We start from the raw sequence: 41,169 nt of genomic DNA on the forward strand, positions 1-41,169 counted from the left end.
TTGAATCAGCATTGTATCAGACATAGTTCCTTTTTTCACAGCTGGTTCGGCAGGAACTTCAACAAATAGTGATGCATCTGAGCTGCTGATTTCCATATCTGCAAGTTTTCGTTTCCAGTAGTAGTAAGCGTGCTTTGTCAGCTGATTCAGTGTACACCATTCATCCAGTTTTAATCCGCTGGATTTCTTATCTGCTATTCTTCGCTGCCAAAGAGAAATATTTTCATTTTTCATTTGATGCCTCCTAGAATTATTCTTTTAAGGAGCATATCATGATCTGGAGTTCTTTGGAATGACGCTGTTTTTTGAATCACTTACTCATTATAGTTATTATTAATATGCATTGTCAACGAAAATGAACATATTTGATGCAATAGTACAAAGCCAGGAATTTTATACCCCGAAACGAACCTGCCCACTAAATAAAACAGGTACTCCAGAAAGGACTCACTCCCTCCTGGAATACCTGTATTGAATGCTCTATTTATAGTACTTTTGACAGGAAGTCTTTTAATCTCGGATTCTGCGGATTTCTAAAGAATTCTTCCGGTGTATTCTGTTCCTTAACCTGTCCTTCGTCAATGAACATGACCCGGGTTGCAACTTCACGCGCAAAGCCCATTTCATGCGTCACAACAACCATCGTCATACCTGCATCAGCAAGTTCTTTCATAAGTTCGAGCACTTCGCCAACCATTTCGGGATCAAGGGCTGATGTCGGTTCGTCAAAAAGCATGACGTCCGGATTCATTGCAAGAGCCCTGATGATTGCAATACGCTGCTTCTGTCCGCCCGAAAGCTGGTTCGGGTATGCATCAGCCTTATCCTGCAGCCCAATTCTTGTAAGGAGCTCTATAGCCTTTTTGTCAGCCTCTTCCTTTTTCATTCCAAGCAGCTTGATTGGAGCCAAAGTGATATTTTCCTTCACCGAAAGATGCGGGAAAAGATTGAACTGCTGGAATACCATCCCCATTTTCTGGCGCAGCTTGTTGATATCGCATTTCGGATCTGTGATATTGTTACCCTCAAACCACACTTCTCCGGATGTGGGCATTTCCAAAAGATTCAGGCATCTCAGGAAAGTTGATTTACCTGAACCTGACGGTCCAACCACAACTACCTTTTCACCCTTCTGTATTGTCTCGTTAATCCCGTTGAGCACGACATGGTCACCGTAAATTTTTTTCAGATCTTTAGTTTCTATCACTTTGTCCAAGCCTCCTTCCAAATACTTCAAGTCCTTTTGAAAGTCCGATTACCATGACAAGATAAACGCCTGCTGCAATCACAAGAGGCGGAAGTATATCATATGTAGCCGATCCGACATACTGTGCATTCTTCATAATATCCGATACTGCAATAACGCTTGCAACTGACGTTTCCTTAATCAGCGATATGAATTCGTTTCCAAGTGCTGGCAGGATATTGCGTACGGCCTGCGGCATTACGATATAACCCATTGTCTGGACATAATTGAATCCCAGCGTACGGCCTGCCTCCATCTGTCCCTTGTCAATAGATTCGATTCCTGCACGTACGATTTCCGAAACATATGCACCCGAGTTGATTCCGAAGCAGATAATTGCGGTCACTATCTCGTTCGCATCACGGGAAGTAAATATCAGATTATAAATAATCAGCAGCTGCAACATGACCGGTGTTCCCCTGATAATCGTGACATAGAGACTGCATATTTTTTCCGCAACAGTCAGAAGAATCTTGCCGAGCCCCTTACCCTGGTATTTCGGCGATGATACTTTCACCACAGCAATAACCACACCAATCAGCACGCCGATCAGTATGGCAAAAAACGAAATTTCAATTGTTACCTTCAGTCCCTCTATATAAGCCAGATATCTCTCTTCTGCAATAAACGCCCGATAAAACCTATCTAATATGCTTCCCAATGTAACACTTCCTTTCTCTATACAACTATAAAATATAAGTAACTATTCAGGACTATATCCTTCATAGTCACAGATGATGCACACAAATCGCAAAACCAGCAATTTGGCGCATGCAGAACATCCCACTGCTAACCACAAATGAAACCAGCAGGATGAACTCTGTCCACTTACTGGTTTCATTAAAATAGTCTGCTATACGGTTAAACTATCCGTTTCATTGAAAATGTCTGCCTGTTCCGTTCAAATATCATGCAGGCGTCTTTTCCTCTTCCGGCTTATTCCGCAGCGCTTGTGTGATTTGCGTAAAATTCTTCGATTTTTCCGTCTTCAATCAGTTTTTCAATGATCGGATTGATTTTATCAAGCAGCTCTGAATTTCCTTTTTTAACAGCGATTGCATAGTTGTCTTCAAAAACTACATCTTCAAGCATAACAAGCTCGTCATTAGATGCTGCAACTAATTCTTCCGCTGGATATTTATCCATTACAATACAGTCAACCTTGCCATTCTTAAGATCTTCTGCTGCCTGTGCGAATTTTGTATATCTCTTGATTTCTTTTGCCTGTACATTCTCTTTATTGGAAACCCATGAGTCAGCGATGTTTCCCTGCTGAACAGCAATGATCTTGTCGTTGAGGTCGTCTTTGCCTGCAACAGCCGGATTTGCTTTGTTTACAACAATCACTTCTGTTGAATCAACATATTCGGTCGAGAAATCCATGGATTCTTTTCTTTCGTCAGTAACAGAAATACCTGCAATTGCCATGTCTACTTTTCCTGATGACACTGAAGCTAACGCTCCGTCAAAATCCATGTTCTTAATTTCAAGTTCCATCCCAAGCTCATCAGCGATTGCCTGTGCGATGTCCATATCGACTCCCACGACTTTATCACCTTTCATATATTCATATGGTGCAAATCCCGCTTCTGTTGCTACAATCAGTGTCTTGCTTTCCGTTGCGCTCTCTTTATTGCTTCCGCAAGCCGCTAAGGATACTGCCATTGTCATCACTGTTATAAGTGCTAATATTTTTTTCATTTTTTGCCTCCTGCATATTTACTTATTAAAAATTCCTTATTGTATTGTATCATTTTTTTAATAAATTACAAGAATTATTTTATGAGATTTCAATATTTTCAAGGTTTTTAACATGTCAAAAAAAAATGCCTGCCCGGATATCTATTCCGGGCAGGTTATTTTAGGTTGAATAAATATTAACTATAACAATCAGTCCATTTTCCCAAGAACTTCCGTATACCGCATCCAGCCCCCGAACAGATCCAGCGCGCTTCCTATTGTTACGTCCAATCTGTTCTTCCCGAGGATTTTAAGCAGTTCCAGATCTTCAAAGGAGCCGACTCCCCCGGCATAGGTAATCGGAATCCCCTCCCAGCTGCCAAGCATTTTCACAAGCTCCTTTTCGATTCCCGACGACTTGCCTTCCACATCCACCGCATGGATGAGAAATTCGTCGCAGTATTTTGAAAGCTGGTCCAGGGTTTCCGGATTCAGTTTCACATCCGTGAATTTCTGCCATCTGTCGGTCACTATATAATAGTCCCCGTCCCTGAACCTACAGCTCAGATCAAGAACAAGACGGTCTTTTCCGATCTTCCGGAAGATTTTCTGCAGATTTTCATAATTGATCCTGCCATCCTTAAATACAAAGGATGTGACTATTACATGGGATGCTCCCTGGTCAAGATAAAACAGAGCATTTTCGTCGGTTATTCCTCCGCCCACCTGCAGGCCGCCCGGATAGGCATTCAGCGCCTTTACAGCCTGTTCCTTCGTCTTTTCATAAAACTCGGAATTTACAGGATTGAGCAGAATAATATGTCCGCCCTTTATTCCGTCTTTCTGATAAAATCTGGCATAGTACGCTGCATCCTGCTCGGATACGAAATTTTCCTGAGCCTGATTGCCTTTGTCAGCAAGACTGCTGCCCACAATCTGCTTCACTTTTCCGTTGTGTATGTCTATACAGGGTCTGAACTTCATCTCTTTCTCCTCTTTCAGGAATCGTCTGTTTCTCCGGACTTTCAGTTTCTTCCAGCGCTAAAGCACGTCAGCCTCTATAAGAAGCCCCGTCCTGTATGCATACAGCAACTCTTCCAGTTCTTCGATTCTTTCCTTGATCTCTTTTCCATTGTCTGTATCGCCTACGAGCAGCCTTTTGACAGCCTGTTCAACAACTGTAACATCAGAATAGATGTCCGTCTCCTCAACGATTGCCTTTTCTGCAGATTCAAAATGTTCGTGGGAAACGAGCCTCAGGCCCATGGAATTATAGATAAGCGTATATCCTGCAATTCCGGTCTTGTTCTGATGGGCCCTGGAAAACCCGCCATCTATCATAAGAAGCTTGCCTCCGCATCTGATCGGCATCTCTCCGTTTTTCAGTTCCACAGTCACGTGTCCATTTATAATATGGGAGGTATTTGTGTCCAGACCGAACTCCTCCAGAATTTTGTTGACGATATCCTCGTTGTCGCTCAGTTCATAATAGCAGTCCTTCTTTTCATACTGTATCTCTTTATCGTCGACAAGATATTTTTCAAAAGTTGCCATCTTCTCTTTCCCGAAAACAGGTGACTTGTCGCTGGACCAGATGTACCACATGATATCCTGTCCTTTCGACCTCTCCTCTTCTTCAATCGAATAGTAGCCTTTCCTGGTGTAGACTTCCAGAATATCATAAAGAGCCTTGCCGCTGTATTCCTGATCAAACACCCTTACCTTTAAGAAGGTTCCATCCGCATTCATAGGAACACAGCCATGGTAGAGAAGGTTTGAATTGTATATCTTATACATGCTGCCTTTTGAAAACAGGAATCTGACATGCCTCTGAAGCTTCTCGCATTTCATAAATGCGGTTCTCAGCCTCTCCATGATTTTTGCCTCCTCCGGAGACAGTTCATAAGGGGACTCCCTGCTGATCGTCGGAAAACTGCAGTCCTTCAGTTTATACTCTTTCCCTTCAATATTGACAGTTCCCTTTTCATAATCGATCTTATCCAGGAGCAGTCGTCCCTCCATGGCAAACTCAGGCCTTCTCATAATTAGCTGGCCTTCCAGCTTAAACTGGATGACTGATATTGCCTTGTGCATCCTCTGCTCCATTTCAAGATCTTTTGCGCTGTAGCCATCGCTGTATCTGATCTCAAAGCAGTCGCAGCTGCCCTGGGGATACTTGTCCATGGCAAACGAAGCCAGGGGAATCAGGTTTATGCCATATCCATCCTCAATCATATCCAGGTTTCCGAACTTAGCTGAAAAACGTATTACATTTGCGATACATGCCAGGTTTCCAGAAGCCGCTCCCATCCACAATATATCATGGTTTCCCCACTGGATATCCACAGAATGGTAATCCATAAGTGTATCCAGAATTACATGTGGGCCCGGCCCCCTGTCGAAAATATCTCCCAGGATATGCAGGTGATCCACTACGAGACGCTGTATCAGATTGCTGAGGGCGATGATGAAATCCTGTGCTCTTCCTATACGTATTATCGTATTGATGATTTCGTTGTAATATGCTTCCTTATTCTCTACCTCGGCTTTTTCGGTAATGAGCTCTTCAATGACATATGCAAATTCCTGGGGAAGGGCCTTGCGTACTTTGGATCTGGTATATTTTGATGCAACCCTCTTGCTGACCCTGATCAGCCTGTGGAGTGCTATTTTATACCAGTCCCCAATATTTTCTTCTTCCTTCAGGATCAGTTCCAGCTTCTCCTCCGGATAATAAATCAAGGTTGCCAGGCTTTTCTTATCTTTGAAGCTCAGGCTCTTGCCGAATTCATCATCGATCTTTCGCCTGACAGATCCCGAGCCGTTTTTCAGAACATGCAGGAACTGCTCATATTCTCCATGAACATCCGTCAAAAAATGTTCGGTTCCCTTTGGCAGGTTCAGAATTGACTGAAGATTGATGATTTCAGTCGAGGCCGAAACGATTGTTGGATACTGTCTTGCAATGTTTTTCAGATATTTCATTTCCATTTTCTTCATCGGTCAGGCTACTCCCCATCAATTACGTTGCTCATATCATACATTCCAGCGTTTTTCCCTGCAAGGTATTTTGCAGCCTGGATTGCACCCTTTCCAAAAATCGCTTTTGAATATGCTGTATGTTTAAATTCAATCACTTCATCGGCACCTGCAAAAATAACTTCATGTTCTCCGACGATGGTTCCGCCTCTGACAGCATGTATCCCGATTTCCTTCTTGTCACGAAGCTTTCTCTCCTGGCTTCTGTCATATTTGTAGGCATATTCATTGTCCAACGCCTCATTGATCGAATCAGCAAGAGCAAGAGCTGTTCCGCTTGGTGCATCAACCTTCTGGTTATGGTGCTTTTCTACTATTTCGATGTCAAAATCAGCAGGAACAAGCACGTTTGCAGCCTCTTTTAATAATTTTATCAGCATATTTACTCCAAGCGACATGTTCGCGGATTTTAAAACGGCAACATTCTCAGAAACCGCCTTCACCTTTTCAATCTGCTCCTCAGAAAGTCCTGTTGTACATAAAACCACAGGAATCCTGGTCTCAAGGCTGAAATCAAGGAGTGCATCCACCGCCTGTGCCGAAGCGAAGTCGATAATGACATCTGCTTCTACGTCGCATTTCTTAATATCAGTAAATACCGGATATCCGTTTTCCCTGTTATCGGCAATATCGATTCCCGCAACTATCTGAGCTTCTTTATCCTCTTTCATAAGACCGGTGATTACCTGTCCCATTCTTCCGTTACATCCGTGCATGATTACTTTTACCATTTTTCCATCCTCCTACGTATAATCCGTGGGGCCACTTCCTCACAGAATTCAATTTCCCATGAATCAGAAAGCACCCGCGTCACTCCCTCTCTGGCATTGAGTTTTTCTAACTATTCAGGACAATGTCCTTCAGAGTCACAAAGATTTTCTATTTCTCCGATAATTTAATTCCAAACTCTTTCATCGCTTTTGCAAGCTTTACGGCATTGCCCTCTTCCATCGTCGTAAGAGGTTTCCTGAGTTCGCCTACTTCGAATCCCATAAGGTTCATAGCCATCTTTACCGGGATCGGATTCACTTCGCAGAACAGCTGGTCAATTAATGGAATCGCCTTAAGCTGAAGATCCATACTGCCTTTCACATCTCCCTGCATGAATTTTGCAACAATATCATGAGTTTCCTGTGGAGCTATATTGGAAAGGACTGAAATAACGCCGCTTCCGCCAAGGGAAAGCAGTGGAACAATCTGGTCATCATTTCCTGAGTAGAGGTCGATGCATCCTTCAGCCAGGCTCATGAGTTTTGCGACCTGAGAGATGTTTCCACTCGCTTCCTTGATGCCGACGATGTTGTCCACATTTTTCGCAAGTGCAACTGCTGTTTCCGGATTTATATTGCAGCCCGTCCTGCCCGGAACGTTATACATGATTACCGGAATGTCGACTGCATTTGCGATATCAGTGAAATATTCAATAAGACCCTTCTGGGTTGCCTTGTTGTAATAAGGCGTCACAACAAGTAGGCCGTCTGCGCCATGCTGCTGCGCTTCTTTTGACAGGTAGATCGCTGTTTCTGTGCAATTGGAACCCGTTCCTGCAATAACAGGAACTCTTCCTTTCACATATTCAACGGTTGCCCTGATGCATTCCAGATGTTCCTCATGGGTCAGCGTCGATGCCTCGCCAGTAGTTCCACAGATAATGATGCTGTCAGTTCCGTTCGCGATCTGATAGTTTATGATCTCCTCAAGTTTCGGATAATTGATCTCCCTGTTTTCATTAAACGGCGTTACGATTGCAACACCTGCTCCAGTAAAAATTGCCATAAAATTTCCTCCTCATAATTAAATAATTTATCAACATAGTTTTTGATCAGGCTATAAACCACTTCCCTATTTCTGCCTAGATTTCCCATAAAAACAGGGCCGATCCAATGGACCGGCCCCTAAAGAATTCACATTCAGAAAATCTACTTTTGCATTCTTTAGATAGCTCTCCATCTTAAAAAAGATGACAGTCACATGGCTGTTAACCATATGCCCAGAAATAAACCTCTCTGCGGAATATCTCTTCGGCGCCGTCCCCTTTCCCCTGTCTTCTTCTGTACCAGAATACATCCAACAGGCTACTGATGAAAAGCGCAACCTCTATCAAAACTATTAAGTTAAGCCTATCTTAGCATCATTCATTTTTATTGTCAACATCTGTTTCGACCGATACTATTCTTGAAACAGAGTCTGCAAGACCCTTTATATCATCCGAAAGGTGCCTTCCCGTAAGGATCAGTTCGGTCTCGCTGTCTTTCGCATGGACAAGGGATTCTATTTCTTCTTTTGTAATAATACCCATATCCAAAAGACCGAGCACTTCATCCAGCACCAGCACGCTGCATTCACCTGTAAGCAGCACCTTCTTTGCGAAATTCAGTCCGTTCTTTATATTCATTGTCTCTTCTTGTTTCTCTTCTTCAGAAAGCTCTTCGAAGAACTTTTTGGTTTTTTCAAATCTGAACAGTTTGATTTCAGGTTCAAGCCGTTTTATAAATTCACTTTCACACGTACTCTTCCCTTTCAGAAACTGTATGATTACTACCGACTTCCCCCCGCATGCTGCCTGGAGGCTGTGACCTAAAGCTGCCATCGTCTTTCCTCTGCCGTCTCCACAGTATATCTGTACTAGTCCCTTGTCCATAACGCACCTCACTGCACTTGAATTAAGTTTCACTTTATGCCAGTCCATTTCTACAAAATATCACCTGTATAACGCATTCTATAATAACATATTCCTGCATTAAAAAGCAAATTTTCATTTCATCCCGAAAAATCCGGTGGTATTGCGTTACTGCTCATGCAGTAAACAGTAACAATATTACTCAAAAAAATGGATAGTTATGATTGTTTCTTCATTATAATGTAGGTTCTGAAAAAAATCCTTGTAATCTGACGCTGATGTGGTAAACTATAAAAAGTTGCGAATTGTGATTCACAAGAAAGAAGGATATTTATTTATGAAAATGAAACGAGAAGATATAAGAAACATTGCCATTATTGCACATGTTGACCATGGTAAGACAACCTTAGTCGATGAGCTTTTGAAACAGAGCGGTGTGTTTCGTTCAAACCAGGAAGTCGCAGAACGTGTAATGGACTCCAATGATATTGAACGTGAACGTGGTATTACTATATTATCAAAAAATACAGCTATCTTCTATAAGGACATCAAGATCAACATTATCGATACGCCAGGACATGCCGATTTCGGCGGTGAAGTAGAACGTGTATTGAAAATGGTCAATGGTGTTGTCTTAGTAGTCGATGCTTTTGAAGGCGCTATGCCTCAGACAAAATTCGTTTTAAGGAAAGCCCTGGATTTAGATCTTCCCGTTATCGTATGCATCAACAAAATTGACAGACCGGAAGCAAGACCTACAGAAGTTATCGATGAAGTACTTGAACTTTTCATGGACCTCGATGCATCTGACGAACAGTTAGACTGTCCATTCATCTACGCTTCAGCAAAATCAGGACATGCAATCCTTGAATTAGACCAGACACCGGAAGACATGGTTCCATTATTCGAAACAATCATCAACTACATCCCGGCTCCTGAAGGCGATCCTGATGCAGATACGCAGGTATTGATCAGCACAATCGACTACAACGAGTATGTCGGACGTATCGGTGTAGGTAAGGTTGATAACGGAACAATTAAGGTAAACCAGGAATGCATGTTAGTAAATGCTCATGATCCTGAAAAACAGAAAAAGGTTAAAATCAGCAAGCTTTATGAATTCGACGGATTAACTAAAGTAGAGGTCACTACCGCTACTGTCGGTTCTATCGTAGCGATTTCAGGTATTGCAGACATCCATATCGGTGATACTCTGTGTTCACCTGAAAACCCTGTTGCAATTCCGTTCCAGAAAATATCAGAACCTACAATTGCAATGCAGTTCATGGTAAATGACAGCCCTCTTGCCGGACAGGAAGGAAAGTTCGTTACTTCAAGACATCTTCGCGAACGTCTTTTCAGAGAACTGAATACTGACGTAAGCTTACGTGTTGAAGAAACAGATACAACTGAAAGCTACAAGGTTTCTGGCCGTGGCGAACTCCATTTATCCGTACTGATCGAGAACATGAGACGTGAAGGCTTTGAATTTGCAGTCAGCAAGGCTGAGGTTCTTTACAAAAAGGACGAAAACGGCAAATTATTAGAACCTATGGAAATGGCTTACATTGACGTTCCTGAAGAATTTGCAGGAAGCGTTATCGAAAAGCTCAGCTCACGAAAAGGCGAGCTTCAGGGAATGAACGTTTCCGGCGGCGGATCAACGAGACTTGAATTCATGATTCCTGCAAGGGGACTGATCGGCTACAGAGGTGAATTCATGACAGATACCAAAGGCAACGGCGTTATCAATACGATATTCGACGGATACGGACCATACAAGGGAGAAATCCAGTACCGTAAACAGGGATCTCTTATCGCATATGAAACAGGCGAATCCATCACTTACGGATTATTCAATGCTCAGGAACGTGGAACTTTGTTCATCGGTGCTGGCGAAAAAGTTTACGCAGGAATGATTATCGGACAGAACGGAAAAGCGGAAGATGTTGAAGTTAACGTATGTAAACGTAAACAGCTTACCAATACACGTTCATCAGGTGCCGACGAATCTCTTAAGCTTACAACTCCAAGAACATTAAGCCTTGAACAGGCTCTTGAATTTATCGATGTTGATGAACTTCTTGAAATCACACCTAAGAACTTAAGGATCCGTAAGAAAATCCTTGATCCTACAATGAGAAAAAGGGCAAGCAGAAACAGCTAATCCTTATTTAATAGAAGAAATCCCCCTTTTCAGCAGTCAAATGCCGGAACGGGGGATTTCTTTATATCCATATGCAGTTATCTGTCGCTGAATGTAATATCTTCCAACCTACTGCTCATCAAAGACAAGCACTTCTCCATCCACCAGGGCAAAAAATACCTGGTCTCCCTCTGTAAGCCCTGCCCTTCCCATGGTTGCCTCAGTCAGATCTTCCTTCAGCTTTTCCTTCTCATCAGCCGGGACCATTGCTTCCAGTTTTACCACATCTGAATATTCTGACCCGGTTATGGGTATCCTGCGTTCTCCCAGTATATGCTGCACCTTTCCCAGACCGTTGTAATCTGTCCTGATGCCGAGTTTTATTCCCGGCTTCTTTTCTATGATCACAGACTGTTCAAGCCCGGCTTTGACCGCAGACTGGTAAGCCCTGACCAGGCCTCCGGTTCCCAGAAGCGTGCCTCCGAAATACCTGGTTACGACTACCACTACATTGCAGATGCCTTCTCCCAGAAGCACATCCAGCATGGGCCTTCCCGCCGTCCCCGAAGGCTCCCCGTCATCGCTGCAGCGCTGGAGCTCCTGCCTTTTTCCTATTACAAAAGCCGAACAGTTGTGAGCCGCATTCCAGTACTTTTTCTTCATAGCATCTATAAATGCAACGGCCTCCTCCTCTGTTTCTACGGGCACCACCGTTGCTATGAATCTTGATTTCTTCTCTATAATTTCACCTTCGCCGCCCTGGTGGACTGCTTTGTATGTTTCCAAACCCATTTCCTGCACTTCCCTTCCCTGATCAAAATCAACGCGGATATTGGCAATCCGCCCGCGCTACTTGATTCTAACATACTGAAATGCGTTTGTGAACTTTTTATTAAGCTTCTATATTTATCTTTATTTAGCATAGGTTATTTGTTATAATGGTGAAGATAAAGGAGGCTATACAAATGAATTATGGAAAAAAAGGGGCTTCTGACAAGCAGAAGGCAATGACCTCAAAGACAACAATGGTTGGCAAAAAGGTCGGTGTCACGTTTTTCAAAGCTTTTATACTATGTCTGATTGTTATTGGTGTCATTGTTGCAGGCGTTGGTATCGGAGCCATAAAAAGCGTAATAGATTCTGCTCCAGACATATCCGATGTGGATATTTCCCCATCAGGCTTCTCAACGACTATTTATGATCAGAACGGTAACGAAACCACTAAATTAGTTACATCCGGGTCAAACAGGATATATGTGACCCTTGATAAAATTCCCGAAAACCTGCAGGATGCATTCGTCGCAATAGAGGACGAACGGTTCTGGGAGCACAATGGTATCGATATGAAAGGTATTGTAAGGGTCATCGTAAAAGGCATCACTGAAGTAGATTTTTCCGAAGGTGCCAGCACCATTACCCAGCAGCTGTTAAAAAACAATGTTTTTACAGGATGGACCGAGGAATCTTCCTTTGCTGAAAAAGCCAAACGAAAGATTCAGGAACAGTACTTGGCAGTGCAGTTGGAAAAGACCACCTCTAAAGAAACGATTCTTGAAAATTATCTGAATACCATCAATCTTGGACAGAACACACTGGGCGTCCAGGCTGCTTCAAAAAGATATTTTAACAAAGAGGTTTCTGAACTGACACTTTCTGAAAGTGCAGTTATTGCCGCTATCACAAAGAATCCCACAAAATATAATCCGGTAAGTTATCCTGAAGAAAACCTTGTCCGCAGGGAAAAGGTATTAAAGGATATGCTCAGTCAGGGCTATATTACTTCTGAAGAATATGATGAAGCCCTTGCTGATGACGTTTATGCGAGGATTCAGAACGTCAACGAAGAAACAAAGAACACATCCATCTATTCCTATTTTGTCGATGAATTGACGGAACAGGTAAAATCCGATCTGATGACTCAGAAAGGCTATACGGAGACTCAGGCCGAGTATGCGCTATATAGCGGCGGTCTCAGCATTTATACGACACAGGATCCTGGCATGCAGCAGATCTGCGACGAGGAATTTTCGAACGAGGATAACTATCCGGATTCTACTGAAGTAGAACTCGATTACCGTCTTTCAGTAGAACATGCCGATGGAACAACCAAGAATTATGATCAGAACACACTCAAAAACTATTTCAAAGAAGTCAATGGTGATGAGGATTACAACATCCTGTATGCGAATGCAGACGAAGCAGCGGCTCAGGTAGAGCTGTATAAACAGGGCATTGTAAAAGAAGGGGATGCAATCCTTGGCGAAGTATTCAATACAACTTTGCAGCCCCAGGCTTCCATTGTAATTATCGATCAGACGACTGGATATGTAAAAGCTATATATGGCGGGCGTGGCACAAAGGAAGCCAGCCTTACACTCAATCGTGCTACGAATACGACCAGACAGCCAGGTTCGACATTCAAAATTCTTGCCGGTTATGCTCCGGCACTCGACACTGCAGGCATGACCCTTGCAACAGTTCAGTATGATGCTCCCTATGCATATGCAAATGGCAAGCAGGTAAAGAATTACGACGGCAAATTCCGCGGATACACTACCATCAGAGAAGCCATCGAGGATTCCATTAATATTGTAGCAGTCAAGACAATCACGCAGATCACACCGCAGCTTGGTTATGATTATCTTCTGAATTTCGGATTCTCTACACTCTCGAAAGATGAAGCTACAAATCAGTCAATGGTGCTCGGCGGACTCACTCACGGTGTAACAAACCTTGAGCTTACAGCGGCATATGCGGCAATCGCAAATGGCGGCACCTACACGAAACCTATTTTCTATACAAAAATAGTTGACCACGAAGGAAACGTTCTCATAGACAACACGCCTCAGACAACCACTGTACTTAAGGAATCAACTGCATTCCTTCTTACATCAGCCATGACAGATGTCATTACAAAAGGTACGGGTAAAAATGTTGCATTCGGCGGTATGCCTATTGCCGGAAAAACCGGTACTACATCCAACAAATACGATGTATGGTTCTCTGGCTTCACCCCATATTATACATGTTCAGTATGGGCCGGCTATGATACGAACCACACTCTCGGAGCTGGTTCATTCCAGCAGACTTTATGGAAAAAAGTAATGTCCAGAATTCACGCCGAACTTCCTTCCAAGGATTTTTCCAGGCCTGATTCAATTGTAAAAGCGACTATATGCAAAAAATCGGGAAAACTGGCTGTGGAAGGGCTCTGCGACCAGGACCCACGCAGAAGCATGGTCTCTTCTGAATATTTCGCAAAAGGGACAGCTCCAACGGAAGTCTGTGACACGCATGTTAAGGTATCGACCTGCACTGTATCCGGCAGACTTGCCGGCGACTATTGTCCAAAGGATTTATGTATAGATAAGGTCTATATCATAACTCCTGAAGGAATAGCGGATGCCACGGGAGATTCCCCTTATCAGGTTCCGTCCAGTCTGACCGACATATGCGACATACATCAGGCAATCACGATAGAACCACCGGTAATCGAGACTCCTCAAACGCCGGAAGGCAATCCTCAGACACCCGTGACTCCACCGGATTCTTCCGGAGGCACCGGATCTGAAACCACTCAGAACAATGATCCAACAACAGATTCAGAGAACACCTCCAACAAATCTCCTAAGCAGACGGATACTACTATAAAAAGATAGCAAAAAAGGTTCAACCATTACGGTTGAACCTTTTTTGAATTTATTGGCGTTGCGTGTCAAAAGCCCATTTTCTCATTGGCACTGCTTTCCGTATTTAAAATTCATCTTATACAGAACCGCATCCTTTCCGACAAAAAAGCTACAATTCAGAACAAGTTCATCGATAATAGCGTCAACCAGGGTTCTGATCACCTTCTGAAGCTTCGTTTCATTCCTGTTCATGACAGAGTCTTCCTTCAGCTCCAGGTATATGGTCAATCCCAGGATGTCCGGACTTTTTCTTCTAAGGTCTACCGAAAGCCCGTTTATCTCAGATATCATAAGACATCGCCTGACCAGAAGCCATACGATAAATTCAATATCCTTGCGCATTTTTCCAGACAGGTTCCTGCTTACACAGTCTTCTGCCTTGCTGGTCGGCCTTCTCTTTTCCTTCGAGATCTGCTCGTCCTTCACTTCAACGGTTCCTGCTATAAGGCTGCCTGAAAACTCATCTTTCATCCTCTTTCCAAATGACTCTTCCTCTGGATCGAAATCCATCTGTCTCTGGATATAATTCTGAATCGCTGACATATTGAATGCGATCAGCTCCTGTTTTTCAAACTCGTTTAAGCCGGCGTCATTATCATCGGCGGCCTTTTTCATAACAGCCTCTGCGACTGCGCATACTTTTTCCGCTGCTGATTTCTTATTCGTCAGAAAGTCCTGCAGGCTGCCAAGGGTCTTCCTTACCCCATTGTTTTCCACCTGAAACAGGCGGTCACATCCCATTTCCCGGATGCTGCTCCCTGCCTCGTCCAGCCCCTTCTCCAGCTCACGCTTGAAGCACCTGAGTTCATAATATTCCAAGGCCTCCAATACATAAGGAAGAATCTGTCCTTCTATATCCCATGGTTTTGTTAATATTTTATATACATTAAGAGCATTCAGCGCTGCAAGGACATCTGCATCGTTTATCCGTCCGGTAGATGCAATCAGTACAGTGTCCGGAAACAAAGTAGCTGCAGTTCTGAGAAAGCTATAATCGTTTTCTTCCGTAATATGAATCGAGGTTATCACTACGGCTATTTTGCGGTTCCCCATAATGGAAATGGCTTCCTCTGCCGTCCTTGCCTGAATGACTTGAAATTTCATTCCTTCGGATTTCCATTTCAAATATTTCGGCACCTGTTCATTGTCATCAACATATAAGACATCCTTGTCCATGCTTCATCCTCCATGCTTTGTGCTTTATGCGGTTCACTATTCGCCCTGTTCGGGCTGCCTTCTCATGTTTTGCGGGTCCCAAAGTCATGTTTTTTCATGCAAGCATGAAACACATGACCTTTTGACCCTGGTATCATGCTATTTTATATTCGCAGCTGCATTGTTGGCTTGTTTCGTTCCCGGGAACAATTCTATCACCTTTGTAAATGTTGCATTCGCATTTGCCGTATCTCCGGATTTCTGATAGGAACGTCCAAGGTAATAGAGCGCATCAGCATCAGAAGGAGCCATTGTCACAACCTTGCTCAGCTTGGTGATTGCCTCTGCATAATTTCCTTTCTGATAGTCGGCATAACCGGATGCATACAGGCTTTTTGCTGCCTTTGCCGTCGTCTCAGCTGCAAGCGAATCATAAAGGGCTTTTGCCGCACCGGTCAGTTTTGTTGCATCGATTTTTGTCAAGGCCTCGGCTGCCGCCACGTCATCACCTGCATCGTAGGCATTGGATGCCGTCAGGAGATTCTCATATGCTGCTACAAGGCCTGTTTCCCCCGCATAGAGGGCAAGCTCCGTTTTCGCTGCCTCAGACTCGCTCTGGGCAGTGGCAAGGGATTCTTTCAGAGATGCAATCTCTGCAGTTTTCGTAGCCACTTCCTCGCTGGTCGCAATAGCTGCCTTGTTCATCTCGCTCTTAAGAGACTGCCTGTATCCAGGCACTACCAGGAACCACACAACTGCAGCTCCGACTGCCAGTCCGATCAGGATATTGATTACATGGGAAAGACCCGTATTTTCCCTGAATCTTACAGTTGGCTGGATAATCGTATCATTTCCGCTCCTGTATGCCACGCGGTTTGCGTTTTCCTTGACTTTAGCTGCTGCTGCAGCGCTCTGTGGCCCTTTCCTAAGCTTTTCAAGCTCATGCATATACCGCAGGGCGGTTGTATTCGCTGTATCGATTTTCAGGACCCTGTTCAGGCTTTTAGCCGCTTTTTCATATTCCTCGATCTTCATGTATAAAAGCGACAGAAGCAGATGTCCCTGAATCAGTCTTGGGTTGAGGGACAGCACCTTCTTCAGCTGGATTACAGCAAGGTCCTCGTTTCCCTGCCGGCAGTAAAGGAGGGCCTGGTTATATTTCTTTATTGTCTGGTTGATGGTATCCAGCCTGTTCTGATTCGACTGAATCGCTTTTATGTAATTCCCTGCGATATTGTTCTCCTTCTGCAGGTTCTTGCTCATAACCCATTCGCTGAGTGCAGGGACAACCTCGCCCATTTCATAATTGACAAGCCCCAGAAGGTTCCTTGCATCCGTATTGTTCTTATTCAATTTAAGGCTCTGTCTGAGGCTGGCAGCCGCTCCTGTAAGGTCCCTTACCTTTGCTTTTGCCAGGCCGTCATTGTAAAGCGCATTTGACAGCCTTACGATTCTTTTATATAAAGCAACATCCTCTCCGCAGGTTTTGCAGATATCCGAATTGGAAAGGACGTTTCCACAGTTGAAACACTTCATCTTTTCACCATCCACGCTCTCTATTCAATCTATTCTATTTCTTCTTTTCCTTCAGTTCCTTCATCATTTCCTTTAAAATATCAGTCATATCTGTTATATCCTGATTATATATCGTCTCTTCCACATCCTCTACTTCAAGGCTTGGGTGAAATTTTTTAAGTTCTTCTTCAAAATCAATCATTTTCTTTCCTCCTGATAATTGCTTTTATCTCTCCTACAAGGTAAAGAGAGCCGATACAGAACAGCACGCCATGGCTGTCCGTCAATTCTTCCGCTTTTTCATATGCTTCGTCAACAGCGGGAACCACTATGATTTCCCGTTCTGTATATTTACTGAAGATTTCTGCAAGCATTTCTGCCTTGACCGCCCTTTTGTTGTTGAGTGTTGTAACGATGACCCTGTCAAAAGGTACTTCCATGCAGATTGTCCTGATCATTTCTTCAAAATTCTTTTCCATAACGGCTGAGAACAGAAGCGTCGTGCTTCCCATTCCTTCAAGTCCTCTTACGGTTTTTGCGAACCCTTTTATACCCTGTTCATTGTGGGCGCCATCCAGGAACACTCCCGGCCTTACCTCTTCCATACGTCCGGGCCAGTAAGCATTTTCGATTCCCTTTTTCACTATTTCAGCGGTCATCTCATGTTGTCCGTCGATTGCTTCAATCGTACGCACAGCAAGCGCAGCGTTCAGAGCCTGATACGGAGCGATATTTGAAATATGAAACCGGACATATTCATAATACCCACATTTAAGCCAAAAATCAACCTGTTTATTGGTGGTCCTCTCCGTTTCGAGATTGTCTTTGGCGACCCTGTAAGGCGGCGATCCGAGTTCTTCTGATCTTGCCAGAATCACTTTTTCGGCGGCTTCTTCCGAGCCTTCATAAATGACCGGAACACCCTTTTTCATGATCCCCGCTTTTTCAGCGGTTATTTTTTCAATAGTGTCGCCAAGGATTTCCGTGTGGTCCAATCCGATGGATGTGATCACTGTTGCAAGGGGATTCTCAATCACATTCGTGGCATCCAGCCGACCTCCCAGGCCCGTTTCAAGAATTACATATTCGACCTTTTCTTTCTTGAATATGACCATTCCCATCGCAAAAAGAACCTCAAAAAAAGTAGGATGGGGATGCCCCTCATCCATAAGTTCATTTATTACACTATGAACAGATGTAAAACAGCTTAAAAACGTTTCATCATCAACAGGCTCTCCGTCAATTCTGAACCTTTCATTGATATCCACGAGATGGGGAGAAGTGAAAAGACCTGTCCTTTTCCCTGCCGTCTGAAGAATGGATGAAAGGTAGGCACATACCGAACCTTTTCCATTTGTGCCTGCAACATGCAGGACTTTTTTGTTTTCCTGAGGGCTTCCCAGCCTCTCAAGCAGCATACCGGTAAATGCCAGATCATTTTTCGAGGTAAACTTCGGTATTTCATATATGTATTCGACTGCTTCCCTATAATTCAAAACCACCACTCCATTACTATGATAAAATTTCCTTTTACCATTATAATATAGTGGTGGCAATATGCAAGCATATTATATTTTAACTATTCAGGACTATGTCCTTCATAGTCACATCATATTACTTCATTCAGCAGCCTGCGACATATCCCTGATCAGGCTGTACATGACGATTTCATGATTCCTTTTACGGAATTCAACACCTTCAAGTACCTCTTTCAGTTCGACGCTCTTATCATCAATTTCAATCCTGCTTCCGGGATAGCCATCTTCTAAAACCCTGACATAAGCCCTTTTTGACTTATCGACAATGGCATTCAGTGCTTCCAGCTCCGCCTGCGACTCGTTGATTATCGAAATATTCCTGACTCTGGATCTGAGCCATAGCATCATCCGGGGATCGTTTTCAATGCGGACAGGCCTCCTGCTGTTTTCATAATTGAGTTCGTTTATGCATATTTCTGCTTCAGCAAGTGCCAAACGTGCTTCTTCTATGATTTTTTTCAGCGCAGATATTCTCTGATAGGTATCCTCTGAAGCTCCTGCCGAAACCTTTGTCCTTACTCCTGCTTTTGTTCCGACCGTCACAGCTTCAACTCCCTTGACGCCTTTTACGGAAGAACCGGAAATAAGTCCTTTGTTCCCTCTCAGGATTACCGTATCTTCAGAAAGAACCGTAGAATTTATGATTGCATTGGTCAGTATCATTCCCTTGGCTTCGACCTTTGCCATTTCAATAAATTTCGAATAGATGTTTCCGCATGATTTGATATAGGCTTTATTGCATCCTTGTACACCGCTTCTCAATATGATGTCTTTCCCTGCTGTAATATGTGCACCTTCAACTTTGCCGTCGATCGTGATGCTTCCGGTTGCCTTGATTGAGACTCCTGATTCGACATTTCCATGAATCACGATATCTCCTCTGAATTCGATATTCCCGCTAACGACATCCACATCTTCGAAGCCTTCATAAAGATTCGATATATAAATTCTATCATTTTTATACTCGATTTTCCCGTCAATAAGAGCCGTGTATGTTCTGCTGTCATCGGAACGCACGAATCCTTTTCCTTTCAGAGGCTGTAATTCCCTTCCTCTTCTGCCTGGTACCTGTTCTCCTTTTACGCTGATTCCCGGTTTTTCAGGAGTGGGAGGGATATAACAGGCTATCACCTGACCTTTTTCAACATTTTCAATAACCGACAGGCTCCAGTAATCGACAGACCCATCTTCATCCAATACCGGCTTTTTATCCAGAAACCTGTTGAACATAAATTCAAATCTTCCATCTGTTCCGTCAACAGGTCTTATTCCTTCAGCCACCTTGACTTCAGTCCTGTAACATCCTGAATTTATTATTTTTTCAATGTTCGCTTCAATGATTCCAACAGTTATTCCGTTGTCTTCCAAAATCTGCAGGATATCTTCTTTAACGTATGTCCGGGATCCTTCGGGCATGTCCAAATATAAGTATGCATCCATATCCTGGTCGCCAAACTTCACATAAGTCTGGCCTTGCAAAATCTCTCCCATTTGGTCATCACCTCCTGTCATAAGTCGCCTTTGTCATTTGTACATATCTTCACGTTTTCTGACTACTACTTTCATTATAACAGTTTTGTATATTATTTCAATCTTTTAATTGCTGTAAGCCTTATGTCTTAGCCATTTTTAGCCATTTTAAGCCTTAATAGGTATATATGCTTCCTTCTCTTAAAACCCTTCCTCCGGATGAAACCTGATTTACTGACAGGACATCGCCGGTATTCAGCTGCACGCCCGCCACCATCAGGGTATTTTTATCAATGAACTTTGTCTCTTCAACCTGTTTTCCATTAACTGCGAGGCTGCTGGAAGCATTGAAGGTATCTCCGGAAATGATGACATTTCCCTGAATATCTGTCGTGACCGATGATATGGTTACATCCTTGACCCCCATTGTCAGCTTCAGCCTTTCATAAGGGCTTTCTCCATCATACATGTACTTTTTCCCGTAAAGCATATCGTACTGCAACGCTTCAAGATCGACCCAGTACTTGTCTGTTCCGCTTCTTTTCTGGTGGAACTTCATAAGCGTTCCTACATGGATGTCTGCCTTGTCCAGGGCTTTTGCTGCAAGCTGGTATGACTTCAGATTCTCATCCTTCGCCTTAAGCCCCATATTGTCCCAGATCACGTATTCAGTCTGATATAAGGATCTGTTGGAAAGGTTTCTCGCCTCAAGTCCCAGGGACGGGAGGTGATCGCCAAACAGAACAAGTATCGTGTCCTCCTCATAGTTTGAAAGCTCTTCTACCAGATTACCGATGAACTGGTCTACTGCATTCAGCTGGTTAACATAATATTCCATCGCATTGGTTGCCGCTTCATCCGTCAATCCGTTTATTTTTATTTTTGGATCTGAAAGGATCTGCTCACTTGGATACCCGCCATGGGACTGTACGGATATGGTATATACGAAATCCTTGTTCTCAGTCGATTTCAGGCAGTCTGTAATCGCACTTGTCAGAACCTCGTCTTCTGCCCATCCAAGCGGCGTATATCCCGTAATATCGAGCATTTCCTCTGAAGTGAAGGTATCAAATCCGAGCCTTGAAAAAACGGTTCTTCTGCTGTAGAAGCTTGCCTCGTTGTTATGGATTGCATGTGTCGAATAGCCGATATCCTTAAGATTATAAGCCACGCTTTCGCATACGTTTTCTTTCAGGACTGTTTTATATGGGTATTCCCCTGGTCCGAAATAGCGAAGGCTCATGCCTGATATTACTTCAAATTCTGTATTTGCGGTACCCGCGCCTACTGATGGAACTGTGATGTATCCTGATGAATAATTTTTCTCCAGGTTCCTGAAATTTGGAAGTGGATCCTCTGAAAACTCAAGTCCTTTTACAAGGGCTGGATCGAAGAACGACTCCAGCTGTACGATTATGATGTTCGGAGTGCTTTCTTCATTGTAGGAGTCTTCTCCGTCTTTTTCCAGAATTGCTTTTATTTCGCTTTCTCCATATTCATTGGGACAGCTTATTCCTTTGGCTATCACCGTGCTCCAGAAGCAGTACGGAAATCCATAATCTTCATATGCGATGGCTATGTTTCCAAAGTAGGTCGAAATCGTTCTCGTTTCAACGCATAGTCTGGTTACCGGGATGATCGACGAAAACATGAGCACAATCAGGATGATATTTCTCCTGTATCTCATCCTGCCCCTGTACTTTGGTCCTCGTACTGCCATTATGACAAATGCGATTACAACAAGAGCCGCACCGATAGCCGTTAAAATCATCTGATCCATGGACATGTACTTCGTCATCAGGTCAGCCGCACTCTTTATAAGCTTCATGTCAGTCCCTGTAAACGGGGTCGTCCTGTAGGAAAGAACAGCGCCATTGGCTATTCCTCCAATCAGCCAGATGCCGCCTATGATCATTGATGCAAACAGCCTTTTTCTTACAAGGTAGCTGAGCGTCAGGGTGACAAAAATCAGAAACGAATTATAAAGAAACACTACCTTGCTCTGTGACAGATACTCGAAGGCTTTCACAAAGGAATGCCTGCTGACAGCCTCGATAATGAAATTGATGAGTAGGGCCGAAGCGATGAAAAAAAGCAGTGAGAATCTGTCACCAATCCTTTCCATCCGGGCTTTTAACGAATTATCCTGTAACGCTACGAATCCATCATGAAGATTTTCGCTGCTATCCGCCTCTGCTTTGTTTCTATTTTTAAGCTTCCACATCCACTTGCTATCTTTAGGGTTCATTCCCAAGGCTTTCACCTTTTTTTTGCAGGCCTCCACCCAGTCTTTACATTTTTCTTTCTTCCAAAAAAATTTCACAATAAAATCTCCTATCACGCCTTGCGGCAGATTCCGAATCAAACTGCCTATTAATATTACACAATAATTAAGCATCCGTTTCGGATACTATTACTAATTTACCACGAAAAAAGGAAAGTGCAAGCACTTTCCTTTCTTTTTAACAGAAATTTCATATTATTGGTTGAACTGCCCAAGTCTTTCTTTTACCTGATCCATCATCTGGGTATACTTGACCAGTTTTTCTTTTTCTTCATTGATCTTAGCTTCTGGAGCTTTGCTTACGAATTTTTCATTACCGAGCATTCCGGTTACACGGGCAATTTCCTTTGCAAGCCTTTCCTCTTCCTTCTTGAGACGTTCGATTTCTTTTTCGATGTCTACAAGTTCAGCAAACGGCATATAGATAACCGCATTCGGGATTACTGCTGAAACCGCATCGTCACTGATTCCGGTCTTGTCAGCCTGAACCGTCACTTCGCTTGCATATCCCAATGTTGCGAAAAACACCTTGCTGCTGTTGAAGATATCCTGGATTTCCTGATTTTCGGTCACAACGAAAACCTTAGCCTTTTTGCTTGGCGGAACGTTCATCTCAGCACGGACATTTCTGATGCCCCTTACCGCTTCCTTGATTGTCTCAATTTCGTTTTCTTCTTTTTCGAAGTTCCATTCTTCCCTGAATTCCGGCCATGCAGAAACCATAATGGATTCCTCTTCATCCTGTACCGTACAGAAAATTTCTTCCGTTACAAACGGCATGTATGGATGAAGCAGTTTCAGTCCCTGAATCAGTACTGTCTTGAGGGTCCAGAGGGCTGCCGCTCTTGTGGTGTCTTCTGCATTATAGAGCCTTGGCTTCACCATTTCGATGTACCAGTCGCAGAATTCCTCCCATATGAAATCATAGATCTTCTGGACTGCTATACCGAGATCGTATTTGTCCATATTCGCAGTCACTTCCGCTGCAAGGGAGTTTGCCTTTGACAGGATCCACTTATCTGCGCCTGTAAGCTGTGAAAGATCGACGTCTTCCATCTTTGTATCTTCCATGTTCATCATGATGAACCTGGAAGCGTTCCATACCTTATTCGCGAAGTTACGGCTTGCTTCTACTCTTTCCAGATAGAAACGCATGTCGTTTCCAGGCGCATTTCCTGTAATGAGTGTCAGTCTCAGGGCATCGGCGCCGTACTGGTCGATTACTTCAAGCGGATCGATTCCATTTCCCAATGACTTGCTCATCTTTCTTCCCTGGGAATCCCTTACGAGACCATGGATGAGAACAGTCTGGAACGGGCTCTTGTCAGTGTGTGCAAGGCCTGAGAATACCATCCTTACTACCCAGAAGAAAATGATGTCATATCCTGTTACGAGCACGTTCGTAGGATAGAAGTAATCGAGGTCTTCTGTCTTGTTCGGCCATCCCAGGGTCGAGAACGGCCAGAGCGCTGAGCTGAACCAGGTGTCGAGGGTGTCTTCATCCTGCGTCAGATGTGTTCCTCCGCATTTCGGGCATGTTGCAGGCTTTTCTTTTGAAACAACCACTTCATGGCATTCGTCGCAGTAGTAAGCCGGAATTCTGTGACCCCACCACAGCTGTCTTGAGATGCACCAGTCCCTGATGTTTTCGAGCCAGTGCAGATAGGTCTTGTCAAAGCGTTCAGGCACGAATTCAAGGCTTCCGTTTTTCAGGGCTTCGATGGCAGGCTTTGCAAGCTCCTCCATGGCAACGAACCACTGCTGTTTGATCATAGGTTCAACTGTAGTCTTGCATCTGTCATGTGTTCCTACGTTATGTACATGTTCTTCCACTTTTACAAGCAGTCCTGCTTCCTCAAGCTCTTTCACGATCAGCTTTCTTGCTTCGTAACGGTCCATTCCGGCATATTTTCCGCCGTTTTCGTTGATCGTCGCATCATCGTTCATGACGTTTATTTCTGGAAGGTTGTGTCTCTTTCCGACTTCAAAATCGTTAGGGTCGTGTGCCGGCGTTATTTTTACTACGCCTGTACCAAATTCCTTGTCAACGTAGTAATCAGCCACTACAGGGATTTCTCTGTTTACAAGCGGCAGGATTACCATTTTTCCTACGAGGCCGGCATATCTTTCATCATCAGGATGTACTGCAACCGCAGTGTCTCCTAATAACGTTTCAGGTCTTGTCGTTGCGATTTCAATAAACTGGTCACTGCCCGCTACCGGATATTTGATGTGCCAGAAATGGCCAGTCTGTTCAACATGCTCAACTTCCGCATCTGAGATTGATGTCTGGCATACCGGACACCAGTTGATGATTCTTGAGCCTTTATAGATATAGCCTTCGTTGTATAATTTAACGAATACTTCTTCTACCGCCTGCGAACATCCTTCGTCCATTGTGAAACGTTCTCTTTCCCAGTCTGCCGATGAGCCTAATTTTTTAAGCTGGCTTACGATCCTTCCGCCGTACTCTTCTTTCCATTCCCATGCGCGTTCAAGGAATTTTTCCCTGCCTAACGTTTCTTTATCGACCCCTTCTTTTTTGAGCTGTTCGATAATCTTTACTTCCGTGGCGATGCTGGCATGGTCGGTTCCGGGCTGCCAGAGCGCATTATAGCCCTGCATCCTCTTCTGGCGGATCAGGATATCCTGCATGGTGTTGTCAAGAGCATGTCCCATGTGAAGCTGTCCTGTTATATTTGGCGGCGGCATTACTATTGTAAAAGGCTTTTTGCTTCTGTCCACTTCTGCGTGGAAATATTTCTTTTCAAGCCATTTGTCGTAGAGTTTGTCTTCAATTGCTTGAGGATTGTAGGTTTTTTCTAAGTTCTTTTCCATTTTTTCTACCTCCTGGGGGATATATTATATTGGTTGTGTACTGTTTTCTAATTCAGGGTTTGTGGTACAAGCGCTGTTCAGGATGGCTCCGCAAAACATGGTTTAATGAGCTGCTTTATAAGGACATTGGTATTTGGGCCGCGTACTTTGCGGCCTTACGTACCACTACGTCTTCATCTAAGCGAGAGCGCGCTGCGAATGAACATGTTTTGCATCACGTCCTCATTCTCGAAACCCGTGCAAATTGACGAATCCAATTATGTAAATGGGCTTTTGACACTACACTCCTATGACACAAAAAAAACCCTTTACTTAATGTAAAGGGCGAAAATTCGCGGTACCACCTTAATTATATGCTTTTGGAAAGCATATATCTCTGAGTCCTGTAACGTGGACGATTCGTGAATGCCTACTGCTATTTCAGCAATCCGGTTCAAAAGCTACCTTCAGCGTACATTTCTCTGGACAACCTTACAGCCGGTGGATCGCCCTCTCTGACAAGTCTGTATGCCTACTTCTCTTCATCATTACCTTTTCTCTATAAACCTAACACTTATAATAGAGAAAACGGCTGTATTTGTCAAGTCAATTGTTACTGCTCACAGAGCAGGCCGCCATACATTGTCTGCCGGTCAATCCATGATCGGAATCTGACTGGCAGCTGATTTTTTCAACCTTGCCGTCTCTTTTCTATTTGGAAATCTCAGGAGTTCCCTAATGATATCCTTCGGCATCGGTCTCTCAAACAGAAAGCCCTGTCCAGTTTCACAGGTAAACTTTTTCAGACAGTCCAGCTGTTCATAAGTTTCAATTCCCTCGGCAATGACTCTATATTCAAGTTCATGGGCCATGGAAATGATGTTTTTAATGATCACCGTTTCCTTGCCTCCCTCAGGAGCCTGTCCCACAAAACTTTTATCCAGTTTTATAATATCAATCGGCAGTTTCTTCAGATGTGTCAGGGAAGAATAGCCGGTTCCGAAATCATCAAGTGCAATCTTGATTCCCCGTTCCTTCAGCCTTTCCAGGTGTTCAATAACAAGCTCCATGTTTGAGAACAGGGCTGTTTCCGTCATCTCGATCACAATCTTTGAATAGTCTACCTTATGTTCCGAAAATATTTCTTCTATCTCCTGGAAAGCGCTCCTGCTTTCCAATGTCCTGCCTGAAAGATTGATGGACAGCTCGATATGTCCAAACCCTTCTTCCTCCCACTCTCGTTTCTGGCGCAGGGCTTTGTGAAGTACCCACTGCTCCAGAATATAAATCTGGTCTGTTTCTTCAGCTGCCGGGATAAAGACAGCCGGCGATATGAATCCTTCATCGGGATGGATCCATCTCGTAAGCGCCTCCATTCCGATTATCTCTTCTGTATTCAGACGTAGCTGCGGCTGATAATAAAGCCTGAACTCCCCATTATCTATGCCTTTTTTCAATTTATTTTCCATCTGGATTTTTCTGATGATGTCTTCCTTGAGGAGCTTTTGTCCTTTTCTATGACCGGCTATCTTTGTAACTCCCTTTTTAAAGATATCCTTCGTTCCAGCCAAAACATCGAAGCGCACATGCTGCCCATACAATTTCCTCATATCTCTTACCCAAACTTTCTTTATTATTACCGCAGTCTACAATATCGTTCAATACATTATTTAACCGAAAAACAGAAGGAACCAGTAATAACCGTCAAGCACGCCATTCGTTGTAGCCATCTTCCAACACCCCTTTCGTTTCCTGTCTATTGCCGTCCCTGATGAACAGGCAATTCATTTTCATAACATGATAGTAGCATGGACCTTGCATTTTTTCATCCGCCATGTTCTGAAATGTCAATATTTGTTCTGAACTGTCATTCAAAACATATATTGACGCGGCATTTTCCTCCGGTCTGGGTCCATTCTATTTCTCCGCCATTTTTCTCGACTGCATTTTTCATGTTTGCCATTCCAAATCCATGGCGTGTCTTATCCTTTTTATCAGTAGGCATTTTCCCGTTTACGATATTCAAATCGGCTGGCACTGGGTTCTCTATGGATATATAGACGAAATTCCGATAATTTTTTAATTCTACTTCAATGACCTTCTCGATTCCGTCTTCCAGTTTGCTGCATGCTTCAATCGCATTATTCAGCGCATTGGAGAAAATCGTACACAGGTCCATCTCCGATATGGAAAAATCCTCCGGAAGCACCCCGCAGCATTCAAACCTGATGTGGCTGCCTGCCCTGTTTGCCATCTCATTTATAATCGCATCCACCATATAATTTCCCGTATGTATCGTCCTGGTGCTCTGGAAGCTGGTCCCGGCAAGATCCTCAATATATTTATGAAGCTTCTCCTGCTCCCCTGCCTCGCTCAGGTTCTTAAGGCTCCGCATATGAGCGCTGTAATCATGCTTGAACCTCCTGATATCCTGGTTGCTGTCATACAGGTCTTTGTAGTACTGTTTCTGCGTCTGCAGCAGTGCATCGTTTAGCTGGTTTATGCTCATGTAGTAATTCTTCTGATCCCAGATTCTGATCAGCCCGAAAGACAACACAAACAGGAACAGGCAGACCAGAACAGTGGCAATAATAATGATCAGCCTGCTGTCGCTTACATCCTCCATGACAAGACTCCACTGGACACCGCCCATCAGCACCATACCAAGTATCCCTATGGCAGGCACAATATAGTAGTAAAGCGGCAGTCTTCTTTCAAAATCATCGGCACTCTTATAATCCCTCCTGCGGAAAATTCCAACAAGCCCGAATATGAGAATGGTGATCAGATTCCCTGCTGTTACTGCATTTTCATTCTGCCACACATACAGGAGGTCTTCCTGTAAAACGAAGGCAATGGCAACCGACACCAGAATATCCGCCAGATAGATTCCCACATATGCAGGCAGGAACCTCAGGATTTTCGTCCTGGGTTTCCCTTCTACAATTATTAGCAGATATCCCAGCCTTAGGAAAGTCGAAAAAACAATCAGCTTATCCGCTGCATCAAAAAAGTATATCCCACCGATGACGGTCACAAACAGCGCTGCTGCCGCCGCATAGCGGTACCACTTTTTTGTAAAGTTCATCTTGAAGAATCCCCAATAGACTAAAAGAGCTTTTATAACTTCAACCAGTATTCCCGATGAAACAACTATTATTTCTCTCATATATTCATGCAAACCTCGCCATTTTTTTACAGTATTCTCTGTATGCGGAAGCAAATTTCTTCTTTGACCCTCTCGGAATATGCAGTTCCTCGCCGTTCTTCATAGATACCGTTTCAGTAACTCTGGAGATATTAGCCATATTCACGATATACGATTTACTGATTCTGTAGAATCCGCAGTCAACCAGCTCCTGCTCCCATTTGTCCAGGCTCTTTCTCATGAGATAGACCTGGCTTCCGGTAACCACCTCACTGTATACGTGGTCGGATTTTATGTATATGATTTCATCGCTGTTTATGTAAATGTGCTTCTGGGAATCACCTACATTCACTTTATTGGACCTGATCTTCAGGTTCAGCGCCTGACCGAATATTTTCCCGAACTGCTTTTCGCAGACCGGCTTTGTTATAAATCCGCATACGTTCCTTCCGAAAGCCTCAGCCATCAGTTCTGTATGGCTTGTAACAAAAATGATCAGGCCCGTTTCATTCCTTCTCTGCAGAATATTCTTCACTTCCAGGCCGCTGGTATTCCCCATTTCAATATCCATAAAGATAATTTCGGCTTCCCCATCATATGCTATCAGTTCCTCACCGGAAAAGAAATCGTCTATTTCCAGGTCTGTCCCATTCAAACGGCCGTATTCAAGGCAAAGCGCTTTTATTCTGTCATGTACAAACTCTTCATCATCGCAAATAGCTATTCTTACCATAAATTATCTATTGTCCTTTCCTGCGTGCAAACAAACTTATAGTTTAGAATCTACCCACTACATTCTACAATCCTTACTTTGACAGGTCAAACAATTTCGAACAAACTTTTTCATCTTTCAGGAATATTCTTACTGCATTTTATAATTTCTGCCTATATATTGTAACCTGTCCAAATTTAAGGTATATTGTTAATTAGCAAAGCAGATAATGATTACCTGCTTTCATATCCTCAATGCAGAAAAGGAGCAAGTATTATGGAAATGAAAAAAAATCTACTGGTTGGCCAGTCCGGCGGACCTACCGCAGTCATTAACGGCAGCCTTTACGGCGTCATCACGGAAGGTCTTCAGAACAAAGAAGCAATCGGCCATGTATATGGAATGCTCAACGGAATTGAAGGTTTCTTAAAAGGAAATGTAATGGATATCGAAAATGACATTTCAGATAACGACCTGGAATTGCTGAAAACAACACCTGGTTCATTTCTTGGTTCATGCCGCTATAAACTCCCGGAAGATCTGGCGGATCCGGTTTACGAAAAGCTTTTTGCAAAATTCGATGAACTGAATATCGGATACTTTTTCTATATCGGCGGAAACGATTCTATGGATACTGTAAGCAAGCTTTCCAGATATGCTGATAAGACCGGCAGTTCTGTAAGGGTCATGGGTGTTCCAAAGACAATCGACAATGACCTGGTACAGACGGACCACACGCCGGGATTCGGAAGCGCTGCAAAATATGTTGCAACAACGGTGAGAGAAATTTCCACGGATGCTTCTGTTTATGATACAAAATCCCTGACTATAGTTGAAATAATGGGACGCCATGCCGGCTGGCTGACTGCCGCAGGCGTGCTTGCAAGAAAATTCAAAAACGACAACCCTGTCTACATCTACCTTCCTGAATCGGATTTCTCAACTGATGAATTTCTCGCTGATGTTAAAAAGGGCTTCGAAACAAATAACAACCTTGTGGTGTGCGTATCAGAAGGAATCCAGGATGCTACAGGAACATTCATCTGCGAATATTCCGGCGAAGCAGGAGTTGACACTTTCGGTCACAAGACTCTCACAGGATGCGGTAAATATTTAGAAAATCTTGTGAAGGACAAACTTGGCGTAAAGGTACGTTCCATCGAACTCAACGTAAGCCAGCGATGCTCCTCCTCCATGCTTTCCCTTACTGACCTGAACGAAGCAGCAGCTGCAGGATCCTTCGGTGTAGCGGCAGCCCTGAAAGGTGAAACCGGAAAAATGATTGCCTTCAACAGAATCAACGCTGCAGACAACGCATATGCCCTGAACTACAGCCTCGTAGACGTCAATGAAGTCTGCAACAAAGAAAAGACAGTTCCTGTGGAATGGATCACCGGAAACGGAAACGACGTTTCCCAGGAAATGGTGGACTACATCCGTCCGCTCATACAGGGAACGCCTGTAGTTCCTGAAAAAGACGGCCTTCCTCTGTTCCTTTACAGGAAATAGCACCCTGCAGCCGGCTCTCCCGCCAGGCAGGTCCGGTACAGTAATTACATCAGGCAGCACCAGAGCCCGCAGAATTTGATCTGCGGGCTTTCTGCTGTTCAAAAAAGTGGTATGGTTTACTTTTATTAAACTGGCCATTTCAAAACAACCATTTATATTATATGATATTTAAAAGAAAGCGGTAGCTTTTCAGGACCTGGGCTTTTCTTAGGTACACGGCTCTGAACGGTTACAGGATAAAATGAATTTTGAGGTGGAGGAAATGAAGAAAATGAACAATATAAAAAAATTAGTGATTGCCGCACTTATGGCAGCGCTTACAGCAGTAGCAACAATGGCAATACAGATACCCAGCCCTCTCCATGGTTATGTACATCTGGGCGACAGCCTTGTCTTACTTTGCGGCATCGTACTTGGACCTTTGGGCGGTGCACTGGCAGCCGCAATCGGCTCTATGATGGCAGACCTGCTTACCGGATATTTCATCTATGCTCCTGCGACATTAGTCATTAAAGGCCTTGCAGCCTTTGCAGCCGGACTGGTATTTTCAGGGCTTGCAAAGTCAGCCAAAGTACAGGTTAACCGCTATGCGGCAGTTGTAATTTCAGGAATTTCAAGCGCTGTAATCGTAATCCTTGGATATTTTGTTTATGAAATATTCCTTTATGGCGTTCCTGCCGCTGCGGCGAATACGATTTTCAATGCTGTTCAGGGCATCTTCGGAATAATAGGCGCATTCGTACTGTTCCCTTTGCTTTCAAAGGTTCCTGATATCAGGGATATGCTGAATATGCCTCATATAACCCCAAAGAAAAGCGCAAACTAAAGAACGGAGCGGAGACGCTTCCCCTTAGCGGCAAAACGGCCCTGCTGATGTACAAACTACATCAGCAGGGCCGTTTCTTTGTGTTGGATCAGGGATTCTTCAGCTGATACCCTCAGCTGCCATACTGGTTCACTTCCGGCATGATAATTGCGGCCACAAGATATGCAATAATTCCTGTTCCTGTGAATCCAAGGAGTACCGTAATCAGACGAACTACAGTCGGATCAATATTCAGGTATTCCCCAATTCCGCCGCAAACACCTGCTATCATCCTGTTGGTCCTTGATTTACATAGTTTTTTCGGTTCCATTTCAATACCTCCCGTCCATTTATATAAGTAAATGTATCGCACATTTCCTTATGTGTCAACTGCATCTTATTTCAGGTATTCCAGTATATCACCGATACCGTCACCGGTATATGCGCTCACCCTGAACACTGTGCTGCATCCTGCCAGCCTGAGCCATGCCTCAGCCCTGTCGGGCCTTGCATCTTCTGCATCAATCTGCGTCACGATGCCGACCACCGGCCTTGTTGAGGTAGCCGTGATACAGGGCGGATAAAGGGAATACTGTTCGGTAGCGCTTATCATCAGGCCTACCACATCCGCCTCATACGAATAGAGAGCCAATGCCCTGCCCAGGGTGCTGTTTTCCGCATATTCTCCCGGCGTATCTATGACAGCATCATAATGATTGATGTACTGTGTCTTATGATAGCTGATCCGTTCGCCTTTCAGCGCCTGGGTCAGAGTGGTCTTCCCCGCTTCGCTTCTTCCCATTAAGATTATTTTCTTCATGCTTTCCTGCATTCCTTTTCTTAGATACCAGTACGCTCCGCATAAGATGTGCCAAATTATGTCCGCGTAATTTCACATACCGTAAATCCAAGGCTGTCCCCTGTAAACTTAATAATTGCCTGAAGGGCTGCCTCAACCTCAGAAATTCTGCCTGTTATGATCAGCGTGCCGCTGAACCTGTCAATAAATCCAAGCTCAACATTGGCTGTCTTGATTGCCAGATCGCCTGCTATTATGGAAACTTCGCTGGGGCTCATTGTCAGAATGCCTATTGCCGCCCTTGCATAGTCGACGCCGGGATCGAGGCCCAGCTTCTTATAGATGATTTCATCCGGACCTGCTATGATATGGGCCATGGTAATCTGCTTACCAGGTACTATTTCCTGTATGATTCTCAATTTCTCATCTTTTGTCATATCCTGTAGATTCATTTCCATCCACCTCTTTTGCCGTATTTATGTTGTATCTGAACAAAGAGTCTGCCTTGGCAGACTCTCGCGCCGAGCGCAGTCGCTAAAGCGACATGATTCCCATTGCGCGAGTGCGCTTCCACGCGGAGCGTTTTTATCTCATAGGACGAACTTTCCTATGAGATAACAAAGTGGTTTCGCCACTCTCAACTCCCGTGTCCCTCACTCTTGAGGACGAAGACACTTTGCTGTGCGGAGGGATGATTGACGCAAGTCAATCAAATACCATATGCCCTACTGCACATCCACACGGAGTGTTTATCTCATAGGACAAACTTTCCTATGAGATAACAAAGCGGACATTTTCAGTCCGCTTTGCCTGCTTCAAAAGCTGTATTTCCATAACAGTTCTGTCGCTTCCGCTTTCAATACAATTATAATACAACACAATTCAACATAAGTCAACAAAACAAGAAGTGATATCACAACACCTGCTAAAAAACTGGTTGCTGGTCACAGAGTGAATAGAATCGTAAACTATATGACAATTTCCTTCTGAAGATCAAAGGAATATATGATTTTTTCCTTCACCTTTTTCCCCGTAAGCTGCTCCAGGGCTTTCTGGTAATAGTCCAGCTGGATTTTGTAGCGCCTTTTCAGTTCTTCCTCTGCATCTTTGCCAAAAATCCTCACCCTGTCAGTCTTGTAGTCGGCAACTACCAGCTGTCCATCCTCTTCGAAATAGGCATCTATGATACCCTGTATGAGGATCAGCTCATCGCTGGTAAATTCCGGATTCATCTCCTTTGCCTCGATTCCAATTACAAAAGGCTGTTCCCTGTAAAGTTCGTCTCTCAGATCGGCCTGGCGCATCCTGCTGCCAAGTGGAGAAGATGCAAACCGGAACAGGCTGTCGTATTTCACGAGGCTTCCTGTCTCTTCCGTAAACCGTCCTTTTGCAATCAGCTGATTCAGGTTCTCTTCCAGGCTTTCCCGGCTGCTGATCTTCGGCAGTTCGAGATACTGAAGGATCTTATGGTAGGCGGTTCCCCTTTCGGTTCCGCCAGCTTCTTCTTTCTCCTCTATGAATCTTGGAATCAGCGGCTCCAGGGGCGGTTCTTCATAAAACTGTTCTGTCAGTTCATCATCTATATTCTGCCCGATTTTCTTCAGCTCGGATACCGACATCTTGGTATGGATTCCGGCTTCGCTGCTGAACGGATATTGGTATCCCAGCCTCTCCTCCAGCTTTTCCCTGGCTTCCTTCCTATATATAACGTCCGCATCCCAGTTCATCAGGTCTTCCCTGGTAGTCTCCCTCATGAACTGGTCCATGACCTCCTGCCCGATCACTTCTTCAATGGATATGAGTTTTATGCTGAATTTTGAATTATCTCCACACAGGGAATGCCCGTTTCCAGAAGGAAGCTCGAGCGACTCCAGTATTTCTCCAAATGACCGATGCCTCATAAGCGCCGGAATGATCCATTCCAAAAATGTCTGGGCCTTTGACAGCCGGCTGAAGGGGATCCTGGTTTCCGGCTGCACAAGGACCTGGGCAAATGAGGAGATTTTGTCTTCTATTTTTTTGACAGCTCCGGTCATGATCAGCTTTTCCTTTGCCCTGGTCAGAGCCACATAGAGCACTCTCAGTTCCTCCCCCATATTTTCAAGGTCAATCTGCTGCTGCATCGCCTTCTTGATCAGGGTCGGTGATTTCACCCTGAGTTCCGGATCTATGAAATCGGCTCCGACGCCCAGATCCGGATGGAGCACAAGCCTGCTCCTCGCATCCTGCCTGTTGAATCGTTTGCCGAGACCGGACACGAATACGACCGGGAACTCCAGTCCCTTACTCTTATGGATGCTCATGATGCGGACCGTATTTTCATTCTCACTGATGGTTCCGGCTTCTCCAAAGTCCACATCATATTTCTGCAGCTGTTCGATATACCTTACGAAATTGAAGAGCCCCCTGTAGCTGGCGGATTCAAAAACGATTGCCTTCTCGACGAGCATGTCCACGTTTGCCTTCCTCTGCTCGCCTCCCGGCATGGCCGCTACGTAGGAGCCGTAGCCTGTCTTCTCCAGGATGATCCAGATAAGGTCGTGGATTCCCGTATAGGGAACAAGCCTGCGGAATTCATCAAGCTGTTCAAAAAACTTACTCAATTTACCCGCAAGTTCGGAATTGCTGATTTCAGTAAGCATGTCGCTGCCGGCACTTCCTGATTCCTCCTGCTTCCCCTTCTCTGCTTCGGTTTCTCCAAGCTCAGCAAACATGGAATACCGCAGGGCCCCGTCGTAGAGATTGCTTCCGGGATAGGTGCTTTTTATGATTGCAAGCTCTTCCGTAGACAGTCCTACTATGGGGGATTTCAGCACTGCCGCAAGGGGGATGTCCTGGATCGGGTTGTCGATCACGTTCAGAAGCGCCAGTATGGTCCTGATCTCAATGGTGGAAAAATAGCCGGTCTGAGAACCTGTATAGGCCGGGATATCCGCCGACATGAGGATTTCCGCAAAGGTGTCTCCCCATCCCGAAACGGTCCTCAGCAGTATGACGATATCGCTGTAGCGGCATTTCCTGTATGCGCCGGTCTTCTTGTCCAGAACCCTGAAATCCGAATTCTCAGCCACGAGTTCCTTGATCCTCTTTGCAACCGCTTTCGCTTCGATTTCCCTGGATGTGTACTCCTCGTCGGTTTCCTCCAGATCTTCCGGGTTGAGATCCACAAGAAGCAGTTCCGTGTCAAGGAGCTCTTCCGGGCTGCCCTCCGGAAATACTGCCCCGTTATAGAGGGCCGAGTCTTTATCATACTCAATATTTCCAAGGGTCCTGCCCATTATCTGGTAGAATATGAAATTGATTCCGTCGAGGACCTGGCACCTGCTTCTGAAGTTCTTGTGCAGGTCGATCCTCTGGTGGTCGCTGTCATCCTGGGAATAGTTTTCATATTTTTCCATGAAAAGTTCGGGCCTGGCAAGCCTGAATTTGTAGATGCTCTGCTTCACGTCCCCGACCATGAAGATGTTGAATATTCCCCGGGCCGCTTTTGAAACACTGGTGAGTATCATTTCCTGGACAAAGTTGCTGTCCTGGTATTCATCTATCATGATTTCTGAAAAATATCCGCTGAGGTCCTCCGCGACTGCCGTCGGAACAGGGTCTCCCCCGTTCTCGTCCACAAGGATCTTCAGGGCAAAATGCTCAAGATCATTGAAGTCCACCAGGTTCTTCTCCATTTTTTTCTGGCTAAAGCGCTTTGAAAATTCCAGGGTCAGGTCAATGAGCTCATTGACGGCCGCCCCCGCATTCCTTATGTTCTCGAGCATCTGGGAAGGGCTCTGGCTGAAATACTGGTTTTTCAGGGATTTCAGGCTGTCCTTTACCCCATCCCTCATGTTCTTTGCCGCTTCCCTCTTGTACTGGGAAACACCGGGATCCTTCTTTCCGGAAAGCTTCGCATATTCAAGCTTTGCAAATGCCTCGTAGTATTCGGAATAGGTGGTGGATCTCATGATGGCGTCCAAAAGCTCCTCGTCTGAATTCCATGCATCCTCGTACATATAGGGACCGTCCGGAGTCAGCGAAAGCTCCCGTCCGGAACGGATGCTCTGCTTTGCATCCGCGAGTATGAGCCCTGCATGCTCAAGCAGCTTCTTCATCCATACGCTTTCCCCTATGTCAGCAAGGCTGTCCGCTTCATATGCCTTCTTGCAGTTCTCAAGCCATTCTTCCGGCCACGGATAGCTCATGGAAAACTGATAGAGCTGCAGGATGAGCTCCTCGATGCCGCTGTCTGTCTTTCCCGGGGAGTAGCATTCAATGAAATGGTAGAATTCCTCCCTGCCTTCCTCGTAGCAGTCCTCAAGAAGCCCTTCTGCGATGTCGCTTTTCATCAGCTTCAGCTCGCCTTCATCGGCGACGCGGAAGCCCGGATCCAGATCTATCACATGAAAATTGTTCCTGATTACATAGAGGCAGAAGCTGTGTATCGTGGTGATCTGCGCGTTGTGTATCAGCGTAAGCTGCCTCTGGAGCATGCTGTCCTTCGGATCCTCTTCCAGCTTCTTTTCTATGGCGCTGCTGACCCTTTCCCTCATTTCAGCCGCTGCTGCATTCGTAAACGTAACGACCAGGAGCCTGTCGATATCCACGGGGGCATCCTTGTCCGTGATCATTTTTATGATCCTCTCGACGAGAACCGCGGTCTTTCCTGAGCCTGCCGCCGCTGAAACCAACATATTCCTGTTTCTCAGGTCTATGACCTTCTGCTGTTCCTCTGTCCATTTCGTTCCCATGTCTACTCCTCCCCTCCTGGTTCTGCAGTTTCCTGCTCCTCTATCTTCTTCCAGATATCCTCCGGCTTTTCCTTCTTCAGGCGCCTGAATCTGTAGCCGGGCACCTTCAGGTCGAACCCGCAGACAGCATTGTATGCGCAGTATTCGCAGGCCTTTTTATCAGCCAGCTCGTAGGGTTCGATTTCGGTATGCCCGTCAAGGATTTCCGTTCCGATTTCCCTGATCTTGTGGTTTACATAATTCGAAAGCAGTTTGAACTGGTCCTCGCTGGCAACGGAGGAGCTCTTTTTCAGGCTTCCGTTTTTATTGTATCCGACCGGGATGACAGCCGATTTTTCGCCTACCCCTTCGTCCAGAAGCCTGATCACTTCCGTGTCGCTGTTTACGAGACCGTTCATCCTCAGGGACTCCTTGATACGCTCGGAAACCGCTTCAGGGGTGTCCCCGTCTTCCCTGTCCAGAATCGGGTCCTGCATGTTGTAATAGAAAATACCGGCCGGAATGATATTCTTATCCGGGTGGGCCTGCCTTTCCACCTCTGAAGCCGCATTGAGGTAGACTACCAGCTGCAGCTGCAGGCCGTGGTAAAGGGCCAGCAGATCGAAAGCGGTTGAACCAGATTTGTAGTCTATGACCTTTACATAGACATTGTCCTCGTCTTTATAGACATCCACCCTGTCGATCTTGCCCCTGAGCTTCATCTTCTCGCCTTCCGAAAGAGCGATATTGACTGAGTCGATATCTTCCACCTTGGAGAATGAGACCTCAAAGTTTCCGGGAGTGAATTTTCCGGCCTTCACCTGCTCCCCGAGGGCCCAGACGGTCCTCTTCATGATTCTCTTCATCCTTTTTATCATGTAGCGGTTCCTTGCCGTGCTGTACAGGATTCCGCCGGGATCCTCTGACGTGACGGTGTCCACTGCACGTTCCACCATGGCATCCCTTTCGTCATCGGGGATTTCAAACCATGTCTTCCCGCTGTTCTCAAGGCTCTTTGAAAACAGCTCCAGTGTCTTGTGGAAAATATTACCCATATCCATTGGTTCGAAGGTATATTCCATCCGTTCCGAAAGTTCAAGTCCATAGTTCAGGAAATGCGCAAATGCACAGGCTGCGTATTTTTCAAGCCTCGTAACGCTGTTTTCAAGCGTGCTCCCATACAGGGCCAGGGCAACAGCCTTGCTGATTCCCTTTTCTGTGCTTGTATGGAATGCCGATTCTACAAGCCGGCTGATGGCAGGTCTCCACTCTTCTTTTTTGAAATACCAGCTGTAGAGCTCCTTCCAGTCTTCTCCAGCTCCTCCCAGCCTGTATGTCCTGAGTCCCTCTATGAGATAGTCCAGGCCGCTTTCTGCCGTCACCACCCTGTCAAGGGGATTCTGGCATTCATCCTCGTCGGCTATCTCCAGATCCGGATACATCTTGCACATGGTGCCGATCAGGTATGAAGGCCTCAGGGATTTTCCTTCCGCACTTACCTTGCTGAAGGTCATATAGAGGTAATCAGTCGGTTTTGTCAGGTTCAGGTACAGGTAGTATTTCTGGATGAAGGCATTCTGTCTGGCCGTAGGCGCAAGCTCCACCTCCTGACCGGCCAGTATCTCCCTGTCAAGCTCTGAAATGATTCCGCCGGTGCCGCCCGATTTTGGGATGATGCCGTCATTGACGCCGATAAAGAACATGGCCTTTATTTCCTTCAGCCTTGTCCTTTCGATGTCGCCTACTATGACCTGGTCGACGCTTGGCGGGATCACCCCAACTTTCGCCTCTTCAAAACCGGCATCCAGGATGTCCGAAAATTCCCTCAGGGTGATCTTCTCGTCCCCAAGAAGGACTGCGAGCTTGTCGAACAGCTCCATGACAATGCCGTAAATCTGGCTGTATTCCTTTGCCAGGGCCAATTCGTTATCCTTTTTGAAGCCCTCCTCGAATTCCCTGAGCTGCTGCTGTATTTCCCTTCCGACAATAAATTCATAGAGACCCAGCGTGAAATCCTTTACCGTTGCTTCCCGATTTCTGAAGCATTCACGGAGAGGCTCCAGGGTATTGGCTATAGCCTCCCTGTTCTCGTTGATCCGTTCAAGAGCAGCGGGATTGAACCCCCTGTAGGTTCTTGTCCACTGCCTTCCCCATGCCTTGTGTCCCCGGATTCCCAGGGCTATCACATAGTTTTCAAGCACATCGATCTCGTCCTCCGATATGCCTGCAAGCCCGCTCCTTAAGTAACGGAACATGGTTTCATAGGAATAATCCTTTTCCAGGAGTTCCAGCACAGCCCTGATAAATTCAATAAAAGGATTCTGCAGCACGCTCCTCTTATGGTCGATGAAGCAGGGGATGTCAAAATCCCCGAAACTGTTTTCTATGTAATGGCTGTAGGTTCCGATGTCCCCCGTCACCACTGCGATTTCCTTGTAGCGCATGCCTTTTTCCCTTACCAGCCTTTTGATCTCCCTGCCGGCAAATTTGCATTCCTCATAGGGATTCTTTGCCATGTGAATGCTCAGGGAATCCTGGCTTCCGCTGAATACCCTGCCGGAATACCTGAACAGATTCTGCTCCAGCCAGGAAAGTGGCGGATTATCCCTGTATCTGAGGGATCCCTCTCTGCCCAGGACGATATCCTCCTCTTTTTTGATTCCTGCCTCCTCCGCTATGCGGCAGAGCTTCCATATGGTCTTTTTGCTCAGATGGAACAGGCAGTGCTCCCCATCCATTTCATAAGGATTTTCCCGCGCATCTATGGTGACCGTTACGACTGCTTTTTTTGAAAGCTGCATGAGCCTTTCCAGCAGCTTGTTCTGTATAGGCGTGAAGCCGGTAAATCCGTCAATAGCAATGACGCTGTTTTTGATGATGTCCGAACGGCCGATCACATCACAGAGCAGGTCCAGAATCTCCTCCGCCGTTATGTATTTGTCGCTGAGATATTCCTTGAAGCCATTGTAGAGAAGACGGATGTCGGACAGCTTGCTCTCAAGCATCGGCCTGTCAGATGTCTTCTTAATCAGACCGTCGAGCTCGTCCAGACTCACGTTGTACTGGGTCAGTTCTGAAATCACCGATTTAATTTCATTTATATAGCCAAGCTTCTTCAGGTTGCTGCCAAGGATCTTCAATTCTCCCTGTTTTTCGCCTGCAACCCTGCGGAGCACCAGATTTTTACCCGTATCCTCCAGAACACGCCTGTCGTTTCCGCCTGTCTCATCAAAAACCCTGTAAGCAAGCCTTTGAAAGCTCAGTATGTCTATGTTCAGAATACCCCTGTTCGGGTGCATGGAAACCAGCTGCTTCTGGGTCTGCATCGTAAACTGCTCAGGAACTATGATGATGTAGTTGGTCTTTGGATTTTCCATTGATTCCCTGATGATTTCTTCATATAGATAATGGGACTTTCCGGAACCGGAATTGCCCAGAATTAGCTGTAATGACATGTTTCTCCCCCTTTATATGCTTTCATCCAGAATGATTGTGAACGGTCCGTCATTCACCAGCTCCACCTTCATGTCGCCGCCAAAGACTCCCCTCTCCACTTTTTCCACCTGCTTTCTGCACTGTTCGATTATATACTCATACATTTCCTCTGCCATTTCCGGCTTCCCCGCATTGATAAAGGAAGGGCGGTTTCCCTTCCTGCAGTCTGCATAGAGGGTGAACTGGGATACAAGGAGAAGCTCACCGCCGACATCCTTAAGCGCCAGGTTCGTCTTTCCCTGTCCGTCCTCGAAAATCCTGAGATTGATCATCTTTTTGACCAGTCTGTCAGCATCCTCCTTTTTATCATCCTGGCCAACCCCGATCAGAACCAGAAGCCCTTTGCTGATTGCCCCTGCCGTCTCGCCATCCACCGTTACCGATGCCCTTGCTACTCTCTGTATTACAAATTTCATCCTCTTCCACCTCGTATAGGAAACATGCCCGATATGCATGTTTCCAGATCTTCTTGAATTCACAGGGACAGGATATCCTACGGCTCTCCTGTCCCTGTGATCGTTTCTTTTCAGTTGTCTGTTTCCGTTTCTATCTGCTGGTAACTATTCAGGACCATGTCCTTCATAGTCACGGATGATGCACACAAATTGCAAAATCAGCAATTTGCACATTTGCCATCCAACACGCAGTGATGCAAAACATGATTCAATGAGCAGCTTTATGAAGACGTTGGCACTTAGGCCGCGTACTTTGCGGCCTTACGTACCACTACGTCTTCATCTAAGCGAGAGCGCGCTGCGAATGAACATGTTTTGCATCACGTCCTGAT

Annotated in this window: 30 protein-coding genes, 1 riboswitch and 1 other annotated feature; of the genes, 4 read left to right on the top strand and 26 right to left on the bottom strand. The window is 45.1% G+C overall.

The features are described from left to right. The 9 genes from tnpA to BJR36_RS16725 all read right to left on the bottom strand — a co-directional run. Nucleotides 1–234 (bottom strand): IS66 family insertion sequence element accessory protein TnpA (gene tnpA, locus BJR36_RS16680; protein WP_408605738.1); only part of this gene is annotated, 234 nt, incomplete at its 3' end. Nucleotides 235–484: 250 nt separating this feature from the next. Further along, the gene (locus BJR36_RS16685; protein WP_091236465.1) at nucleotides 485–1,207 is read right to left on the bottom strand and encodes an amino acid ABC transporter ATP-binding protein; all 723 of its coding nucleotides are present in this window, start codon (nucleotides 1,205–1,207) and stop codon (nucleotides 485–487) included. Beyond that, entirely contained in the window at nucleotides 1,194–1,907 is a 714-nt protein-coding gene (locus BJR36_RS16690) for an amino acid ABC transporter permease (RefSeq protein WP_091236466.1), read from the bottom strand. Before BJR36_RS16690 ends, BJR36_RS16685 begins: the two co-directional genes overlap by 14 nt. Nucleotides 1,908–2,182: 275 nt before the next feature. Next, a complete protein-coding gene (locus BJR36_RS16695) occupies nucleotides 2,183–2,947 on the bottom strand; it encodes an ABC transporter substrate-binding protein (protein WP_091236468.1) in 765 nt (254 codons plus the stop codon). 189 nt (nucleotides 2,948–3,136) lie between these two features. After that, complete coding sequence (hisA, locus tag BJR36_RS16700; protein ID WP_091236470.1) at nucleotides 3,137–3,910, bottom strand: phosphoribosylformimino-5-aminoimidazole carboxamide ribotide isomerase; 774 nt, start codon at nucleotides 3,908–3,910, stop codon at nucleotides 3,137–3,139. A 57-nt stretch (nucleotides 3,911–3,967) separates the two neighbouring features. Beyond that, nucleotides 3,968–5,926, bottom strand: a complete 1,959-nt coding sequence (locus BJR36_RS16705) for a fructose-1,6-bisphosphatase (RefSeq protein WP_091236473.1) — start codon at nucleotides 5,924–5,926, stop codon at nucleotides 3,968–3,970. An 8-nt stretch (nucleotides 5,927–5,934) separates the two neighbouring features. Then, on the bottom strand, nucleotides 5,935–6,696 hold the full coding sequence (dapB, locus tag BJR36_RS16710; protein WP_091236474.1) for a 4-hydroxy-tetrahydrodipicolinate reductase: 762 nt from the start codon (nucleotides 6,694–6,696) through the stop codon (nucleotides 5,935–5,937). A 148-nt stretch (nucleotides 6,697–6,844) separates the two neighbouring features. Continuing rightward, the gene (dapA, locus tag BJR36_RS16715) at nucleotides 6,845–7,741 is read right to left on the bottom strand and encodes a 4-hydroxy-tetrahydrodipicolinate synthase (RefSeq protein WP_091236476.1); all 897 of its coding nucleotides are present in this window, start codon (nucleotides 7,739–7,741) and stop codon (nucleotides 6,845–6,847) included. A 155-nt stretch (nucleotides 7,742–7,896) separates the two neighbouring features. Next, a riboswitch (Lysine riboswitch) is annotated at nucleotides 7,897–8,073 on the bottom strand. Nucleotides 8,074–8,096: 23 nt separating this feature from the next. Beyond that, a complete protein-coding gene (locus BJR36_RS16725) occupies nucleotides 8,097–8,606 on the bottom strand; it encodes a cob(I)yrinic acid a,c-diamide adenosyltransferase (protein ID WP_091236508.1) in 510 nt (169 codons plus the stop codon). Between the two features lie 316 nt (nucleotides 8,607–8,922). Between BJR36_RS16725 and typA the strand changes: the two genes are divergently transcribed. Then, nucleotides 8,923–10,752, top strand: a complete 1,830-nt coding sequence (gene typA / locus BJR36_RS16730) for a translational GTPase TypA (RefSeq protein WP_091236480.1) — start codon at nucleotides 8,923–8,925, stop codon at nucleotides 10,750–10,752. Nucleotides 10,753–10,860: 108 nt separating this feature from the next. Here the strand turns inward: typA and BJR36_RS16735 are convergent, their stop codons facing one another. Next, entirely contained in the window at nucleotides 10,861–11,523 is a 663-nt protein-coding gene (locus tag BJR36_RS16735) for a YigZ family protein (RefSeq protein ID WP_091236482.1), read from the bottom strand. Nucleotides 11,524–11,696: 173 nt separating this feature from the next. Between BJR36_RS16735 and BJR36_RS16740 the strand changes: the two genes are divergently transcribed. Beyond that, a complete protein-coding gene (locus tag BJR36_RS16740) occupies nucleotides 11,697–14,390 on the top strand; it encodes a transglycosylase domain-containing protein (RefSeq protein WP_091236484.1) in 2,694 nt (897 codons plus the stop codon). Nucleotides 14,391–14,462: 72 nt separating this feature from the next. Here the strand turns inward: BJR36_RS16740 and BJR36_RS16745 are convergent, their stop codons facing one another. The 10 genes from BJR36_RS16745 to BJR36_RS16785 all read right to left on the bottom strand — a co-directional run bounded on the left by BJR36_RS16745 (nucleotide 14,463) and on the right by BJR36_RS16785 (nucleotide 29,080). Next, complete coding sequence (locus tag BJR36_RS16745) at nucleotides 14,463–15,596, bottom strand: response regulator (protein WP_091236485.1); 1,134 nt, start codon at nucleotides 15,594–15,596, stop codon at nucleotides 14,463–14,465. Between the two features lie 138 nt (nucleotides 15,597–15,734). Continuing rightward, a complete protein-coding gene (locus BJR36_RS16750) occupies nucleotides 15,735–17,111 on the bottom strand; it encodes a tetratricopeptide repeat protein (RefSeq protein ID WP_091236487.1) in 1,377 nt (458 codons plus the stop codon). A 34-nt stretch (nucleotides 17,112–17,145) separates the two neighbouring features. Beyond that, the gene (locus tag BJR36_RS20430) at nucleotides 17,146–17,292 is read right to left on the bottom strand and encodes a hypothetical protein (RefSeq protein ID WP_169823760.1); all 147 of its coding nucleotides are present in this window, start codon (nucleotides 17,290–17,292) and stop codon (nucleotides 17,146–17,148) included. After that, entirely contained in the window at nucleotides 17,285–18,592 is a 1,308-nt protein-coding gene (locus BJR36_RS16755; RefSeq protein ID WP_334292930.1) for a bifunctional folylpolyglutamate synthase/dihydrofolate synthase, read from the bottom strand. Before BJR36_RS16755 ends, BJR36_RS20430 begins: the two co-directional genes overlap by 8 nt. Before the next feature lie 117 nt (nucleotides 18,593–18,709). Continuing rightward, a complete protein-coding gene (locus tag BJR36_RS16760; RefSeq protein ID WP_169823761.1) occupies nucleotides 18,710–20,119 on the bottom strand; it encodes a DUF342 domain-containing protein in 1,410 nt (469 codons plus the stop codon). 154 nt (nucleotides 20,120–20,273) lie between these two features. Beyond that, nucleotides 20,274–22,421 (bottom strand): LTA synthase family protein, encoded by a 2,148-nt coding sequence (locus BJR36_RS16765; protein WP_169823762.1) that lies wholly within the window; start codon nucleotides 22,419–22,421, stop codon nucleotides 20,274–20,276. Between the two features lie 156 nt (nucleotides 22,422–22,577). Further along, nucleotides 22,578–25,220, bottom strand: a complete 2,643-nt coding sequence (locus BJR36_RS16770) for a valine--tRNA ligase (RefSeq protein WP_091236492.1) — start codon at nucleotides 25,218–25,220, stop codon at nucleotides 22,578–22,580. Between the two features lie 317 nt (nucleotides 25,221–25,537). Beyond that, nucleotides 25,538–25,757 (bottom strand) — a binding site (T-box leader). 95 nt (nucleotides 25,758–25,852) lie between these two features. Next, the gene (locus tag BJR36_RS16775) at nucleotides 25,853–26,809 is read right to left on the bottom strand and encodes a putative bifunctional diguanylate cyclase/phosphodiesterase (RefSeq protein ID WP_091236493.1); all 957 of its coding nucleotides are present in this window, start codon (nucleotides 26,807–26,809) and stop codon (nucleotides 25,853–25,855) included. 257 nt (nucleotides 26,810–27,066) lie between these two features. Further along, complete coding sequence (locus tag BJR36_RS16780; protein WP_091236495.1) at nucleotides 27,067–28,368, bottom strand: sensor histidine kinase; 1,302 nt, start codon at nucleotides 28,366–28,368, stop codon at nucleotides 27,067–27,069. A 4-nt stretch (nucleotides 28,369–28,372) separates the two neighbouring features. Then, complete coding sequence (locus BJR36_RS16785) at nucleotides 28,373–29,080, bottom strand: LytR/AlgR family response regulator transcription factor (protein ID WP_091236497.1); 708 nt, start codon at nucleotides 29,078–29,080, stop codon at nucleotides 28,373–28,375. A 261-nt stretch (nucleotides 29,081–29,341) separates the two neighbouring features. Here BJR36_RS16785 and BJR36_RS16790 point away from each other — a divergent pair, with 261 nt between their 5' ends. Beyond that, the gene (locus BJR36_RS16790; protein WP_091236511.1) at nucleotides 29,342–30,568 is read left to right on the top strand and encodes a 6-phosphofructokinase; all 1,227 of its coding nucleotides are present in this window, start codon (nucleotides 29,342–29,344) and stop codon (nucleotides 30,566–30,568) included. 262 nt (nucleotides 30,569–30,830) lie between these two features. Then, complete coding sequence (locus BJR36_RS16795; RefSeq protein WP_330387973.1) at nucleotides 30,831–31,394, top strand: ECF transporter S component; 564 nt, start codon at nucleotides 30,831–30,833, stop codon at nucleotides 31,392–31,394. 112 nt (nucleotides 31,395–31,506) lie between these two features. On the opposite strand, the gene BJR36_RS16800 is transcribed toward BJR36_RS16795, so the two are convergent. The 6 genes from BJR36_RS16800 to dtd all read right to left on the bottom strand — a co-directional run bounded on the left by BJR36_RS16800 (nucleotide 31,507) and on the right by dtd (nucleotide 40,798). Then, nucleotides 31,507–31,704 carry a PspC domain-containing protein gene (locus BJR36_RS16800; RefSeq protein WP_091236499.1) on the bottom strand — a complete coding sequence of 66 codons (198 nt, stop codon included), beginning with the start codon at nucleotides 31,702–31,704 and terminating at the stop codon, nucleotides 31,507–31,509. A 66-nt stretch (nucleotides 31,705–31,770) separates the two neighbouring features. Further along, on the bottom strand, nucleotides 31,771–32,193 hold the full coding sequence (locus tag BJR36_RS16805; protein WP_091236514.1) for a EutP/PduV family microcompartment system protein: 423 nt from the start codon (nucleotides 32,191–32,193) through the stop codon (nucleotides 31,771–31,773). A gap of 56 nt (nucleotides 32,194–32,249) precedes the next feature. Continuing rightward, complete coding sequence (locus BJR36_RS16810) at nucleotides 32,250–32,630, bottom strand: BMC domain-containing protein (protein WP_334292931.1); 381 nt, start codon at nucleotides 32,628–32,630, stop codon at nucleotides 32,250–32,252. 510 nt (nucleotides 32,631–33,140) lie between these two features. Continuing rightward, complete coding sequence (gene addA / locus BJR36_RS16815) at nucleotides 33,141–36,908, bottom strand: helicase-exonuclease AddAB subunit AddA (protein WP_091236503.1); 3,768 nt, start codon at nucleotides 36,906–36,908, stop codon at nucleotides 33,141–33,143. A gap of 2 nt (nucleotides 36,909–36,910) precedes the next feature. Then, a complete protein-coding gene (addB, locus tag BJR36_RS16820; protein ID WP_091236504.1) occupies nucleotides 36,911–40,342 on the bottom strand; it encodes a helicase-exonuclease AddAB subunit AddB in 3,432 nt (1,143 codons plus the stop codon). 12 nt (nucleotides 40,343–40,354) lie between these two features. Next, nucleotides 40,355–40,798, bottom strand: coding sequence for a D-aminoacyl-tRNA deacylase (gene dtd / locus BJR36_RS16825; RefSeq protein ID WP_091236506.1), 444 nt, complete (start codon nucleotides 40,796–40,798; stop codon nucleotides 40,355–40,357). Between the last annotated feature and the right edge of the window lie 371 nt (nucleotides 40,799–41,169).

This window comes from Anaerobium acetethylicum (genome assembly GCF_900096945.1).
In the GTDB taxonomy this organism is placed as follows: domain Bacteria; phylum Bacillota; class Clostridia; order Lachnospirales; family Lachnospiraceae; genus Anaerobium; species Anaerobium acetethylicum.

Bases quoted from the DNA above. Each gene is read 5' to 3' on its own strand.
- BJR36_RS16695 (WP_091236468.1), bottom strand. From the start codon at position 2,947: ATGAAAAAAATATTAGCACTTATAACAGTGATGACAATGGCAGTATCC.
- hisA (WP_091236470.1), bottom strand. From the start codon at position 3,910: ATGAAGTTCAGACCCTGTATAGACATACACAACGGAAAAGTGAAGCAG.
- BJR36_RS16705 (WP_091236473.1), bottom strand. From the start codon at position 5,926: ATGAAGAAAATGGAAATGAAATATCTGAAAAACATTGCAAGACAGTAT.
- dapB (WP_091236474.1), bottom strand. From the start codon at position 6,696: ATGGTAAAAGTAATCATGCACGGATGTAACGGAAGAATGGGACAGGTA.
- dapA (WP_091236476.1), bottom strand. From the start codon at position 7,741: ATGGCAATTTTTACTGGAGCAGGTGTTGCAATCGTAACGCCGTTTAAT.
- BJR36_RS16725 (WP_091236508.1), bottom strand. From the start codon at position 8,606: ATGGACAAGGGACTAGTACAGATATACTGTGGAGACGGCAGAGGAAAG.
- typA (WP_091236480.1), top strand. From the start codon at position 8,923: ATGAAAATGAAACGAGAAGATATAAGAAACATTGCCATTATTGCACAT.
- BJR36_RS16735 (WP_091236482.1), bottom strand. From the start codon at position 11,523: ATGGGTTTGGAAACATACAAAGCAGTCCACCAGGGCGGCGAAGGTGAA.
- BJR36_RS16740 (WP_091236484.1), top strand. From the start codon at position 11,697: ATGAATTATGGAAAAAAAGGGGCTTCTGACAAGCAGAAGGCAATGACC.
- BJR36_RS16745 (WP_091236485.1), bottom strand. From the start codon at position 15,596: ATGGACAAGGATGTCTTATATGTTGATGACAATGAACAGGTGCCGAAA.
- BJR36_RS16750 (WP_091236487.1), bottom strand. From the start codon at position 17,111: ATGAAGTGTTTCAACTGTGGAAACGTCCTTTCCAATTCGGATATCTGC.
- BJR36_RS20430 (WP_169823760.1), bottom strand. From the start codon at position 17,292: ATGATTGATTTTGAAGAAGAACTTAAAAAATTTCACCCAAGCCTTGAA.
- BJR36_RS16760 (WP_169823761.1), bottom strand. From the start codon at position 20,119: ATGGGAGAGATTTTGCAAGGCCAGACTTATGTGAAGTTTGGCGACCAG.
- BJR36_RS16770 (WP_091236492.1), bottom strand. From the start codon at position 25,220: ATGGAAAAGAACTTAGAAAAAACCTACAATCCTCAAGCAATTGAAGAC.
- BJR36_RS16775 (WP_091236493.1), bottom strand. From the start codon at position 26,809: ATGAGGAAATTGTATGGGCAGCATGTGCGCTTCGATGTTTTGGCTGGA.
- BJR36_RS16780 (WP_091236495.1), bottom strand. From the start codon at position 28,368: ATGAGAGAAATAATAGTTGTTTCATCGGGAATACTGGTTGAAGTTATA.
- BJR36_RS16785 (WP_091236497.1), bottom strand. From the start codon at position 29,080: ATGGTAAGAATAGCTATTTGCGATGATGAAGAGTTTGTACATGACAGA.
- BJR36_RS16790 (WP_091236511.1), top strand. From the start codon at position 29,342: ATGAAAAAAAATCTACTGGTTGGCCAGTCCGGCGGACCTACCGCAGTC.
- BJR36_RS16795 (WP_330387973.1), top strand. From the start codon at position 30,831: ATGAAGAAAATGAACAATATAAAAAAATTAGTGATTGCCGCACTTATG.
- BJR36_RS16800 (WP_091236499.1), bottom strand. From the start codon at position 31,704: ATGGAACCGAAAAAACTATGTAAATCAAGGACCAACAGGATGATAGCA.
- BJR36_RS16805 (WP_091236514.1), bottom strand. From the start codon at position 32,193: ATGAAGAAAATAATCTTAATGGGAAGAAGCGAAGCGGGGAAGACCACT.
- BJR36_RS16810 (WP_334292931.1), bottom strand. From the start codon at position 32,630: ATGGAAATGAATCTACAGGATATGACAAAAGATGAGAAATTGAGAATC.
- addA (WP_091236503.1), bottom strand. From the start codon at position 36,908: ATGGGAACGAAATGGACAGAGGAACAGCAGAAGGTCATAGACCTGAGA.
- addB (WP_091236504.1), bottom strand. From the start codon at position 40,342: ATGTCATTACAGCTAATTCTGGGCAATTCCGGTTCCGGAAAGTCCCAT.
- dtd (WP_091236506.1), bottom strand. From the start codon at position 40,798: ATGAAATTTGTAATACAGAGAGTAGCAAGGGCATCGGTAACGGTGGAT.